Source organism: Pantoea sp. X-Soil-YNGN-785 (assembly GCF_059730585.1).
This window is the reverse complement of sequence record NZ_AP035942.1, coordinates 3,843,564-3,900,452: the sequence shown is the minus strand read 5'-3', so window position 1 is coordinate 3,900,452 and position 56,889 is coordinate 3,843,564. Positions and strand designations below refer to the sequence as shown.

The window sequence follows — 56,889 nt, the reverse complement described above, 5'->3', positions numbered from 1 at the left end:
ACGGGCAGCGCAGCACCTACTGGTGCCCCAACTGCCAGCATTAAGCCAGTTTAGCCAGCAGTGCCTGATGCACAGGCGCGGGCAGAAAGGCGGAAACATCGCCGCTGTGACGCGCCACCTCTTTGACCAGCGAAGAGGAGATAAACGAGAAGCCTTCAGACGGCATCAGGAACACACTCTCCAGCGTTGGCAGCAGGTGACGATTCATCTGCGCCAGCTGCATTTCATATTCAAAATCTGACACCGCACGTAAACCACGGACCAGCACATTCGCCTGTTGGTCACGGGCGAAATTTGCCATCAGGTCGCTGAAGCCGATCACCTCAACGTTCGGCAGATGGGCCACCACCTGACCGGCCAGCGCCACGCGCTCATCCAGGCTGAACATCGGTTTTTTACTGGGGCTGGCAGCAATGGCCAGAATCACCTGATCAAACATCTGCGCTGCCCGCGTCACGATGTCGAGATGACCGAGCGTTACAGGATCAAACGTACCGGGATAGATGGCTTTAGTGGTCATACTCGCCCTTTTGCCGAAGCGTGATTCAGCGCCCAGAGGGCTGAATATTTATTGAAGGTATATTGCGCGTTGACCACCGCCAGAATCCAGCCCTGCTTACCGTCGAGAAAACCGGCACGCAGCAGCAACGTTTTAACAAACGCGCCAAGCGTATGGCTGAACACAGAAAAGAGACCGCAACGCTTACCGCGCTGGTGACGTTCTTTGGCCCAGGCTTCGGCATAGGCCAGTTGTTTGCGCTGAAAGGCGATTAAATCGCGGCAGGTCAGATGTTCCAGATCGCCAGGCAACGCCACCACCGGTGCGCCGTCACTCTGCAGTGATTCATGCACCAGATTGTCATTGTAGCGGAAGGTGCGTGGATAGAGGCGCATCACGCGGTCGGGATACCAGCCACTGTGGCGCATAAAGCGGCCGAGGAACAGATTACTGCGGCCCAGGCTGTAAACCGTGCGGCTGGGTGGGGCGACCAGCACCTGCTCAATGGCGGCACGCAGTTCGGGTGAAACACGCTCATCTGCATCGATCATCAGAATCATGTCGCCGGTGGCATAGCCCTGTGCGCGCTGGCGCTGAATGCCATAGCCCTGCCAGTCATCACTTTTATAGACCTGCGCCCCAGCCTGCGTGGCGATCTCAACACTGTCGTCACTGCTTCCAGAATCCAGCACAATAATTTCGTCGGCCCAGCTGACTGAGGCCAGACAATCCGGCAGCAGCTCCGCTTCATTTTTGGCGATCATCACCACAGAAAGACGCTGGCGTGCTGACATTAGTGAGCCCGTGGTGGCAGATGCGGTTCGAGTAACTGTAGCAGACGCTGAAGCGCACCCTGGTTCTGGTGCAGTACGTCTACCGCATGGCGTCCGTAATAACGGCGATAATCATCATCCTGTAACAGGTTGGTGACCTCTTTTTCCAGTGAAATCACGTCGGTGACGGTGATCAGACCCTGGCCTTCCTGCAACTTGCTGCAGATATCTTTGAAGTTCCAGATGTGAGGCCCCATCAGCACCGGAAGGGCATGGGCCGCGGGTTCCAGCGGGTTGTGTCCGCCCCGCTCAACCAGGCTGCCGCCGACAAACGCCAGATCGGCGATGCCGTAAAGCAGCATCAGTTCACCCATTGAGTCGCCGATGACCACCTGCGTGGAACCCGAAGGGATCTCACCGCTGCTGCGCAGGATAAAGCTGAAGCCGCGTTCCTGCGTCAGTTCGCGCGCATCGTTAAAGCGTTCAGGATGGCGGGGAACCAGAATCAGCAGCAGATCCGGAAACGTCTGCAGCAGGCGACGATGGGTATCCAGCACGATGGCCTCTTCGCCTTCGTGCGTGCTGGTGGCAATCCACACCGGGCGACGCGGCGCCCACTGGCGACGCAGTGTTACCGCTCTGGCGGCCAGTTCTGGCGTCACGGAAATATCAAACTTCAGGCTGCCGGTAATCGCCAGCTGTGAACGTTTCAGGCCCAGACTCAGGAAGCGGTCGCCATCTTCCGTATTCTGTGCCGCAATCAGCGTGATGCTCTGCAACAGCTGGCGCATAAATTTACCCAGCTTGCGATAGCCTTTGGCGGAGCGGGCCGAGAGGCGGGCATTGGCGATCACCAGCGGAATGTTACGCTGGTGCAGAATGCGGATAATGTTCGGCCACAGCTCCGTTTCCATGATGATCACCAGCCGTGGATTAACCGTATCCAGAAAACGATTAATCGAACCTGGCAGATCATAAGGCAGATAGACGTGGTGCACATCTTTGCCAAAAGCAGATTGCGCCCGCTCAGAACCGGTTGGCGTCATGGTGGTGACGGTAATCGGCAGGGTCGGGTAACGATGACGCAGTGCGCGCACCAGCGGAATCGCGGCCAGCGTTTCACCCACAGAGACCGAGTGCAGCACAATGCCGTCAGGCTTCACTTTGCCGACACAATAGCCATAGCGTTCTGCCCAGCGTTTGCGATAGGCAGGCGCTTTACGACCGCGCAGCCACAGGCGCAGCCAGATCAGTGGCTGAATGAAGTAGAGCAATGCGGTGTAAATGGTCGTCATAGTTACCGTTACAGCAGGTTCGCGTCTAAAAACAGATTAAAATGAGATGGCGGCATGGTATCAGAAACCCTGCATGCACTCATCCCACATTGTCAGTTGCTACTCACTACCTGCTGATAAAGCGAAGTCAGCGCCTGCGCCAGCCGTTGTGGACCATAAGGCTCAATTTTACGTCGCGCTGCGTCACCCATTCGTGAATCGACGGAAAGTGCCGGTATGGCATTAACCGCCTGATTTAACCCATTGATATCCAGGGCATCACAGACGAAGCCTTCCTGACCAGCAGTAATAAACTCCGCGCCACCGCAACCGGTGCTGGTAATTACCGGTAAGCCGCAGGCCATCGCCTCCAGCACTACGTTCGGAAAGGGATCATAGAGCGTGGGCAGCAACAGGCCATCCGCCGCGTGATAGAACGGCTGCACATTCTGCTGTATGCCGACAAAGCGCAGGCGGTCCAGGCAGTGAAGCTGGTTTGCCAGCTGCTGATAACGTTGTAATTGTTTATCCTGGCCCACTACAATCAGATAACGATCGCTGGCAGCCAGCGCCTGTATCGCCGCTTTCAGTCCTTTGCGCTCAAAGCCGGAGCCGACATAAATCAGTACGGTCGCGGCATCGGGCAGTGACAGCTGCTGACGGGTGGCGCGACGGGCTGCTTCCGTAGCGGGCTGGAAACGACTGGCGTCGATAGCGTTATGAATGACATGAATTTTCCCGGCGTCGAGCGAGAAACAGCGCAGAATATCGCGCTTAACCATCTCTGAATTACAGATCACCGCTTTCAGCGTCGGAGAGTTGAACATCTCCGCTTCCGCCTGCAGAACATAGCGGTGATAAGGACTGAGTGCAGCACTCAGCTGTTGCCAGGATGACACGATGCGGGCGCGCTGTTCCAGCCACACGCGATGCACGCCATCACCCGCACGGAAAATGTCACAGCCCGCAATGCGCTCATGGCTTTGTACAATATCAAACTTTTCGCGCTCCCAGCAGGCGCGTGCTGCCCGGGCAAAACCGCGCTCACGGGAGACCCGGCCTAGCTTTGCCGGATTACAGATATGCAGATGCCAGTCTGGGTTAGGCGTGCCCTGCCAGCTGCGGGTAATGATGTTGAGATCGAGCTTTTCGCTGCCCAGCGCCTCCAGCGCGCGTGAGATAAAACGTTCAGCACCGCCATCCGGACGATATTTCTGCCGGACAATCGCCAGCCGTAACTTACTCATTCATGTAGCTCCTCGCTGCCGCGACCACATCCTTTACCGGAATGGCCGAGAGATAACGCTGGTCAGTTTTGGTGTCGATGGAATCGGGTGAGGGCAGCGGGCCATAATCGCCCGCCCAGATAACCTGATTGTTGTCACCCCAGGGCCGCCAGTGCTGCAACTTGGTCGGGCCAAACAGTGCAATGCAGGGCGTTTCAAGCGCAGCAGCCATATGCATCGGCGCAGAGTCGACGCCAATAAACAGACGGGCGTGATCGATCAATGCCGCCAGCTGCGGCAGCGTGAACTGACCCGCCAGCGAAACTACGTCAGGCGATGCACAGCGCGCGCGAATGCGGTTAATCATCGCCAGCTCCTGCTTGTCCGGCCCGGCGGTCAGCACCACTTTGCGGCCCGGTTGCGCCAGCTGATCAAGTGTGGCCGCAACGCTCTCCTCTTCCCAGCATTTGAAGCCCCAGCGTGAGGTCGGCTGCACCACAATATAGGGCGCAGTGACATGATGTTCCGCTAGTCGGGCCAGCACAATTTGCTGGTCAGCATCGCTGTAGTGCATTGATACGCGAGCGCCTTCGCTGCTGATGCCGAGGGGCGCCAGCGCCGACATATTCTGCTCAACGGTATGCAGTTTGCTGTGATTGTGTGTGGGGACCAGGCAGTTGTGACACCATCGCCACAGCACGTTATCGCGTTTTTTATAGGCAAAACCGATGCGAACGGGTGCCGCAGAGAGACGGGTAATCTGAGCAGCGCGCCACTGATCGGCCAGATTGATCACCAGATCATAATGGGCGTCGCGCACGGCGCGAATTAATGCACGCTCATGGCCCAGCTTGCGCCAGGTGCCTTCCTGCTTCCATTTGCGATCGATGACGTGCAAATGGCGGATGGCCGGATGCGCTTCCAGCATCGGACGCGTTTCCTGATAGAGCAATACGTCGATGCTGGCCTGCGGATAACGCTCATGAAGCGCATTGATGGCGGGCGTTGTGAGCAGCATGTCACCATGATGGCGCAGCTTAATCAGTAATATATTTTTTGGAGAGAAGTTTGCTGGAATCAGGCTGGCCATAAACAAGAGTTCTCAGAATTCAGTGAACCGATTGTAGGGCAAACCCTTTTTAGGATAAAGCCAGCCTCAAAGGTTATTTATCACGCCAGCGATAGAGCCGCGCCAGCCATAACAGCAACTGATACCACTGCTTAATTCCCCGGGCATTACGTAGCATGCGCAGGTGTGTACCGGTCGTGAACAGATCGGCAATGATTGCCTGGCGTGCGCGGGGATCAGGCTCACGTCTCACACTGTGGCAAACGCTGAGCGCTTCATGCGTTACCTGATAGTGAAACGACGGGTAGATCTTCACGCGGTCACGATAACGGGTGTTTAGCTCTTCCAGCAGCCGCGCAATCTTCAGGTAGTGACGCTGATATTCCACGTTGCGCTCGCCGGTCCGTTTGCGGTTGCTGATGGAGGCGTCGTGCATATAGTAGCGATAGAGCACGGCGTCGGTATACCGCACGCGTTTCGCCAGCAGCATAAACTCGGTGGTCCAGGGAATATCCTGATGATGCAGGCCGGGTTCAAACTGCAACTGATGCTGCTCAATCAGTTTCCGACGATAGATCCCCAGCCAGACCACATGCATATAACGATGCGTTTTCAGCGCGGTATTGAGCCAGTCGGCACCGCTCAGCACCGGCGTGCTGCGCAAACGGTCCAGCGGAATCAGCGGTTTTACCCGCTGGCTGTGTTTGAAAAACCACTCGGCGTTGCACTGTGCCGCATCCAGATTGTCCGCTTCTGCCATCGTTACCAGCGTCTGATACATCTCGGGCTGCATGGTGTCATCTGCATCCGGGAAGGTGACATATTTCCCGCGGGCTATCGCCAGACCGGCGTTACGGGCCCGCGACACGCCGCCATTTTCCTGATGAATCACACGAATATGAGCGTGCTGCTGTGCATACAGGTCAGCGCGCTCACCTGAGCCGTCGGTTGAACCGTCATCGACAATGATGATCTCCAGCGCGGTCAGCGTCTGCGCCAGCAGTGACTGCATGAACTCGTCAAACATGCTGCCCGCATTGAACATCGGCGTAATGATACTCAGCAAAGGAGAAGTACTCATCACACTATCTTCACCCGCATTGAACTCACTGCGAAAGGGCGTTGCCTCGTCATAAATCATTTCCAAATCAGCAGAATGGAATCAGGAAGTTCACGATTATAAGACGGTGTGGCTTTCCTGCTTTACTAAAAACCACGCCCGACAATAATAATGCGCTATATGCGCTTTTTTTACGCAAAGTCGCTTTACAGGTAAACAGATTATTATGCCGGTGTTCATTCAGCGTCTTTTTTATAAGAGATGGTGGTAAACAGCAGGCGGGATAAATGACGGGAAAGTCAGGCGCTGAAATAACCGCGCCTGCATCAATCTGATAAACCTGAGAGCACTACTGCTCGCTCTGCTTAAAAAACTTGAGACTGACATACTTCATCATCCAGCTCATGCTTTCAGCATACTGTTTCTGATGCCACTTAATGCGGGCGAAGCGCTTCATCTCTTTATAATGTCTGGGCGTATCAAGTGGTTGTGAAGCCCAGGGCGAGCGCTGGTAATAGCTATAATATAGCTGGGCAAGATCGCTGCCGGCCCAGGCATGCCAGGGTTTGCATTTACCGGTGTAGTGAATCATCACGGTGTCCGCTGAAACGGCAGTATGATCCCAGACTTTATTGGCGATGATGTCGTAAATCTGGTTATAGCGGTCCGGCAGGATCAGAGTCTCATCCTCCAGCACGATATTTAGCGCATCCTGATCGGGAAAACCAAACTCTGCGCCCCGCGTCACCAGCACGTCGGTAATGCGCGCCGTAGTCTGCCTTTCGAGCCAGCGCGGAATATTGATCAGCATAAAGCCGGAGTTGAAATAGTGATGATGCTTCAGCCCCAGCCTTGCGCACTGGTTCTGCCGCGCACGAGGTGTGTCGTTACAGGCCGCCAGCGTGTAATCCGCGATATCCAGGGTGAACAGAGGCGAGTAGTCGCCCACTACAAGCGTATCAGCATCAATATAGATCACCCGATCGCTGTAGCTCGCCACAGTTTCAGGGATCAGGAAGCGGTAGTGGATGCTTTTAGGATAGCGACCCACAGCAGGCAACTGATCAACCCAGGCACTGTTAAAAATATGCAACGTAATCGCCAGACGGTGGCCTGTGGCCAGCAAGCGCAGTTTTTCCACATCTCCATCACGCAGGGAATCGGAGAAAATATGGGCGTGGAACGCGGTATCAGGATGATGATGGAGAAGTGAAAACAGCGTAATGCCCAGGCCACGCGCGTAGGCGTGGTTGATGCCAAACGCAACGTGAACCGGATTATCATCCGTGTCAGCAAGCGTGTTGACCAGCAGCTGACTTTGCTGAACGGCATCAGCAAGAGGGGTAATTGCCATTACGCTTTACTATTCCAGATTATGAGTAATAAACGTTTGTATTCTAGTCAGTTTATCGTGATCCAGCCCGAATAATTTTTCAGCGGGCTGATCAAACTTAAAACGGGTAGCAAAAACGAACGTCGAGGCCGCAATATTATCGGGTCCGATAAACAACACGTTATTGACCGGACGCTGCTCCCTGACTTCACACGGCCCGTAAAGCATGATCACCGGAATCTGCTGGGCATCAGCAATATACGCATTGCCAGAATCAGAGGCGATATAGAAATCCATCTGCGCAATGGCCCAGGGAACCTCTTCCAGTTTCAGCTCACCAATCAGGCTGACGATATTCTCTTTGGGGCCGGTCAGGCTCAGTAACTCATCCAGCCAAGGCTGCTCAGCCGGTGGGCCAAAGACATAAAAGGTGCAGGGCAGCTCAGCCAGCGACGCCATCAGCTGCTGCCAGATGCTGGCAGGAATGGTTTTGGCCCGATTACCGGCAGAAATACTGATACCTATTTTAATGCCACTGCGCGGATTACGCAGCGCGGCGGGCGGCTCAGCCGGCTGCAAGAGCGGCGAGGTCGCATGTTTGGGAAAATCAGTATAGCGGTAGTCCCGGTTAATCAGCTTCAGATAACTGTCGAGCGTTAAATCCGTTTTGCTATGGTCGACAATGCCGCTGGCGCTGCGATAAAAGGTTGCATGGTAAGACTTACGCACATAGGTGCGCAGAAACTGCTTGTTCGGTGCGTTACATAACGCGGCGAAAAACAGGTTCACGCTGTTGGGCTGCACCAGATAAACGTTGTCATAACGGTTCATCAGCGTGAACGCGAGCTTCAGTTTGGCAAAAAAGCTGCGCTTTGCATCTTCAATCAGAAAGTAGCGGCTGACCGTGTCATCGTAACGCACCAGCGGCTCGACCGCCTTGCTGATCAGCAGTTCAGACTGACCCAGGGCGCGCAGCATCGGGGTGATATTGATGAAATCACCTATCTTTGCCGTCTGGATGATTAAGCTGCGTCCGGTTGGACGGTAAAACAGCCGCATTATGGCCCGGAAAGGCAGAAGCAGCAGGTAGATCAGCACATAGTTCATGGCGTATTTTCCGTAATAACGGCCCGCAGTTTTTCTGCCACCGTGTCAGCAGTCAGCTCCGCCAGATTGTGATTCGGGGCGCTCAGTGCCTGTTGGTTCTGCCCATAACCACCAATCAACCCCGGATCGGTCGGGCCATACAGCGTGAGGTTGGGACGATCCAGTGCCGCCGTCAGGTGACTCAATCCGGTATCGACCGAGACCACCGCCCGTGCGCCCGCCAGCTGTTGGGCTATCGCTTCCAGCGTCAGCTTAGGCAGCACCTCAACATGCTCAAAGCCCTCTGCAAGCCGAAGTGCGCGTTGATGCTCGTGTTCAGCACCCCAGGGCAGTTTCACCCGCAGACCGCTGGGCTGCACCAGCTCAATCAGCTGACGCCAGTGGGATTCCGGCCAGTGCTTGTTGTCACGCGTCGTGGCATGCAGAAAGACCAGATAATGATGTGCGTCAGCGGACAGATGATGCAGAAAGTGTCCGGCAATCGCGTAGTCACCCTGACTTTGCGGCTTTTCATAGCCCAGGCTTTTGGCGAACAGTTCGCGCGTCCGCTCAACCGCGTGTTGTCGCTTACTGACTTCATGGCGGACGTCATACCACCAGCTGGCAAACGGCTCACGCGCGCTGCGGCTGTCCTGTCCGTGCTTTACCCCTTTCGATAAGCGGGTAACCAGCGCGGCACTTTTGATTAGCCCCTGCGCATCAATGACGACATCGTACTCACGCGACTGTAACGCGCGCTTAAACAGCACACGCTCTTCACGCTGCTGACTGCCAAACCAGTGTTTGCGCCAGCGGCGGATTGCGACCGGTAACACCTTATCGACCGCAGGATGCCAGCCAGGGATCTGCGCGAAGTTCTCTTCCACCACCCAGTCGAAACGGATGCCGGGGATAGCATGCATCGCATCGGTCAGTGCCGGCAGTGAATGCAGTACATCGCCCATTGAAGAGGTTTTAACAATCAGGACGTGCATGGCACCTCCTGTGGTGCGAGCAGTTCGCTCAGCGTCTGATGTACGCGCTCAGGCTGAATATCGATCAGGCTCTGGTGATAGCCCTGGTCGGCATCGCCTTTACGCACTTTGTGATAGCCGGTAATCAGGCGAATAATACGCGCCTGTTTTGCAAGCGGCGGCGTAAAGTCAGGGCTGCTCGGCCCATAGAGCGCCACCAGCGGACGGTCCAGCGCCGCAGCAATATGCATCAGGCCGGAATCGTTACTGACCACGGCCCGGCATTGCGCCAGCAGAATCACTGCCTGCTCCAGCTGGGTTTCACCGGCCAAATTACGGCAGTGGCCGCGTGCATCTTCTGGCAGCGCAGCGATAATCTCGTCGCCGGTCGGGCGATCTTTGGCGGAGCCAAACAGCACAATCTGGAAGCCTTCAGCAATCAACTGACGGGCCAGCGTGGCGTAGTGATAGTGCGGCCAGCGTTTGGCCGGACCAAATTCGGCACCCGGACAAAAACCGATGATCGGACGGGTTGCCGCCAGCTGAAACTGTGCGGCGGTTTCAATCTTTTCCTGCTCTTCAACCTGCAGCTTTGGCCACAACAGCGGCTGTGGCAGCTGCGCCGCCGAGGCAACCGGTGTGTCGTAGCCCAGCGCAATGTAGCGCTCAACCATGAGTGGAAACGCGGTTTTATCCAGCACCCGCAAATCGTTCAGCAGGCCATAGCGCATTTCACCGCGCCAGCCGACGCGGCGTTTTATTCCGGCAAAGAAGGGGACCAGCGCCGACTTAAAGGAGTTAGGCAGCACATAAGCACGGTCGTAGTGACTGGCGCGCAGCACTTTCCCCAGCCGGCGACGCTCACCAATCTCCAGTGCGCCATGCCCGAGCGGCATCGCCAGCGCCTGATTCACCTCCGGCATGCGTGACAGCAACGGACGGCACCATGCCGGTGCCATCACATCAATCACTGCATCCGGATGTTCGGCCTTGAGTGTGCGATAGAGACTTTGCGACATCATCATATCGCCGACCCACGACGGGCCGATTACCAGAATTTTCATCGCCGGAGCAGCTTCCTTTATGCGTTGCGGTTCAGCCAGACCATATATTCAGCGACGCCCTGCGCCACCGTTTTAAAGGGCTTGTCGTAACCGGCAGCACGCAATTTAGTGAGATCGGCCTGGGTATAAGCCTGATAGCGTCCTTTGAGTTTTTCCGGGAACGGGATGTACTCGATCTGACCTTTCTGGTGGAACTTCAGTACCGCATCAGCCACTTCCTGGAAGGATTCGGCGCGGCCTGTACCACAGTTATAGATTCCGGAGACGCCATTTTCCCAGCACCACAGATTCACTTCTGCCACATCATCAACGTGGATGAAATCACGTTTAAAGCCATCGCTGCCTTCAAACAGTTTTGGATTTTCATCGTTGCTGATCTGCGTGTTCAGATGGAAGGCAACGCTGGCCATGCTGCCTTTGTGGCCTTCGCGCGGGCCGTAGACGTTGAAATAGCGGAAGCCGCACACCGGCGAGTTCGCTTCCGGCAGCATCTGACGGACGTAGTGGTCGAACAGCATCTTGGAGTAGCCATAGACATTCAGCGGCTGCTCATACTGGCGCTCTTCGATGAAATTCTCGTTGCGTCCACCGTAAGTGGCTGCGGAAGAGGCGTAAAGGAACGGGATCTCGCGCTCAAGGCAGAAGTGCAGCAGCTCTTTGGAATACTGATAGTTGTTCTCCATCATATACTTACCATCCCACTCAGTGGTGGAGGAGCAGGCGCCCTGATGGAAGACCGCTTCGATCGGGCCTAAATCATCGCCCGCGATCACGCTCATCAGGAACTCTTCTTTGTCCATGTAATCGACAATATCCAGGTCGACTAAATTGGCAAACTTGGTGCCATCCTTCAGATTATCCACCACCAGAATGTCGGTGTGACCGCGATCGTTCAGCGCTTTGACGATGTTGCTGCCAATCATTCCTGCGCCGCCAGTTACGATAATCATGTTGTTACCTTCAACGTTGTGGGGTGAAACAGGAGGTTTCACACACGAATACCTCACATCATAACATTTCATCAGGGTGCAGACAGCCAGATGACTCTGTAACGCGTTACGCGTACATCGTCGTGGCGTGAACTATGCTGCAAAAATGACATTCTGTTGGGCGATTTATCGTGAAGAAGCAGCCTGTTCAGTAAGATATGCCAGATTTTTGCCATCTGAGGAGAGCAATGATGCCTGCGCAATTTTATCAACAACTTCGTCAGCAACTTGATGATGCACGTCAGGAAGGACTGTTTAAACAGGAGCGGATCATCACCTCTGCTCAGCAGACGGAAATCGCGGTTGGCAGCGATCCGGCAGTGATTAACTTCTGCGCCAATAACTACTTAGGTTTAGCGAACCATCCGGCGCTGATTCAGGCGGCGAAAGAGGGAATGGATTCGCATGGTTTCGGCATGGCGTCGGTGCGCTTTATCTGCGGCACGCAGGACAGCCATAAGCAGCTGGAAAAGCGGCTGGCAGCGTTTCTCGGGATGGAGGATGCCATTCTCTACTCCTCCTGCTTCGACGCCAACGGCGGTCTGTTCGAAACCCTGCTTGATGCGCAGGATGCGGTGATCTCGGATGCGCTGAATCATGCCTCCATTATCGACGGCGTCCGGCTGTGCAAAGCGCAGCGTTATCGCTATGCCAATAATGACATGGCAGAGCTGCGGATCTGTCTGCAGGAAGCACGCGATAAAGGTGCCCGTCATATCCTGATCGCCACCGATGGCGTCTTCTCAATGGATGGGGTGATTGCAAATCTGCCCGCCATCTGCGATCTGGCCGATGAATTCTCCGCGCTGGTGATGGTAGATGATTCCCATGCGGTGGGTTTTGTCGGGAACGCCGGACGCGGCACCCATGAATATTGCGACGTCATGGGCAGGGTCGACATCATTACCGGCACGCTAGGGAAAGCACTCGGCGGCGCGTCCGGTGGCTACACCGCAGCAAAGGGCGAAGTGGTGGAGTGGCTGCGTCAGCGTTCCCGTCCCTATCTTTTCTCTAACTCGCTGGCGCCGGCCATTGTGGCCGCCTCGCTGCGGGTGCTGGATCTGCTCAGCGAAGGTGACGGACTGCGTCAGCGTCTGTGGGACAACGCCCGTTACTTTCGAGAGCAGATGACGGCGGCAGGCTTTACGCTGGCGGGGGCCGATCACGCCATTATCCCGGTGATGCTGGGTGAAGCCAGTGTTGCCCAGGAGTTTGCCCGCCTGCTGCAACAGGAAGGCATCTACGTGACCGGTTTCTTCTATCCGGTGGTGCCAAAAGGTCAGGCACGCATCCGCACCCAGATCTCTGCGGCGCACACCCAGCAACAGCTGGAGCGTGCGGTGGCAGCCTTTACCCGCATCGGCAAACAACTGGGCGTCATCGCCTGAGGAGTCCGTCATGAAAGCACTCGCCAAACTGAAGAAGGAAGCGGGCATCTGGATGGTGACCGATGCCCCGGTTCCTGAGCCAGGGCATAACGATCTGCTGATTAAGATCCGTAAAACCGCCATCTGCGGCACCGATGTTCATATCTACAACTGGGATGACTGGTCGCGCAAAACCATTCCGGTGCCGATGATTGTCGGGCATGAGTATGTAGGTGAAGTGGTCGCGATTGGACAGGAAGTGAAAGGCTTTACGATTGGAGATCGGGTTTCGGGCGAGGGGCACATTACCTGTGGACACTGTCGCAACTGCCGCGCCGGACGCACTCATTTATGCCGTAACACGATGGGTGTGGGCGTTAACCGTCAGGGCTGCTTTGCGGAGTATCTTGTCATCCCCGCCTTTAATGCATTTAAAATTCCCGACAATATTTCCGATGAACTGGCGGCAATCTTTGATCCGTTCGGCAACGCAGTGCATACCGCTCTCTCGTTCGACCTGGTCGGCGAGGATGTCCTGATCTCGGGTGCAGGTCCAATCGGCATCATGGCCGCTGCAGTCTGTCGCCACGTCGGCGCACGCAATGTGGTGATCACGGACATCAATGAGTATCGCCTGGCACTGGCGCGGAAAATGGGCGTCACACGTGCGGTCAATGTGGCGAATGAAGATCTGCGGGACGTGATGCACTCGCTGGGGATGACGGAAGGATTTGATGTCGGACTGGAGATGTCGGGCGCACCTCCTGCCTTCCGTTCACTGCTGGAGGTGATGAATCACGGTGGGCGGATCGCACTGCTGGGTATCCCGCCGGGTGAAATGGCGATCGACTGGAATCAGGTGATCTTCAAGGGGCTTTTTATCAAAGGCATTTATGGCCGTGAGATGTTTGAAACCTGGTACAAAATGGCGGCGCTGATTCAGTCCGGTCTCGATTTAACGCCGGTCATTACGCATCGCTACGGTATCGACGATTTCCAGCAGGGCTTTGATGAGATGCGTTCAGGACGCTCGGGGAAAGTGATACTAAGCTGGGATTAAAACAACGGCCGCTGGCACGGCGGCCGCAGGATTAGCTTTGCTTCTTCTCTTCGTCGGTCAGGTAGCGCACTTTGCGCGTGTAGTCCTGGCCTTTGAAGTTCAGCGGCTGCTGCGGGTCAGCAAGGTATTTTTGCCATTCCGACAGCGGAAAGCCGCCATGCGCGCCAACCACTTCCGGCGGGATGACTGCTGACTGACCACCGATTTTCTTGGAGACCGGCCAGTTAGCCCATTCGCCCAGATTGACGGTTTTAATATCCAGCATATCCAGCAACACCGCGAGCGGCAGCTGATCGGTCGGCGGCTGGCTGTCGTTCATTAAATTCCAGGTGTCATTAAACAGCGTCAGCCACAGTGGCGAAATACGCTGCCAGACTTCACGGGTGGCAGCCAGGTAAGCGCCATTCACGTGGTCCACCAGATAAGGCCGGATACTGTGCGGATAGTAGGCGGGAATCGCCTCTTGCGGCGCACCGTCCAGCTTGGCAATCATTTTCCCCTGACGGAAGCTGGAATAGAGATGGTCCGGCTTCATCATGATCTGCGGCATCTTAAGCAGATTGAGGTCGGAATCGATCATCAGAATACCGTCGCCTTCTGCCTGCAAGGGCGCCTGCAATTTGATCAAACGACTGCGATAGATCTGCTTATAGCGATAACTCTCTTCCCGGTGCGGCACATCCAGCGTCGCCACGCGGGTTTTAGCGGGCAGGTTACCAAAGGCGTGCGCTGGCTGATCGCTGACAATCACGACCTCTTTTGCCTCCGTCGCGAAACGTGCCGCAAAATCGGCACTTAGCAAAGCCTCTTCAATATAGTCCGCGCCGGTGCAGGGGATCACGACAGACGTGACCGGCACAGTGCCCTGAACCTCTTTTTGCGAATAAGGCAGGTTATGGCGCGCTCTGATATGGCGGTAACGGGGATTTAAAAAATTAAGCATGAGGTTTCTTTTTGGCGACGCTTTGCAGAATATTCTCGACGCCGCTGATATAGGTTTCAATGGCGTACTGTTCACGTACGCGTTTCGCTGCCGCATTGATCAGGCGTTGACGCAAATCCGCATCCTGCCATAGTGCGGTCAGGTGCTGGGTCAGTTGTACCACGTTGCCATAATCAAACAGCAGCCCGGTTTCGTCATGACTGATCAATTCGGCAGTGCCGACCACACGGGAGCCCACAACGGCGGTATTTACCAGCATCGCCTCCAGCACAACCCGGGGTAAGCCTTCACTGCGTGAGGCCAGAATAAACGCATCAAAAGCCGTGAGGTAATCGAGAGCATTGTTCTGAAAGCCCGTAAAAACCACGTGATGCTGGATGTTCTCTGCAGTCGCAAGTTGCAGCAGATGCTGAAGTTCCGGACCTGCGCCGACAATCACCATCCGCCAGTCTGCATCGGGATTGGCGCGTTTAAAACGGCCCAGCGCCTGCAGGATATGGTGATTAGATTTGCGCAATATCAGAGAGCCGATAGTGCCAAATACGAAGGTCGAAGGGGAGAGTTTGAAACGCTGGCGGACTTCAAGGCGGTCGGGCAGAGTCTGGTGAACGTCGATGGCATTACTGACGGTAAAACAGCGTTCCGCATCGATACCATGGCGACGCAGGGTGTTATTGACGCCCTGAGATACGGCAATCACAGCCTGGCAATCCTGATTCACCATGCTGACCAGCCGCGGTTCCAGAACCGGATCGATACGGCAGTGTTGAACCACCGCAACGTCAAGGCTGCGCGCGGCCAGATAACCTTCCACATTAGTACTGGGCTGGTTATTCATATAGAGCATGTCGAAGTTACCCAACTGCAGCAGGGAATTAATTTTGCTGGCATTAGGCATAATTCGCCAGCGCGTATCAATCTCGTCGATAACACGCTTCTTAAGCTTTTTGTTGAAAAACAGCAGCGCCCGCACGGCTTCTTTAACAAGTTTTGCCCAGCGTGGCTGTTTGATTTGCGGAATAAAAAAGACCGGAATGGCCAGCGCATTCAGCGTGGCCTCAATCGTTTCGTCGTTACCACGGCTGTAGTTGTGGTAGAAGCAGCAGGTGATATCAAATTTTTGACGATCGATACGTTTCAGCAGCTCCAGCATACTGTTGGTGCCGCCGCCCCACTCTCTGCCGTTATCCAGCAGCAGGATTTTTTGTTTATTTATCGTCATCCCTATCACTGTTTCCGCACAGCCCGTTATTGTCCGACCCTGGATTATAGTAATTTCTGCGTATAAATGAACGCTAAGCCTGAGACTTAGCATTCATAGCAAATCAGAAGAGATTTTTTAGCGTGGTAAACAGTGGGCTGTGATTCACACTTTCAGCGATTACCGCTAAGGCTCGGGTCGCCGGAACCGGTGCCAGTGGCTGTTTCGCTTTACACAAGCCGGCAGGTTGGAAGCGTGGTGGCACCGGTTTTGCCGGAGCGGCAGGCGTCGGTGAGCCGCTTCGCAGTGATTCGTTCAGCAGCTGGCTGGGGCGAACCAGCGTAATGTCGGCTGGCAGCGTGGGTAACATCTGCTGCAGCACCCGAACGGTAGTCGGATGGGGATGGCCAATGGCAATCGCATAACCGTCGCGCTGCGCCAGCTTCACCGCCCGGCTGAACTGCTGGCGAATGGCGTTAATATCCTGGCTGTCATCAAGGAATACCCGGCGTTTTAACACCTTGACCTGGGTACCCTGCGCGGCAGGTATCGCCTGACTGTTAGCGATGGTCATGCTATCCAGGAAGTAGAGATTGTAGTGGTTCAGCGCCTGCATCACTTTCTGCATGCCGGGCAGGCTTGAGGTCATCCTGCTGCCCATATGGTTGTTCAGACCGACGGCATAAGGCACGTTGTTAACCGCATTACGCATGATGCGGGTAACCTCTTCACTGCTCATCTCCGGCGTTAAGGTATCTTTTTCCAGAGGCTGTTTGCTGAGCGGCGCCATCGGCAGATGGATCAGGACTTCATGACCACTCTGATGTGCTTTAGTCGCCATCTCATGCGCATGGGGTGCGTTGGGCAAGACCGCCACTGAAATGGCCTGCGGCATCTGCAGGACTTTGTTCTCTTCGGCAGGGCGATAGCCGACATCATCGATGACAATGGCCAGTTTGCCCGCCTGTGCAGCATAGCTGAACAGTAAGGCGCTCAACAGAACGGAGATTTTTCGACGTTGCAGCAAAACTTATTTTCCTAACCACGGGAGTGGATTGACGGCCTGTCCCTGACGTCGGATTTCAAAATAGAGCGACGGGGTACCGCGGCCACCACTGGTGCCCACCAGTGCGATAGGCTGTCCTGCCTTCACCTGCGTACCCACGCTCACCAGCGCACTTTGGTTGTAGCCATACAGGCTCATATCACCTTTGCCGTGCTCCAGCACCACCACCAGACCGTAGCCCTGCAACCAGTCGGCCATCAGCACACGACCATCGGCAATCGCTTTCACCTCGGTGCCTTCCCGCGCATCAATCACCAGTCCTTTCCAGCGCAGTTCACCCTGCAGCTGTTCACCAAAGCGATGTTCAATGCGTCCGCGCACCGGCCACAACGCCTGTCCGCCCGCGCGCCCCAGTCCACCCGTGCGGGCTACCAGTTCACGTTCGCTCTGAGTCGGCTGATAGCTGGAGCCTTTGGCTTTCGCCTGCGCCTGACGCTGACGCACTTTTTCCGCCTCGCGCGCTTCACGAGCTGCGCGCTCGCGCGCCTCACGTTCCGCCCGGGCGATCTTATCCTGCAGACGGCTTTCGTTCTGGCGCATCTCGACCAGATCGGCCTGATCTTTTTCCAGCGCGCTTTCCAGTGACGTCAGGGTCTTTTTACGCGCGTCGCTCGCCTGTTGTAGCTTCTGCTGCTGCCCCTGCTGCTGCGCTAATAACTCTTTCTGCTGCTGCTGCTTCTGCTCCAGCGAGGCGCGTTGCTGGTCTAAATCCTGTCGCGTTTTTTGCAGCGATTCGATACTTTTCTGGCGGGCAGCGTTCAGATAGCCGAAATAGGCCAGAATACGCTCACTGCGCTGGCTCTCTTCACCGCCCATCAGAAGCTGCACGCCGCTGTGCTGACCCTGACGAAATGCCGCATCAAGTTGCTCAGAAAGCAGGTTTTCCTGGCGGGTTTGCTGTTTTTCAAGCCGGGCGATGGAGGTGGCGAGTTGTTTCATCTCATCATTCAGGGCAGTGAGACTATTGCGGGTATCTCGCAGCTGACGACTTGCCTGAGCAATGATCTTTTCCTGGCTCTGTAACTGATCCAGCAGTTTGCTGCGCTGCAATTTCTGCGCTTTAACGCTTTTCTCTTTTGCAGCAATGTTTTGCTGAATGGATTGCAACTGAGATTTACTGTCTTCTGCACTGTGAACAACGGCAGGCAACAACAGTGCTCCCGCACAAAGCAGACTAAGGGAGAGGCTGGACAGGTGTGTGAACAACGGCAGGTTATCGCCGTTGGGACGGGTCCTTGTGTGCGAAACGGTTGTTTTTCCCTTCATAGGCCAATGATTATTCCACGATGAACCGCCGCTTACCAGTGCTGCCAGCGGGCATTTGCTTTTCCAGTTATGTCCACTTTCGCCATGACATGGATTAACCCTTACGCCATTTTTGCCTTTCAGCCACTTTTTTTGGAAAATGGAGCACAAATCGATACTCTGGCCGCATAGCATCTGTACATGCGAAGTGGCGCAGGTATACTCAGAACCCTTGTTTTAGCTTATTAGCCCGGTCTGGAGTCGTTACCCCTCATGCAAGAAATTATGCAGTTTGCAAGCAATCACCCCATCCTGAGTCTGGCATGGGTCGTTTTACTCGTTATGGTGATTGTGACTACCGTTAAAGGAATGTTCTCTAAGGTAAAAACGATCAGCCGCGGTGAAGCCACCCGCCTGATTAATAAAGAGGACGCGGTAGTAGTAGACGTGCGTTCGCGCGACGATTTCCGCAGGGGGCATATTTCAGGTGCGCTGAATGTGGCAGCCGCTGAGATTAAAAAAGGCAACCTCGACGAACTGGCAAAGCATAAAGCGCAGCCCATAATTGTGGTGTGTGCAACCGGACAAAGCGCAGGCGATTCTGCTGCACATCTAAGCGCGGCAGGCTTTGAGCAGGTTTCAGTGCTGAAAGAGGGTATCAGTGGCTGGAGCGGCGAAAATCTGCCGTTAGTTCGCGGTAAATAATCTTACAGAGGTGCTGATCATGGCAAATGTTGAAATGTATACCAAGGCCACCTGTCCTTACTGCCATCGTGCGAAGGCGCTGTTAACGCAAAAAGGTGTTTCGTTTCAGGAAATCCCCATTGATGGCGATATGGCGAAGCGCGAAGAGATGATCAAGCGTAGCGGTCGTACCACCGTGCCTCAGATTTTTATTGATGCGCAGCACATTGGCGGCTGCGATGACTTATTCGCACTCGATAATCGCGAAGGTTTAGATCCCTTACTGCAGGCGTAATTTTACGCCGGACAACCTCATATATAGGATTTGGTCACATGTCAGAACACAACACCAACGAAATGCAGTTCCAGATTCAGCGCGTATTCACTAAAGATATCTCCTTTGAAGCGCCAAATGCCCCGCAGGTTTTCCAGAAAGAGTGGGAACCGGACGTTAAGCTGGACCTGGATACTGCATCTTCTCAGCTGGCTGACGAAGTTTACGAAGTGGTACTTCGTGTGACTGTAACCGCAACTGTGGGCGAAGAGACCGCTTTCCTGTGTGAAGTTCAGCAGGCCGGTATTTTCACCATCAGCGGTATCGAAGGAACGCAGATGGCACATTGCCTGGGTGCATACTGCCCGAATATTCTGTTCCCATACGCACGCGAATGCATTACCAGCCTGGTATCACGTGGTACCTTCCCGCAGCTGAACCTGGCACCGGTTAACTTTGATGCGCTGTTCATGAACTACCTGCAGCAGCAACAAGGTGAAGAAGGTGCTGAACCACATCAGGATGCCTGATGACAACTCACGCTTCGATTAGCGTCATCGGTGCCGGTTCCTACGGCACCGCTTTGGCGATTACGCTGGCCCGTAACGGCCACCCGGTGCTGTTGTGGGGACATAACCCGGCGCATCTGGCGCAACTTCAGACTGACCGCTGCAACACTGCTTTCCTGCCCGATGTCCCGTTCCCCGATAACCTCTCCCTTGAGCCTGATCTGACCAAAACCATTGCCGCCAGCCGCGATTTATTAATCGTGGTGCCGAGTCATGTGTTTGGCGATGTGCTGCAGCAGATTAAACCTCATCTGCGGCCAGACTCGCGTATTGTCTGGGCGACCAAAGGGCTGGAAAAAGAGACGGGCCGTCTGTTGCAGGACGTGGCACGCGAAATCGTAGGCGATGCCATTCCGCTGGCCGTGATCTCCGGGCCGACCTTTGCGAAAGAGCTGGCGGCAGGATTACCGACGGCCATCGCGCTGGCCGCCACGGATGCGCAGTTTGCTGACGACCTGCAGCAGAAGCTGCACTGCGGTAAAAGCTTCCGCGTTTATAACAACCCTGATTTCATCGGCGTACAGCTGGGCGGCGCGGTAAAAAACGTGATTGCTATCGGTGCCGGGATGTCCGACGGGATTGGTTTTGGCGCGAACGCGCGTACTGCACTGATCACCCGTGGTCTGGCTGAAATGAGCCGGCTGGGCGCAGCGCTGGGTGCCGAGCCCACCACCTTTATGGGTATGGCGGGTCTGGGCGATCTGGTGCTGACCTGTACCGATAATCAGTCACGAAATCGTCGTTTTGGCATGATGCTGGGCCAGGGCGAAGATGTAGATAGCGCGCAACGCATTATCGGACAAGTTGTAGAAGGGTACAGAAACACCAAAGAAGTCAAAGCATTGGCTGCACGTTTTGGTGTGGAAATGCCGATCACCGAGCAGATTTATCAGGTGTTGTATTGCGAAAAACCGGCGAGAGATGCAGCATTGAGCCTGCTGGGACGAACAAGGAAGGACGAAAACAGCATCAGCTAACGCAGGACGCGTAGCATCATCACCTGCAGCGCCATTCAGGCGCTTTTTTTATCGGGAGAAAGCAGCAATGTCGTCTGATGAGTTAGAACTGGTCTGGAATAATATCAAAGCAGAAGCGCGCGCCCTGGCTGATTGTGAGCCGATGCTGGCCAGCTTCTTCCACGCGACATTGCTCAAGCATGAAAATCTCGGTAGTGCACTGAGTTACATGCTGGCCAACAAGCTGGCAAACCCGATTATGCCTGCTATCGCCATTCGTGAAATCGTTGAAGAAGCCTACCGTGAAGATCCGTCAATGATACTGTCAGCGGCTTACGATATTCAGGCGGTGCGTCAGCGCGACCCGGCGGTCGATAAATACTCCACGCCGCTGCTCTATCTCAAAGGGTTCCATGCGCTTCAGGCCTACCGTATTGGTCACTGGCTGTGGAATGAAGGCCGACGCGCGCTGGCGGTTTATCTGCAGAATGAAATTTCCGTCTCCTTTGCTGTCGATATTCATCCCGCTGCGAATATAGGCCACGGCATCATGCTCGACCATGCCACCGGCATTGTGATTGGTGAAACCGCGGTGGTTGAGAATGATGTCTCGATCCTGCAATCGGTGACGCTGGGCGGTACCGGCAAAACCAGCGGCGACCGCCATCCGAAAATCCGCGAAGGGGTGATGATTGGTGCCGGTGCGAAAGTGCTGGGCAACATTGAAGTCGGCCGGGGAGCAAAAATCGGCGCGGGTTCTGTGGTGTTACAGCCTGTGCCGCCACACACCACGGCAGCAGGCGTACCTGCGCGTATCGTCGGCAAGCCAGGCAGTGAAAAGCCGTCAATGGATATGGATCAGCACTTCAATGGCAGCCTGGCCGGTTTTCAGTTTGGCGACGGCATCTAGTCTTTAATCAGTGCGCCCGCGTAATCCAGCTGGCGCCACGCTTCATAGACCACCACCGACACGGCATTCGATAAATTCATGCTGCGGCTCTCCGCTCTCATCGGGATACGGATTTTCTGCTGCGCCGGTAATGCCGCCAGAATTTCCGCTGGCAGTCCACGGCTCTCAGGTCCAAACAGCAGATAATCGTCCGCCTGATACGTGACGGCACTGTGTGCGGGCGTTCCTTTGGTCGTCAACGCAAACAGACGTTCAGGCGACTCCGCGGCAATAAACGCCTGATAGTCAGCATGGAATTTTATGGCCGTGAATTCGTGGTAATCCAGTCCGGCGCGACGTAAACGCTTGTCATCCCACGCGAAGCCGAGCGGCTGAATCAGATGAAGCTGGAAGCCCGTATTGGCGCACAGACGAATGATATTGCCGGTATTCGGCGGAATTTCTGGTTCAAACAAGACAATGTTAAGCATAAGGCCCCCGATGACAGGGGCCGAAGCATAGCAAATTATTGACGACCGGAGGAGTAGAGTGGCAACCAGAGGGTCAGACGCAGGCCGCCCAGTGGGCTGTCATCGGCTTTAACCCAGCCGCGATGCTGCTGCACTGCTGTTTCGACAATCGCTAGGCCAAGGCCGGTACCGCCTGACTCACGATCGCGTGCTTCATCAGTACGATAGAAGGGACGGAAAATCTGTTCGCGATCTTCCGGGCTCACGCCAGGACCGTCATCATCAACGTGTACCGTGATACCAGAAATATCGACGGAGAAGCTGACGCTGATATGCGTGTGTGAATAGCGCAGCGCATTGCGGACGATATTTTCAAGCGCACTCTCCAGCGCATGAGGGTTGCCATAGAGCGGCCACGGGCCAGGCGGGTAGGGGATATCCATCTTCTTGCCCATCTGTTCCGCTTCGAAACGGGCATCTTCCAGCACCCCATTCCACAGCTGATTCGCCTTCATCGCTTCGCTGACCAGTGCATTTTTATGCTGGGTGCGTGACAGCACGAGCAGGTCGTTGATCATGCCATCAAGACGCTGTGCTTCCATCTCAATCCGCTCCAGCTCTTTACCTTCGCCCTGACGCCGACGCAGCAGCGCGGTAGCCAGTTGCAGACGGGTAAGCGGGGTACGAAGCTCATGGCTGATATCCGATAGCAGACGTTGCTGACCGGTCATCATCCGCTCCAGCGCACTGACCATCTGGTTAAAGCTGGAACCCGCCGCCAGAAACTCCTGTGGGCCCGATTCCAGTTCCGGATGCTGACGCAGGTTTCCGCTTGCGACTTCATCGGCGGCATATTTCAGCTTACGCGCCGGACGCGCCAGGCTCCAGGCGAGCCACAGCAGCAGCGGTGAGCTGATGAGCATGGTGACAATAAGCAGCAGTAACGGACGGTCAAACAGCAGATTGACGAAATCGAGCTGGGAGCTGTTGGCGGGACGGATCATGTAAAGCTGGTAGTTATCTTCACCATCCCGGACGGCAAAAGGCCCTACCAGCTCAACACGACCATATTTCTTCTTCTGCGGATGATCGGCGTTATCAGACTGGCCGATAAAATTGCGGATAACCTGCATTTCGTTATGTTGCGCGCCAATCACCCGACCTTCACTGGTCACTAACAGCAGCCGCTGACCCGGCGGTGCCCACTTCTCCACGGCGCGAAACAGACGACGCCACCACATCAGATCGTTAGGGGGATCCTGTGACAGCTCAGCTTCGACGTGTTGCTCAATCATGATGCCCTGCCGCTGCTCACTCTCCAGCAGCGAGGTCATCTGTCGTGAATCGAGCTTGGGCACCATTAGCACCAGCATCAACACCAGCGCCAGCGTTAACCAGAAGATGGCGAAGATACGGGTGGTCAGACTTCCAATCATGATGCCGAAACCATCAGATAGCCGCGGCCACGTAAGGTTTTAAACCAGGGATGACCGTCACGGCGTTCAGGCAGCTTGCGACGCAGATTTGAGATGTGCATATCAATGGCGCGGTCAAAAGGCGTCAGGCGCTTGCCCAGCACTTCCTGACTCAGATGTTCACGCGATACAACCTGGCCCAGGTGCTGCGCCAGCAGATAGAGCAGGGTGAACTCCGTGCCGGTAAGATCCAGCGTGACATCATCAAAACTCGCTTCCTGACGGCCAGGATTGAGCCGCAGGCAGTCCACTTCCAGTGTGGGCGAGCTATTGTCGTGTTGCTGCTGCTGTTCACTCCAGTTGGAGCGCCGCAGAATAGCGCGGATACGCGCCACCAGTTCGCGATCGTTAAACGGCTTGGGCAGATAGTCATCTGCACCCAGTTCAAGGCCCAGTACGCGATCCAGCTCGCTGCCGCGCGCCGTTAGCATGATGACGGGGGTCTGATGTTGCTGTCGCAGTTCTTTCAGGGTGTCGATACCGTTTTTCTTCGGCATCATGACATCCAGTAAAAGCAAATCAATAGAGTTATCGAGCAGGTTCAGCGCTTGTTCACCATCGCTGGCTACCACCACTTCAAACCCTTCCATTTCTAACAGTTCTTTTAAAAGCGAAGTTAATTCGCGGTCATCATCTACCAACAGGATTTTATTCATTTTTGTAGCCCTCCGCAGGCAAAATACCGTGTTCCTGGCGCACCTATCTATCGCTTTACGTAGTTTTACACCCCCTGACGGATGTTTGCAGCTGTCGCCGTACACTGGCTCTCGTTGAATCGCAAAACGGAACGAACTGGAGTACACGATGCGCAAATTAACCGCCGTCGTCCTTGCCTCAGCGATGGCTCTGAGTCTCGCCAGCGCAGGTGCTAAAGATGCGACGACGATTGACGAGATGCATCATGGCGGATTGCCGACAGGCAGTATGACGCAAAATCCGCAAAGCCACATGTTCGATGGTATCGAGCTGACTGAAGAGCAGCGTCAGCAGATGCGGGACCTGATGCAACAGGCCCGACATGAGCGCCCGGTCGTTCATATTGACGATATCGCAGCACTACACGACTTAGTGACTGCAGACCAGTTTAACGAAGCGGCCATCCGCGCAAAGGCGGAAGTCATCGCCAGAGTTCAGGTTGAACAGCAGGTTGAGATGGCGCGCGTACAGAATCAAATGTTTCAACTGCTAACGCCGGACCAGCAGGCCACGTTGCAGAAGAATTACCAGCGGCGACTTAACGAGCTGCGACAGTTTTCGAATCTGCAGTCAGTGTCATCGCTGCAGGCAGTGAGTAGTACCAGCAGTAACCAGTAACATAGTATCCCTGTTTTCCTTGCCATAGACACATCCCTGTCTTCCCCCGCCATGATGGTGGGGGTTTTTTTTATCTTTTTTTCGCTTTTTTTAATTTGACTGGAATCATCACCGCGCAACAAAACCTCCATTTTATTAGCGCTTGTTTAACGTTTGTTTGTCAGGCCCGACGATTATTGACTATTCAGGCCATAACGTAAATTTAAGCGTACCGGTAAGCATCTTAAGGCCATTTAAATACTTTAAGCCACTGAAAATGATAGATTTATAACCTTGTGGTGTAAGCGTTTATCTTAACTATCAACGTGTTGGTTTTCCCGCGTTACGCTTGCCGGTTCAGGCGCACCCTCTACACTTAATCCTGTCACTGCAGGGAAGTTAAGTGTCTTTGCGAAGTCTCAGGGAGCAACAACCACATTATGTAGTCCTGAATGAATCTATTAACGGAGTAAGTTATGGCAGAGCATCGTGGTGGTTCAGGTAATTTCGCAGATAATCCGCAAAAAGCGTCTGAAGCCGGTAAGAAAGGCGGCCAGAGCAGCGGCGGCGGAAACTTCAAAAACGATCGTGAAAAAGCATCAGAAGCAGGGAAAAAGGGCGGCAAAAAGTAATCGCCGCGTCTTTCTCAGCCCAGACCAGCACATGACTGTGGTCTGACACTGATGTGTATGACACTTTGCCCCGTCCTCCCCGAGGTCGGGGCTTGTTTTTTATGCCTGCCAGGCTTTTGCAAAAGAAACTGAGCCGTTGAATGACCCGCTAAGCACTGCCCGCCTCCTGGTGTTAAACTTTAGCCATTCTTTCATTTGAGTACGCATCGTCGCTGATGCTGCATAGGGAATCTGGCATGCAACCCTCTTATGGCCGACTGGTAAAGCGTGCTGCGCTGGCCGCCACCATTCTTGCATCTGTGCTGTTAATTGTGAAAATTTTTGCCTGGTGGTACACCGGTTCGGTGAGTTTGCTGGCCTCACTGGTGGACTCGCTGGTGGATATCGCTGCCTCGCTGACCAATCTGCTGGTGGTGCGTTATGCGCTGCAGCCTGCCGACGAAGATCACACGTTCGGGCACGGCAAAGCAGAGTCGCTGGCAGCACTGGCGCAAAGTATGTTTATCTCCGGCTCGGCACTGTTTCTGTTTCTGACCGGCCTGCAGCATCTTGCCTCGCCCAGTGAGATGCGGGCACCCGGCGTCGGTATTGTGGTGACCGTTGTGGCACTGAGCTCAACGCTGGTGCTGGTCGCCTTTCAGCGCTGGGTGGTGCGTAAAACCCGTAGCCAGGCGATTCGGGCTGACATGCTGCACTATCAGTCGGACGTCATCATGAATGGTGCCATTCTGATCGCGCTGGTTCTGAGCAGCTATGGCTTTGCGCGAGCAGATGCCCTGTTCGCGCTGGGGATTGGCATTTTCATTCTCTACAGTGCGTTGCGTATGGGCTATGAGGCGGTGCAGTCATTGCTGGATCGCGCGCTACCGGAAGAGGAGCGGCAGCAGATTCTGACGCTGGCGACAAACTGGCCACAGGTGCAGGGCGTCCACGATCTGCGAACCCGCCAGTCCGGCCCGACTAAATTTATTCAGCTACATCTGGAACTGGAAGACCAGTTGCCACTGGTGCAGGCGCACCGGGTAGCCGATCAGGTTGAGAAGGCGTTGCGCAAAGAATTTCCTGGGTCAGACGTAATTATCCATCAGGATCCCTGTTCTGTGGTACCGTTCGAGAGAGAAGAGTCTTTAGGCTTTTAACATAAATGAATCAAATCGATACGAAAGGAATGACGTAACGCTAACATTGCTGCAAAAAATAGTGAAAAGTTGTCTGACCTGAATCAATTCAGCAGCAAGCCTTTGATATACTATCTGCCATCACATGTCGCGCTAATCGTAAAATGACCTTCAGCAGCGATCGACAGGCAGGATTAACCCTTAGTTTTGAACAATCCAGAGGTTGTCATGATCAAAAAAATTGGTGTATTAACCAGCGGCGGTGACGCCCCAGGCATGAACGCAGCTATTCGTGGAGTGGTTCGTTCCGCGCTGAGTGAAGGACTGGAAGTTTTTGGGATCTATGACGGTTATCTGGGATTGTACGAAGATCGCATGATCAATCTTGATCGCTATAGCGTCTCCGACATGATTAACCGTGGCGGCACATTCCTGGGCTCAGCGCGTTTCCCTGAGTTCCGTAATGAAGATGTGCGCCAGGTTGCCATTGAGAACATGAAAAAGCGCGGCATCGATGCGCTGGTTGTAATTGGTGGTGATGGTTCTTACATGGGTGCTAAGCGCCTGACTGAAATGGGCTTCCCCTGCATCGGTCTGCCAGGCACCATCGATAATGACGTGGCCGGAACGGATTACACCATCGGTTATTTCACTGCCCTGGAAACCGTGGTTGAAGCGATTGACCGCCTGCGTGATACCTCTTCTTCGCATCAGCGTATTTCGATTGTTGAAGTGATGGGCCGCTATTGTGGTGATCTGACCCTGGCAGCGGCGATTGCCGGTGGCTGTGAGTTCATCGTCCTGCCAGAGTTCCCGTATACCCGCGAAGAGCTGGTTGCGGAAATCAAAGCGGGCATCGCCAAAGGTAAAAAACACGCTATCGTAGCGATTACCGAACACATCTGCGATATCGACGATCTGGCGCGTTTCATTGAAACAGAAACCAAACGTGAAACCCGTTCGACCGTTCTGGGCCATATTCAGCGTGGTGGTGCACCTTGTGCTTATGACCGTATCCTGGCTTCACGCATGGGCGCTTACTCCATTGAACTGCTGATGCAGGGTTACGGCGGCCGTTGCGTCGGTATTCAGAACGAGAAGATGGTACATCACGATATCGTCGACGCCATTGAAAACATGAAGCGTCCGTTCAAGCGCGACTGGCTGGACACCGCGAAAAAGCTCTATTAATTCCCCTGCGGGGGTGTGCTGCACAGCATGCCCCGGCATTTTCCTTCTATATTCCCCGCGGTTATAACAGCTTATTTTTAATTCTTTTAGCTCTGTAATAGTTTATGTCACGCTTAGCCCATAACGACATTGGGAGAGTGCGTAATGAACAAGTGGAGTATTGGCGTTACCCTGTTGCTGGCCTCAACCAGCGTGCTGGCGAAAGACATTCAGCTGTTAAACGTTTCCTATGATCCAACGCGTGAGCTGTACGAACAGTACAACAAAGCGTTCAGTGCGCACTATAAACAGGAAACCGGCGACAATGTCGTGGTCCGCCAGTCGCATGGTGGCTCTGGCAAGCAGGCGACCTCCGTGATTAACGGCATCCGTGCTGATGTGGTCACACTGGCGCTGCAATCGGATGTTGATGCCATTGCCGAACGTGGTCGTATTGATAAGAACTGGATCAAGCGTCTGCCGGACAACTCTGCGCCTTACACCTCGACCATTGTCTTCCTGGTTCGTAAAGATAACCCTAAGGGTATCCATGACTGGAGTGACCTGACCAAACCTGGCGTATCTGTGATTACCCCGAACCCGAAAACGTCCGGCGGCGCACGCTGGAATTATCTGGCGGCCTGGGGCTGGGCACTGGATCATAACAACGGCGATCAGGCCAAAGCACTGGCTTACGTCAGAGCGCTCTTCAAAAACGTTGAAGTACAGGATTCGGGTGCACGTGGCGCAACCAACACCTTCGTTGAGCGCGGGATTGGTGATGTGCTGATCGCCTGGGAAAACGAAGCTTATCTGGCCGTTAACAAACTGGGCAAAGATAAGTTCGAGATTGTTACCCCGAGCGAATCGATTCTGGCTGAACCGACCGTGTCGGTGGTCGACAAAGTGGTGGATGAAAAGGGCACGCGTAAAGTCGCTGATGAGTATCTGAAATATCTCTACTCGCCAGAAGGCCAGACCATCGCTGCACAGAATTACTATCGTCCGCGTGATGCTGAAATCGCGAAGAAATTTGCCAGCACCTTTGCGCCAGTGAAGCTGTTTACCATTCAGGACAAGTTTGGTGGCTGGGCGCAGGCTCAGAAAGCCCACTTCGCCGATGGCGGCAGCTATGACGAGGTCATGAAACCATAATGTATTGCGGTCAGTGCGCTCTGCGCTGACCGCTTGTCCGCCACCCTCACGTCTTTTCTCTTCTCTGCCCAGCCGCCAGTTCATCAGGCCGAATTCCCCGTGACATTTTTTTCCCGCCAGGCGAGGATGCAGGCTGCTAAGCCATTCAGGAAGCGTTGTTATGCCGACCAATCGTCGTGCAACCCGCCTGGTTGCCGCTCTGCTGGCGCTGGCTGTTGTGGGGATGCTGGCCGCCGCACTGCATTTCAAAAAGAACAGTGATGCACTCTGGCAGATCGTCAGCGAGAAATGCCTGCCTCATCAGCAAAGCAGCGGAGACCCTGCGCCCTGCCAGCGTGTCGACCAGCTACATCGCTATGCCATGCTGAAAGATATGAATGGGCCGTTGCAGTATCTGCTGATCCCGCTCGACAAAATCACCGGTATCGAAAGCCCCCGGTTACTGCAACCCGCGACGCCCAACTATTTTGCCCTTGCGTGGCATGAACGAACCCTGCTTGCACAGCGACGCGGCTCACCCATTGCTGATCGGGTTCTGTCACTGGCGATCAATTCACAGTATGGCCGCACGCAGAATCAGCTCCATATTCATCTCTCCTGTCTGCGACCCGATGTGCGTCAGCAGCTGGATCAGCTGACGCCGCAGCTGGGCGGTCAGTGGCAGGAACTCATGCTACGTAAGCACCGCTACTGGCTGCGAACCCTGACGGCAGATGAGCTGACTCAGCAGAGTGCCTTTATCCGGCTTGCCGATGAACGGCCACAGGCACGCACAGAGATGGGGAAATATGGGCTGGCACTGGCTGAATTAAGCGATGGGCGACTGGTGTTAATGGCGATAGAGCGGAACTGGCTGCTACTGAACAGTGGTTCGGCGGAGGAGTTGCAGGATCACGCCTGTCAGCTGATTGCGCCCATAAAAAAGGCGGCTTAAGCGCCGCCTCTGACCGGAGTGCTAATGCTTAAGCGCTTTTTGCAGCCGCCGCAGCTTTAACGATTACCGCGAAAGCATCTGCTTTCAGTGACGCACCGCCAACCAGCGCGCCATCGATGTCAGGCTGGGTGAACAGCTCAGCAGCATTCTTATCGTTAACCGAGCCGCCGTACTGAATGATGACCTGTTCTGCGATAGCCGCATCTTTCTTCGCGATATGATCACGGATGAATTTGTGGACGGCCTGTGCCTGAGCAGGGGTCGCAGATTTGCCGGTACCGATGGCCCAGACGGGCTCATACGCGATAACCGCATCTTTGAACGCTTCAGCGCCCTGAGTTTCCAGAACGGCATCCAGCTGACGCGCGCAGACTTCTTCGGTTTTACCCGCTTCGTTTTCTGCTTCGGTTTCACCAATGCACAGCACCGGGACCAAGCCCACTGACTTCAGTACCGCGTATTTCTTCGCGATGAACTCGTCGCTCTCTTTGTGGTAAGTGCGGCGTTCTGAGTGACCGATAATGATATATTTCGCGCCGATATCTTTTAGCATTTCAGCGGAAACTTCACCGGTAAACGCGCCAGACAGGTTAACGTCTACGTTCTGCGCACCCAGTGCGATGTGGCTACCGGAGATGGCGTGTTTTGCCTGCTCGAGATAGAGCGCTGGCGGTGCAATGGCGACGCCACAACCCTCAACGCCAGAGAGTTCCTTGCGCAGACCGGCGATCAGTTCAGCTGTGATCTGCTTGCTGCCATTCAACTTCCAGTTACCCATAACCAGTGGATGTCGCATTCTATCCTCCGCATAACGCGATACATGAAAAATCGCTGCCACCCGGCAGCGTTGTCTGCCAGACAGTATAGAGATCAAATGTAGTGATGGCTTTGCTTTTCGTCATTTTCAGCCACATCATCAGGGACTCGCGAGCGCCAGTTTGACCGGTTCGACCGCGAAGGTCAGCCCCTTGTCGCCGTTGTCAGCGACCACAAAACGCAAGGCGCCGTCGACCTGCGCAAAGTAGGGTAAATCCTTACCTTCCTTCAGCAGACCCTCCAGCTTTTTACGCCCCTCGTCGGTACTTAATCCCGGTACAAAGAAGCGCAGCATGGCGGTCATGTAGGCCAGTGCTTTTTGCTGCGAGGCGCTCTGGTCCGGGCCAGGTAGTGGCAGCCAGGTAATCTGCAGCGTCTTGATTTTGCCGGTGCCGGGCTCCAGCGCGGTTGAGGCATAGAGCGTTTCATTGATTTTGCTGGCGGCGCGCGTCAGGTTGCTTTTATCACCCCGGTTATCAATAGCGCGATACTCCGGCAGCATCAGCGCTGCATTGGCCAGATTATATTTTTCGCGAAACTGGCCGATAGTCATATCAAAGGTGGGCGCGCCCGCCAGCAGATAAGGCGCGGTGGGCAACGCATCGGGCCGTTCCGGCGGTGGCGGATCGGCGGCAAAGACCGGAACCGTCAGCGCAAACGATAACAGCAGTGCGCCAGGCAAATTCTTCATTTTGTCGATCCTAACCCGTAAACTCAGGCGCAAATTAAAACGGTTTTTATCCGCGAGGTCAAAAGCGCGGCGGTTCTCTTATCTCTGGATGATAATGCATGACGTTACAACAAGGGTGTTTTTCCTGGCGCGGCCGGCTGGGACGACGTGATTTCTGGATCTGGCAGGCGGTCTGGTTGCTGACCACGACACTTTTATTCGTCTTAGCAGCAAACGACTGGATTGATACCCAGATGGCGGCCTTTGGCGTGGTCTGCCTGCTGTGGCCCGCCAGCGCGGTTATGGTTAAACGGCTGCACGACCGCAACCGACGCGGCTACTGGGGATTTCTGGTGATTCTCGCCTGGCTGCTGGTGGCGGGAAACTGGAGCATGCTGGCGGGTGTACTGCCCTGGCTGCTGGGCCGCGCCATTCCGTTTATGCTGATAGCTGGCCTGCTGCTCGATCTCGGCGTCTTTCGCGGTACCCCCGGTCCTAACCGGTTTGGTACCGCGACGCAGCCAGTGCGATACCGGCAAACGGCTCACCAGTAATGTTCACTGGTGATATGGCCCGGCTTACGCTTCAGGTGTTTGCGCATCTCGCGCGTCTCTTTCAGTAACTGCTGCGTATCACGCACCATCTGCGGGTTGCCGCACAGCATCACATGGCTGCTGTCGGCATCCAGCGTTAATCCGGTGGCACGCTCCAGCTCGCCATTTTCGATCAGCGCCGGGACCCGGCCCGTCAGCGAACTGGGGATCGCTTCGCGACTCACTACCGTCTGGATGTGCAATTTACCGTGATAGCGCTGCTGCAGCTGCTGCATCATCGGCAAAAAGCTCAGGTCAGCCGCATAGCGCGCAGCATGCACCAGCACGATGTTTTCAAAGCGATCCAGCCCTTCGCCCTGCTGGAGCATCGACAGGTAGGGACCAATCGCGGTGCCGGTTGCCAGCATCCATAAGGTTTTGCACTCCGGGACTTCATCCAGCACAAAGAATCCCGCAGCTTCTTTGGTGACCATCACCTGATCGCCCGGCTGAAGTGCCTGCAGATGCGGACTCAGCTTGCCGTCTGGCACCGTAACCAGATAAAACTCCAGCAGGTCATCTTTCGGCGCATTAACGTAGGAGTAAGCGCGCTGCACCCGCTCACCGTCGATTTCCAGCGCCAGCTTGGCAAATTGCCCGGCGATAAAGGGATCGATGGGCGCTTTTACCCGGAGACTAAACAATGCATCCGTCCAGTTTTTGACTTCCTTTACTTCACCATTGACCCACTCAGCCATAATCACTCCCTGGTTGTTGATTATTCAGGCAGGTCACTATTTTCGCGACTCGCCGGTGAGATTGCCAGCCTGCGCCCTGGCAAAGGCTCTAATCGACAAACTGTTGCTTTGTCTTTACAGGCTGGCGCATAAACTTGACAGGCGCAAGCCGGGACCTTTTCGCTTACCTCTCGCTTTGTCATCTAATCCTGATATTTTGCCCGCCATAACAAGATGACTGGCGGGTGAACCGCTGTTTTAACCTCATTTTACAGAAAGAAATTTTGCATAATCATGATTAGTAAACTGGAAAATCGCCCACTGCTGGTGATGCTCATTGTGCTGGTGGCTGTCGGGCAGATGGCACAGACTATCTACGTTCCGGCGATGTCGGTGATGGCGGACGCCCTGAATGTGCGGGATGGCGCGCTGCAGCGAGTGATGGCGGCCTATCTGATGACCTATGGCGGATCCCAGCTGATCTACGGTCCGCTGTCAGACAGCGTGGGCCGTCGTCCGGTGATCCTGGCGGGCATGATGATCTTTATGATCGGCGCAATCACGGCTCTGATGGCGACATCACTCGATATGCTGGTGCTCGGCAGTGCTATTCAGGGGCTGGGAACCGGCGTGGCAGGCGTGATGGCCCGTACCATGCCGCGCGATCTCTACGAGGGTCACGCGCTGCGCCGCGCTAACAGCCTGCTTAATATGGGCATTTTGGTCAGCCCGCTGCTGGCGCCGGTGATTGGCGCACTGCTGACCCAGCTCTTTGGCTGGCACGCCTGTTTTGCCTTTCTGCTGCTGCTCTGTCTGGCGGTGACCGGTTCCATGGCGCGCTGGCTGCCGGAGACCCGGCCGCAGAGTGCAGAAGTGACCCCTTTCTTTAAACGTTATGCCCGCCTGCTCAGCGACGCGAATTTCGTCCGCTATATTGTGCTGCTGATTGGCGCGCTGGCCGGGATTGCGGTATTTGAGTCGAGCTGTGGCGTTCTGCTGGGCGGCGTGCTCGGCCTGCACAGCCTCACCGTCAGCATCCTGTTCATCCTGCCGATTCCGGCTGCGTTCTTTGGTGCCTGGTTTGCCGGGCGCGAGCAGGGTTCATGGCACAGCCTGATGTGGTGGGGTGTGAATAGCTGCCTGCTGGCGGGCATTCTGATGTGGATCCCGGCGTGGTTCGGCGTGATGAATATCTGGACGCTGCTGGTCCCCGCCGCGCTGTTCTTCTTTGGGGCCGGTATGCTGTTTCCGCTGGCGACCTCAGGCGCGATGGAACCGTATGCGTGGCTGGCGGGTAGCGCGGGCGCACTGATTGGCGGCATGCAGAATCTGGGATCGGGGCTGGTGGCGTGGCTCTCAGCCATGATGCCGCAGCGCGATCAGTTCAGCCTTGGCATGCTGATGTTCTTTACCGCGCTGGTGATGCTGCTCTGCTGGTTGCCGCTCTCACGTCAGCCGGAGCGCGGCAACCAGCCGGTTACAGGATAAACGGATGGAGCGCCGGATCTTTACGGTCAAGATAGTGAATCGACTGGATGCGGCGAATGGTGCGTGATTTACCGCGAATCAGCAGCGTTTCGCTGGTGGCAATATTGCCCTGACGCGTAATGCCTTTCAGTAGTTCGCCACTGGTAATGCCGGTGGCGGCAAACACCACGTTGTCGTTGCGCGCCATCTCACTCAGCGTCAGCTTTTTACCCGCTTCAATCCCCATCTCTGCACAGCGCTGCAGCTCCTGCTCACCGAGCCGACGGTTTTCAGCGCTGTCGCCTTTCACATGATGACGTGCCAGCAACCGGCCCTGCATATCGCCGTCCAGTGCACGGATCACCGCCGCAGAGACTACGCCTTCCGGTGCGCCACCAATGCCATACATCACATCCACTTCGCTGTCCGGCATGCAGGTCAGAATCGAGGCGGCGACGTCGCCATCCGGGAAGGTAAATACCCGCACGCCCAGCTGCTGCAGCTGGCTAATCACCGCATCGTGACGCGGCTTTGCCAGAATCGATACGGTCAGCTGCGACAGCGGCTTGTTCATCGCTATTGCGATATTACGCAGGTTGGTTTCCAGCGGCAGGTCAAGGTCGATCGCACCATGCGCTGCCGGACCGACAATCAGCTTCTCCATGTACATGTCAGGGGCGTGCAGAAAGCTGCCTTTATCGCCGACGGCCATCACAGCCAGTGCGTTAGCCTGGCCAAGCGCCGTCATGCGGGTGCCTTCAATCGGATCAACAGCAATATCGACCGCATCGCCGCGACCGGTACCGACTTTTTCGCCAATATAGAGCATCGGCGCTTCGTCGATTTCGCCTTCACCGATCACAATCTGACCGTCAATTTCAATGGAGTTCAGGACATGACGCATGGCATGGACTGCCGCACCGTCAGCCGCATTTTTGTCGCCGCGTCCTAACCAGTGATAGCCTGCCAGGGCGGCAGCTTCGGTTACGCGGGAAAATTCAATGGCAAGTTCTCGTTTCATGGCATCTACCTGACAAAAAACCGGCAGGCAGTGTAACACAGCGGGGCAGTGGGGCGGGGAAAAGGCCCGCGACGGCCAGCGTCGCGGGCACAGAGATTACTCCTGGTCTTCCCACGCCTGTGCGCGGGCAACCGCTTTTTTCCAGCCGGCATAGCGGAAGTTACGCTCGGTGGTTTCCAGGCTTGGACGGAACTCACGCTCAATAACCGCTTTAGCGCGCACTTCATCCAGATCCTGCCAGAAGCCGACAGCCAGACCCGCCAGATAGGCAGAACCCAGCGCGGTGACTTCACGCACTTCCGGACGCTCAACACGGGTACCGAGGATGTCAGCCTGGAACTGCATCAGGAAGTTGTTGGACACCGCACCACCATCCACACGCAGCGCCTGCAGGCGGGTGTTGGCATCGTTCTGCATCGCTTCAAGCACGTCACGCGTCTGATAAGCGATCGACTCCAGCGTCGCGCGGATGATGTGGTTAGAGTTTGCGCCGCGCGTCAGACCGAAGATTGCGCCACGGGCATACGGGTCCCAGTAAGGTGCACCCAGGCCGGTGAAAGCAGGCACCATGTAAACGCCGTTGGTGTCTTTCACTTTCATTGCGAAGTATTCAGAGTCAGCCGCTTCACTGATCAGCTTCATTTCATCACGCAGCCACTGAATAGAGGCACCACCGATGAATACGGCACCTTCCAGCGCATAGTTCACTTCACCGCGCGGGCCACAGGCGATAGTGGTCAGCAGGCCATGGGTCGAGGTCACCGCTTCAGTACCGGTGTTCATCAGCATGAAGCAGCCGGTGCCGTAGGTGTTTTTCGCCATGCCAGGCTGTACACACAGCTGGCCATACAGCGCGGCCTGCTGGTCACCGGCAATACCGGCGATAGGAATACGCGTACCGCCTTTACCACCGATGTTGGTCTGACCGTAGACTTCAGACGAAGATTTCACTTCCGGCAGCATTTCACGCGGGATATCCAGGATATCCAGCATGCGCTGATCCCACTCCAGCTTGTGAATGTTAAACATCATGGTACGTGAGGCGTTGGTATAGTCGGTGATGTGAACGCGGCCCTGAGTCATTTTCCAGACCAGCCAGGTATCAACGGTACCGAACAGCAGTTCGCCACGTTTTGCACGCTCACGTGAGCCTTCAACGTGATCCAGGATCCACTTCACTTTTGTCCCGGAGAAGTAGGGGTTAATCACCAGACCCGTCGTGTGCTGGATATACTCTTCCAGGCCCTCTTTCTTCAGTTTGTTACAGTAGTCAGCGGTGCGGGGATCCTGCCAGACGATGGCGTTATAGATAGGTTTGCCGGTCTCTTTTTCCCACACGATAGCGGTTTCGCGCTGGTTAGTGATACCGATAGCCGCAATCTCATCAGAGCGGATGTCGGCATGGGCCAGCACTTCCACCAGCGTAGAGCTTTGTGAAGCCCAGATATCCATTGGATCATGCTCAACCCAGCCCGCTTTCGGGTAGATCTGAGTAAATTCGCGCTGCGATACCGCAACGATATTGGAATCGTGGTCGAGAACGACAGCGCGTGAGCTGGTTGTGCCCTGATCGAGCGCGACAATATATTTTTTATCTGTGGTAGTCATAAATTCAGTCCTGATGATAAAAGGTGAAACTTACGCTTTACGCTGCTGAGCGCGTGCAACCGGTTTGTCTGCTGGAATTTTTGCAGGTTCTTTAGCGGCACCTGGCAGGTAGCGGCCAATCAGGGTGCGATAACCGACTGCACCCAGGCAGGCACCGACCAGCGGGCCAAAAATAGGGACCAGGAAGTAAGGAATATCTTTACCACCTGTGAAGGCAACGTTACCCCAGCCAGCGAAGAAGGCGAACAGCTTAGGTCCGAAATCACGTGCCGGGTTAAGAGCAAAGCCGGTCAGTGGACCCATTGACCCACCAATGACCGCGACCAGCAGACCGATTAACAGCGGTGCCATCGGCCCACGCGGTACGCCGTTGCCATCGTCGGTCAGTGCCATAATCACTGCCATCAGCACGGCAGTAATCACCATCTCGACCAGGAACGCCTGACCTACGCTGATGTGAGGGTTAGGATAGGTTGAGAAGATACCCGCCAGATCCAGACTCTGAACCGTACCGCGTACCATCTGATGACTTTGTTCGTAATCGAAAAAGAGGCTGTAGTAGAGGCCATAAACCAGCGCGGCCGCGCAGAATGCCCCGGCAATTTGCGCCAGAATAAACGGCACCACTTTACGGCCTTCGAAGTTGGCAAACAGGCAGAGCGCAACCGTAACGGCAGGGTTCAGATGCGCACCTGATACCCCAGCGGTAAGATAGACAGCCATTGAGACGGCTAAGCCCCAGATAATGCAGATTTCCCACTGACCGAAGGCGGCACCGGCGAGTTTCAGTGCAGCCACACAGCCTGCGCCGAAGAAAATAATCAAGCCTGTCCCCAGAAATTCGGCAATACACTGACCTTTGAGCGTGTTAGTTGTCTGACTCATAATAGTGGTTCCTGAAGCGAGGTTAAATTTTATCAGTTTTTGTTCTCAGTCCATGAGGCACCCAGCTTTTATGTAGGGCTGATGTGAATTTATCGTTAACGAACATAAACGAGAAATAGCGAAATCGTTTTTTGTGTACTGTGTCATAAAAATGCGCGTTTTCGCGTATTCTGGCTTTCTTAAGCCATTATTCGCGCCTCATTACAGCGATAACGGGCCAGTGCCGGAACGCAGCTTCAGTAAGCGCAGCGTAAATTCAGGGATTGGCTGAAAAGTGTTACAGACTACGCCCGCAAAGGCCGCGTTGCTGGACTTGCGGGGTGAGGCTACATACAATCGGGACAACGTTGCTGGCTTAAGCTGGCATCATCAACGCCTTGCAGGAATTTAGGAGAGGTCAGAAAGATGTCATTTGAAGTGTTTGAGAAACTGGAAGCGAAAGTACAGCAGGCGATTGATACCATCACCCTGTTGCAGATGGAAATCGAAGAGCTGAAAGAGCAGAACAACTCACTGCGTAACGATGCGCAACAAGTCGCGGGCAACCACGATGCGCTGATGCGTGAAAATCAGCACCTGAAAGAAGAGCAGCACGTATGGCAGGAACGTCTGCGTGCCTTGCTGGGAAAAATGGAAGAGGTTTGAAGCCTCAGCTGATGTGAAAAACGGGTGCTCAGGCACCCGTTTTCATGTCTGGCCTATTCGAGGTCCAGCGCATCCTCTGACAGAATGATACCGGTGTTATCGGCATAGAGATGGTCGCCGGAGAAGAAGGTGACGCCGCCGAAATTGACGCGCACATCGCTTTCACCAATCCCTTCACCCGCAGCGCCTGCCGGAATCGCGGCAATGGCCTGAATGCCAATCTCCAGCTCTTCCAGCTCATCAACCTGGCGTACCGAACCGTAAATCACCAGGCCTTCCCACTCGTTGGTGGCCGCCAGACGTGCCAGCTGCGCATCGACCAGCGCACGACGCACGGAGCCGCCGCCATCGATCACCAGGACGCGACCCCGGCCATTCTCTTCCAGCAGATCGTAGAGTAAGCCGTTGTCTTCAAAGCATTTCACTGTGGTAATCTGACCACCGAATGAAGTGCGCCCACCAAAGTTTGATAAAAGCGGTTCAACAACATTCACTTCTTCATGGTAGATATCGCAGAGTTCAGATGTATCGTATTTCATAGGGGTTTCGTCTGTTTGCCACAGGAAGGGTAAGTATATCGCTATATGCAGATTGTTGGCAAAATCATCAGTATGAAAAAAGCATCGTTCGATCAAGAACATGCATAAAAAAGCCCAGCCGGATGGGCTGGGCTTCGGAAAAGCGCTGATTCAGTGAATCAGAGAATGAAGCGGCTGAGGTCTTCGTCAGCCACCAGTTCATCCAGATGTTTACCGACATAATCAGCATCGATGGTCACGGATTCACCGTGACGATCGCTGGCGTCATACGAGATATCTTCCATCAGACGCTCCAGCACGGTATGCAGACGGCGCGCACCAATGTTTTCGGTGGTTTCGTTGACCTGCCATGCGGCTTCTGCGATCCGGCGAATACCCTCTTCGGTGAACTCGATGTTCACACCCTCGGTATTCATCAGCGCTTTGTACTGTACGGTGATGGAGGCATTCGGCTCAGTCAGGATGCGCTGGAAATCATTCACGGTCAGCGCCTGCAGCTCTACACGGATTGGCAGACGACCCTGCAGTTCCGGAATCAGATCGGAAGGGCTGGCCACCTGGAACGCGCCTGAGGCGATAAACAGAATATGGTCAGTTTTCACCATGCCATGTTTGGTCGAAACGGTACAGCCTTCAACCAGCGGCAGCAGGTCACGCTGAACACCTTCGCGAGAAACATCCGGGCCGCCGGCATTCTGGCCGCCGCGCTTACAGATTTTATCGATCTCATCGATAAACACGATACCGTGCTGTTCAACGGCATCAATCGCGTCCTGCTTAAGTTCTTCAGGGTTAACCAGTTTTGCCGCTTCTTCTTCGATCAGCAGCTTCATCGCTTCTTTGATCTTCAGCTTACGGGCTTTCTGCTTCTGACCGCCGAGGTTCTGGAACATCGACTGCAGCTGGCTGGTCATCTCTTCCATGCCAGGAGGCGCCATGATCTCAACACCAGGCGCGCTGGCGGCCAGATCGATCTCAATCTCTTTATCATCAAGCTGGCCTTCGCGCAGCTTTTTGCGGAACGACTGGCGCGCCGCAGACGGCTCAGCGCTCTGCTCTGCCTGGCCCCAGTTGTTTTTCGCAGGCGGAATCAGCACATCGAGAATGCGCTCTTCGGCCATCTCTTCGGCACGGTATTTGTTCTTTTCAATCGCCTGACTGCGCACCATCTTAATGGCCGAATCGGTCAGATCACGAATGATAGAGTCCACTTCCTTACCGACATAACCCACTTCGGTAAATTTAGTCGCTTCGACTTTGATGAACGGTGCATTGGCCAGCTTAGCCAGACGACGCGCGATCTCGGTTTTACCGACACCGGTCGGACCGATCATCAGAATGTTTTTAGGGGTCACTTCATGACGCAGCTCTTCGTCGAGCTGCATGCGGCGCCAGCGGTTGCGCAGTGCAATCGCCACGGCGCGCTTGGCGCTGTCCTGGCCGATGATAAAGCGGTTCAGTTCGCTGACGATTTCGCGTGGAGTCATCTCAGACATATTTATACCCTTACGCCTTAGACGTTAATTCTTCGAAATTAACGTTGTGGTTAGTGTAGATGCAGATATCACCCGCGATATTCAGCGACTTTTCGACGATGTCGCGTGCGCCCATTTCGGTATTCTCCAGCAGCGCACGTGCCGCTGCCTGGGCGAAAGGCCCACCGGAGCCGATGGCGATCAGATCGTTTTCAGGCTGGATGACATCACCGTTACCGCTGATGATCAGAGAAGCTGACTCATCCGCGACGGCCAGCAAGGCTTCAAGGCGACGCAGCATACGGTCAGTACGCCAGTCTTTCGCCAGTTCCACCGCGGCTTTCACCAGATGGCCCTGATGCATTTCCAGTTTACGTTCGAAAAGTTCAAACAGGGTGAAGGCGTCTGCGGTGCCGCCAGCAAATCCGGCAATCACCTTATCGTTGTATAAACGACGCACTTTTTTAACGTTGCCTTTCATCACGGTATTGCCGAGCGTAGCCTGGCCATCACCGCCAATCACTACCTGGCCGTTGCGTCGTACACTTACTATTGTTGTCACGGGCAGACCCCTTGTTGCAGTCGGAAAAGGACTCCGCGCACGGGGCGCGGAGTATCATGCAACAGATATGGGGCGGGTTTGACGGGTTTCAACCCCCGACGGAGAGTGGAATACAGCTGGAGTGTCCGGAACTGCGCAGGCGTTTCAGGGTGCTGTCAGCGGATGCGCGGTCTTTATACGGACCGATAACCACACGATTCCAGCCGCCACCGGTTGTAATGCGGCTTTCAAAGCCTTCAAAGGCTAAGCCTGCACGCACCGATTCAGCCTGGTCAGTGCCTTTGAACGAACCACACTGCACCATCCAGCGCTGCGAAGAAGCTTTCTCCGCTGGTTTCGCCTTCGCTGTCTCCTGCGGTTTAGACTGTACGTCCGGTTCCCGCGTAATGGGGGCAGGCTGCGACTGGCGCTGTACGTTTTGCTGCTGCTGCTGCTGCTGCTGCTGCTGCTGCTGCTGCTGACGTTGCTGTTGCTGTAATTGCTGCTGTTGCTGACGCTGTTGTTGTTGCTGCAACTGTTGCTGGCGTTGCTGTTGGGCCTGCAACTGCTGACGCTGTTGCTGAACCTGTTGTTGTTGCTGATGTTGCAGTTGCTGTTGTTGCTGAACCTGCTGCTGCTGACGTTGCAGCTGTTGCAACTGCTGCTGATGCTGCAGCGTCTGCTGACGTTGCGCCGGCGTCTGTTCGTTCCACGGTACTTCGTTGAGCTGCGTCGGCTGCTGACGCATATCAGCCTGCATCTGCTCCAGCAACTGGCGCTGCTCGTCGGTCAGCTGTGTCTGCGACTTCACTTCGCCACCTGAAGAGGGTTCGATAGGCGTTGGCACGGTGACCTGACGGTTTTCCAGCTCTTTAATATATTTCCAGCGCTCTTCTGGCTTCGGCGGCAAGCCATTGCCGTTGGCTTTATGATCCGTAATGACCGGCACGTCTTCTTTCTTGTGATGCGCCAGGAACCATAAACCACCGGCAAAGGTCACCAACACTGCGACCGCCAGTACAATCATCAATTTAGATATTCCCGAACCGCCTTTGCTCTTCTTGCCACGGCTGGGGCTTTTTTTGCGACGCGTCCCTGTTGAACGCCCGCGGCCTACGTAATCTTTTTGTGCCACTCTCGTTCTTATACCCTTCAAAAATAGTGCCAGTTGGGCGAAATGATGATTTTACGCGCCCGGCAAGGAGTCCGCCATGTTACTCAAGGGTCGGAACTTTGACCAGCAGTGTTCGCTTTAAGAATCTACTGAAAAAACCAGACGAACAGGCTTATTTTTCACGTTTTTTTGCGCGCGCCGTACTGCCACGAATCGTTAAGCCGGCATCCAGCAACCGCGATCCGCTGATCACCCGTTTACCATTTAACTCATCCAGCAGCAGCAGCATCGCTTCCCGACCAATCTGGTAACGTGGCTGTGTCACCGTGGTCAGCGGCGGCTCGCAGTAACGTGACAGCTCAATGTCATCGAATCCCACTACAGAGAGATCCTCCGGTATGCGCAGTCCACAGCGTCTGGCCTGATTCATCGCCCCCAGCGCCATAATATCGCTGTGACAGAACAGGGCGCGCGGCGGTTGTGGCAAAGTCATCAGCTGATTCATGGCGGCAACGCCTGCTTCAAACGTGAAATCACCGCGCACAATATAGGTGGGATCAACCGTCAGCCCGCTGCGACGCATCGCCTGTACATAGCCCTGCAACCGATACTGACAGAGCGGCATCTCTTCCGGCCCGGCAATACAGGCGATCTGCGTGTGGCCTAACTGCAGTAAATGATTGACCGCTTCAAATGCGGCGGTCAGGTTATCGATGTGGACCGTGGGCAGCGACATTTCCGGCGCAAACTCATTCGCCATCACCATGGGCGGCAGGTTGCGTTGCTCATCAATGCTGGCATCAAAGGGCAACTTTGACCCGAGCAGCACCATGCCATCGATCTGTCGTGTGACCATCAGATTGAGAAAGGTTCGCTCCTGCTGATTCTGATGAGCGCAGTCACCAATCAGCACCAGATAGCCCTCTTCGGCTGCCGTGACTTCGACGCCACGAATGATTTCACTAAAGAAGGGATCGCAGATGTCAGGGACAATCACCAGAATGGTTCGCGTTTCGTTACGCCGCGCGTTGCGCGCAGGGCCGTGTGCTGCATAGCCGACGGCGGCAACGGCCTGCTCGACTTTCTGACGGGTCGCCGCAGAAACCTTCTCCGGATTCATCAGCGCACGCGATACGGTGGCGGTTGAGACGCCCGCGTGCTCCGCGACATCCTTCATCGTGGCGGCGGGCGGTTGTTGATTCTGCTCCAACACATGCTCCTGACGCGTTATGGCGCGTTCGATTCTGTTTTTGCCTGACCTGAAAGCAATCCGGGCAACATTGTTAACGATTGCCCGGCTGGTTGTTACTTAATTTGCATAAAAATTGTGACTTATGCGACGTTTTTCGATCTGGCTCGCAGTGTCAGCAAAAATCAGCTCTCGGTCGGGTCGATATCCAGCGTCCATTTCACTTTGCGCGCAGCGGGGAGCGTTGAAACCAGCGGCAACGAACTGCTCAGTAACTGTTGCAGACGTTGCCGGGAAGGATGCTGCAGCAGCAGTTGCCAGCGCCAGCGTCCACTGCGTTTGGGCTGCAAAGCGGGCAACGGACCCATAAACCACATCGCCTTATCGTTCAGCGGGCTCGCTTCCAGCAAATTGCGGAGTTGCTGCAGGAATTCCGCCGCCTGCTGGTTATCCATATCTTCCGCGCGGAACAGTGCATGCCGGCTCCAGGGCGGCAGGTGAACCGCCTGGCGCTCCAGGAGTGCCTGCTGGGCGAATGCCGAATAACCCTGGTGCAATAGCGTCTGTAACAGCGGGTGTTCGGGATGGTGCGTCTGCAGTAGCACCTCGCCCTGTTTGCCAGCACGGCCAGCGCGACCGGCGACCTGGGTATAGAGTTGAGCAAAGCGTTCCGCTGCACGGAAATCGGCTGAGAACAGCGCGCCATCGACATCCAGCAGCGATACCAGCGTGACATCGGGGAAGTGATGGCCTTTGGCCAGCATCTGCGTGCCGACAAGGATACGTGCGCCGCCGCGATGGACGTCAGCCAGATGCTGCTCCAGCGCCCCTTTGCGGCTGGTGGTATCACGATCGATGCGCGACACCGGCACGCCAGGGAAGAGTGTGCCGAGCTGCTGCTCCAGCTGTTCAGTCCCGACCCCGACCGGCAGCAGATGGGTTGAACCGCACTGCGGGCACTGATTTGGCAGCGGACGCTGGCTGTCGCAATGATGGCAGCGTAGCTGGCGGTGGTGCTGATGCAGTGTGTAGTAGCGGTCACAGCGGGTACATTCTGCAATCCAGCCGCAGTCGTGACAGAGCAGGGCGGGGGAAAAGCCGCGGCGGTTAAGAAACAGCAGCACCTGATTATCAGCCTGCAGATGCTGGCGCATTTTACCAATCAAACCGGGCGCCAGGCCGCCGATCAGCTGCACGCCTTTTAAGTCGATAAGCTGTTGCAGCGCCGGTCGGGCGTTGCCAGCGCGCTTTGTCAGGTCGAGCTGGCGATACTTACCGCTGCGGACATTGTGCAGTGTCTCCAGAGCAGGCGTCGCCGATCCCATCACAATCGGGATATCCTCTTCATGCGCACGGAAGACAGCCAGGTCGCGCGCCTGATAGCGCCAGCCTTCCTGCTGTTTATAGGAGCTGTCATGTTCTTCATCAATAATGATCACGCCCGGACGGGCCAGCGGTGTAAACAGCGCCGATCGGGTGCCGATCACAATGGCCGTTTCGCCGCGCCGCGCACGCAACCAGACCGCCAGCCGTTCACTGTCATTTAAGGCGGAGTGCAGCACATCGATGGGCGCATCAAAACGTTCGCGAAAGCGGGCGATAGTCTGCGGGGTTAAGCCTATCTCCGGCACCAGCACCAGCGCCTGTTTACCGCGTGCCAGCACATTTTCCAGCACGCTGAGGTAAACCTCGGTTTTGCCGGAGCCAGTGATGCCCGCCAGCAGCCAGGCGGAGTAATGTTCATCATCTGCCCGAATCGCACCCACGGCCATCGCCTGATCGGTGTTTAATCGCAGACGTTCGCCTTTCACGGCATAGGTGGTACGCCAGTCGTGCATCTGTGGCTGATGCTCATGCAGTTCGCATAAGCCTTTGGCCCGCAATGCCTGTAATGTCGCCTCGGTGAGATCGTGTTCACTGACCTGATGCCGATAGAGCGGTTGCTGACGCAGTGCTGCCAGCGCCTGCTGCTGTTTTGGTGCCCGCTTTAAACTTTCCGGCGTGGTTGCCCGGCCCTGCTCGGTGATTTCCCAGCGCCACAGGGGATTGTCCTGCGCCGCTTTGCCCTGGCGCAGCAGCACCGGAATTGCGTGGCTCAGCACTTCGCCCTGCGGAGAGTGATAGTAGCTGGCGGCCCAGTTCAGGATGCGCCACAGCGACGGCGGATAGAGAGACTCACTGTCCAGCACCTCAACCACGCGTTTGAGTTGTGCTTCCGGCAGATCGCTGCTGTCACGAAAGGCGACCACAATCCCGATCATCCTGCGATTGCCAAAGGGCACACTCACGCGCCCGCCAATGACCGGCTGCGGACCCTGAGGCGGCAGATAGTCAAACAGGCGGGGCAAGGGGACGGGCAGGGCAACCTGAACGACGGGCATAACTCTCTCTTTCCGGCTTAATTATCGGGGAAGCTAGTGTACACGCTGACCCCTATGGCGGGTATCTCAGCATATATTTGCAGCAATCGAAACTTACCTGTATAATATGCCGCCTTCGGTGAGAAATATCTGGCCGGAGTACACCCTATAATGTTCAACCGCGTGTGGTGCTGTGCAGGTTAACGCCTGGCACGGAGAGCGACACGGCCTTCTATGAGGTTTCCCATGAAACAAGGTATTCACCCGAAATACGAAGCAGTTACAATCAAATGTACCTGCGGCAACGAGATCCACACCCGTTCAACACTGACTCACGAACTGAACCTGGACGTTTGTGGCAAATGCCACCCGTTCTATACCGGTAAGCAGCGTGAAGTGGCAACTGGTGGCCGTGTTGACCGCTTTAACAAGCGTTTCAGCGTGCCAGGCGCTAAAAAATAAGATTAAAAGGCACCTGAACCTGCGGGTTCGGCGGCAAGAAAAAACCCAGCTTCGGCTGGGTTTTTTTATGGCTGTTACAGGCTGGTGTCCGTTGCCGGGGTCGCCGCAGGCTTATTCAGTTCAAGTACCTGCGTCGTATAAGTACCATTTAAATCACTAATCGCGGCGATCTTCGGTGCGGTAATCGTGATTTTATCGGCTGACATTGTGCCTTTACTGCACAGCACCCAGAGTAAACAGGATGCGTTACTGATTTTCTCGTCTGTCGCCAGTGTCAGCGTTCCCGCTCTCATGGTACCGCTATTAGAGATGCCGTTTTTACCCGACACGTTTAACAGTCCGGTTGTCTGCATGACGCCCTGATTGCTGACCTCATTCGCCACGACAGAGGCATTCTGAGCGGTCAGGGTCGCTGCGTTAGAGACCTTTGTCGCAGAAACATAGGCTGTACCCTGTGAAGTCACGTCTCCGCCAGACAGGAGGCTGACCTCTTTAACGGCATTCATACTCAGGTTACCTGCCTGAATCGCCCCTGAATTGAGCAGGCTGGTGTTGGCGACAGCCGTGACGACACCGTCAACCGTATTATAACCGGTCTGCATGGCCAACGTTTTTGGCGTCGTGATGGTTCCTCTGTTCTCAATATTACCGGCCAGAGAAATAATATTTACAGCACCAGCAGCATCAATCTGCGCATTATTGTTGTTAGAAATTTTCCCCAGGCTGACGATGGTGGCGTAATCCGTCGTTTTAATGGTGCCGTTATTGGTGAACGCATCCGTTGTCTGCAGAACAGCCTGGCTGGCAGACAGCGTTCCTCTGTTCGTTATGCTGCCACCTGCGGTAGCGCTCAGCAGTCCGGTTTCAATCGTGCCGCTGTTGGTTAATGTGCCATTAGCTGTAATGTAGAGATTAGTCGCATTCAGTACGCCGCTGTTATTGACACCCGCACCGGCATCAGTAGTCTCCAGCTGAATAATTCCCGCAGTTGCCCCACCCAGCGCGCTGACATCAATGGTGTTGCCGTAGGCTTTGGCCGTTCCACTCGCTGTCGCCGAACCGGAAGTGATATTGTAATCATAGATACCGGCAATCGCTTTCAATTGAGTGGTATCGATCTCTCCCTGGATATTAATTTTCTGCGCCAGCAGGTCGGTGTAATCGGCTCCTTTCAGACCATCACCATTAACAGTAATTGTGCCTTTCGCCACATTGAAACCAGTCAATGTACCATCGGTAAAGGTGGGCGTTCCGGTGGTCAGCGTGGCGCGTCCGGTGTTAATGAAGCTACAGCCAGAGCAGGTAATACCATTCGGGTTAGCGATAATGACATCCGCTTTTTGACCGGCGACTTCAATATACCCGTTCAGTGAAGAAGAGCTTTTTGAGATAACTTCATTCAGGATAAGGCTGGCTGACTTATCCAGATTGCTGTTTCGCGCAAGATCGCCCTTGTCACGCACTAAATCTGTGGTGCTATTATTCAGGACCATTCCATCACTGGTGACGTTAAAGTTCTGATACATATTGTGTGAAAGACCATTTGCATCAGCCTGGTTAATATTAACGACGGTCGATCCATTTGCATGGGTGTAAGTATTGAGTGCAGCCAGCGCAGGCTGTCCACACAATGTGGCCACGGTAGCCAGGAATACCAGGTTAAAATTGTGCTTCTTCATTATCTCTATCCTTTTTTTGTGTGAGTGTGTTTATTTTTTAAAGCTGTTTTTAATTAAAAAATCTCCATCTTTTTTAATATTTCCATTGCAATGAAAAACCCAGCGTAAGTGGATCAGTGTGAAAGGCTTGTGGTTTTTTTAGCGGGGTACCGGCAAAAAGATCAAAGCGTGTTTGCAGAAGTTTTCCACGCAGGCCGACAACGCTGCCTGTGACGGTTTTTCCGGTATAATACTGCTGGTTGTAATTGCCATAGACCTGGCCTGCATCAACACCGATATAGGGCTGAATCGGTTTGCCGGGAATTATCCAGCTAAGATCGTTGCGCCAGTACCATCCCTTATTGTCCTGAAGAGAATATTCACCATCGAAACCGCGCACCGTCCAGCGGTTTGCCAGCGAAAAGCGGTTGAGTGACGAGAGGCTATCGGGCGAATATTGCAGGCTGAAATGAGGAGAGTAGTTTAGCCAGTTTTCATAGACACGAAAGTTGATGGAACCCTCAAGATCTAAAGTAACAATCCGGCCTTGCTTATCAATGAGTCCATACTCCTGCTCAACAGTTTTGCTGCTGTTAAACCAGGGCATCTTTCTTTGGTAACTTAGTGTGGTTGCGAGACCTGCATTATCAACATTGATTTGATGTTGCAGCACCGCTTTCCAGCCCGCACTTCTTTTATGCATGCTGACAAGGTCAAAATCATCCAGGGAGTAACGCGATTCCGCATCGAATATTTGCAGGCCAACCGTACTGGTCTGATGCACGGTGCGTGAAACCAGTCGATTGAGTTGCGCATTGTAATAACGGTTCTTATTATTCAGCGTCCATTTTGCCCAGTTTCCGGTCATAAATTGCCGGTAGTCACTGTGACTGGCGTAGAGATCGAGCCACCAGTAACCCCAGGGGATTGAATAACCTATCGATTTATTACTGTTACCTTTTATCGTGTGCTTCGGGGCAATATCGTGGCCATAAGAGACGTAAAGGGTGTCACTCAGTGAGGTGATATTATTCAGATAGAGCGCTGCACCACCCTGGTAACGGCCTGTTGCAACTGAGCCAGCATCATTAAGCCATGCACCCACCTGCCAGTATTTATCCTGCCTGCGCTGGATATAGATGTCACTTTCACCTTTGCCACTGCCAGGCACCAGATTGACGTTAACCTGCGATCCCGGTACTCGCTGAAGATTAAGGCTACCCTGTTCAAGGTCGCTGAGTTCAAGCACATCACCCGTTTTGAACGGTAATGTGCTGGTTAAATTGATATAGTCTTCCCCGGATTTATTAAGAACGATTTTTCCCACTTTACCGGCATTAATATCAAATTTTAATTCGCCACCTGACAGGTTTTGCTCCGGTAAATTAACGCGAGTGGTGATATATCCTGTCCGGATGATTTCATTCTGCAGGGTTTTTGACAGCAATCTTATACCCGCGATACCCAGACATTTTCCTTCTGCCTGAGAAGTAAAATACCTTAATTTTTCGAGGTGAAGTTTTTTGCTATCCTGCTTTAAAGAGACCTTATCAATGAGATAGCAATTTTCTTCATGCGGAAAGGGAATATCTTCTGGCCGGAAGCGCTGTTGTTCAGACGCTGCCCGCTGCGGTTCAGGCATCAGTTGCTCTTTGCGTACACGATCCTGTTGCAGTGCATTGATATTCCCATTTGGCTCTGTGAGAGCGGGTGCAGCTTTCGCCTGATCAAAACAAGAGAGAACTGCTGAGGCGACCAGGATAATAATAAAAGCAGATGCAGATGACGTTATTTTATATTTAATACTCATTTTCTTTCCGTGAAATAGTCGCTCAGACAAAATTTTACGGATGCGGATAATAGTGAACAATAGTAATTATTCTATTATCGAAATAAAAAGGCATTCTTATTGCAACAGAAATAACGGAATAATATGAGAACAGGCTGGATTTTTATGATAAGTCTGACGGGCAATATTCAGAAGGGTCAATCAGATTGCGGAAAGCAGCAAAAGCCGCTCATATCGCATCAGAAAGCGGCTCCCTGAGCGGAGCCTGCTCCTCTGAAGCGGGATTCAGTGAAACCGGACCCCGGGGATCAATACTCCCAGGTATCCGGGTCGACACCCATCTGGCGCATGATTGCTTTTGCTTCTTCCGGAATCTCATCATTACGCTCTTTGCGCAGGTCGACGTCATCCGGCAGCGGTTGGCCCGTAAAGGCATGTAAAAAGGCTTCGCAAAGCAGCTCGCTGTTGGTGGCGTGACGCAGGTTGTTCACCTGACGACGGGTACGCTCATCCGTTAAAATCTTCAGCACGCTCAATGGGATAGAAACTGTAATCTTCTTGACCTGCTCGCTCTTCTTACCGTGCTCAGCGTACGGGCTGATATATTCGCCGTTCCATTCAGCCATGGGTTACCTTAATTAATAAACGTTAAATGTGAGGAAATCAGCGGATTATGCCTGATTTTTTCCTGCCTGACCCCTGATATGGCGGGTTTTCTTCGCTCGCAGCCTCTTCATCACAGAGGGGAACGCCAGGCGATGACGCATAATTTTAGCGGTTATTGCGTTTTTGCTCAATCTATACGCAAAGACATTTAGATGTCCAGATGTATTGACGTCTAATTAGAGGGTGATATTCTGTGGACTACATTTTCTTAACTCTTCAGGAACAATTCGCTCATGACGCGTAAACCGGCAACCATCGCAGTGCGCAGCGGTTTGAATGATGACGAGCAATATGGCTGCGTTGTCCCGCCCATCCACCTCTCTACAACCTATAACTTTCTTGATTTCAATGAGCCTCGTGCACATGACTATTCCCGTCGTGGTAACCCCACACGCGATGTCGTACAGCGTACGCTGGCGGAGCTGGAAGGCGGAGCAGGTGCGGTATTAACCAATACCGGCATGTCGGCCATTCACCTGGTCACGACGGTGTTCCTGAAGCCTGGCGATCTGCTGGTTGCGCCACACGACTGTTATGGCGGCAGCTATCGGCTGTTTGACAGCCTGAGCAAACGCGGCGCGTATCGGGTGAAATTTGTCGATCAGGGCGATCCGGTGGCGCTCCAGGCCGCACTGGATGAAAAACCGAAACTGGTGCTGATTGAAAGCCCCAGCAATCCGCTGCTGCGCGTCGTGGATATCAGCGCGATTTGCGCCGCCGCGCGCGCTGCGTGTGCCGTCAGCGTGGTAGATAACACCTTTATGAGTCCGGCGCTGCAGAATCCTCTGGCGCTGGGTGCGGACCTGGTGATCCACTCCTGTACCAAATACCTCAATGGTCACTCCGATGTGGTGGCGGGCGCGGTGATTGCCAAAGATCCGCAACTGGCGACCGACCTGGCCTGGTGGGCGAATAACATTGGCGTGACCGGCGCAGCCTTTGACAGTTATCTGCTGCTGCGCGGCATTCGTACGCTTGCGCCGCGCATTGCAGCCGCACAACGCAACGCACTCGCGATTGTGGACTATCTGAAGCAGCAGAAGCGGGTGAAAAAGTTGTATCATCCTTCGCTGCCGGAAAACGCCGGACACGAACATGCGGTACGTCAGCAGCGCGGCTTTGGTGCCATGCTGAGTTTCGAGGTCGACGGTGATGAGGCGCTGCTGCGTCGCTTCCTGAAAGCGTTGCGGCTATTTACGCTGGCGGAATCGCTGGGCGGCGTAGAGAGTCTGATCTCCCATACCGCCACCATGACGCACGCGGGGATGTCGGCAGAAGCACGCGCGGCAGCAGGCATTTCCGATACGCTGCTACGGGTTTCTGTTGGTATTGAAGATCACGAAGATTTAATTGCCGATCTGGATAATGCATTCCGGATCGCAGCCGAGGGTTAAGCATGACGATTTCAGCAGGCGCGGGAACGCCGAACATCAGGCAGTTGCATAAGTTTGGCGGCAGCAGCCTGGCCGATGCGCGTTGCTATCAGCGCGTTGCCAGCATTATGGCGGACTACAGCCAGCCGGGCGATCTGATGGTGGTCTCCGCGGCAGGCTCAACCACCAACCAGCTGATTAGCTGGCTGAAGCTGAGCCAGAACGATCGGCTCTCTGCGCATCAGGTGCAACAGGCTTTACGGCGCTACCAGAGTGAACTAATCGGTGCGCTGCTGCCTGCTGAGATCGCCGAACCCTTAATCACCGCATTTATCCGCGATCTGGAAAAGCTGGCCGTACTGCTGGATGCGCCGATCACCGATGCAGTCTATGCCGAAGTGGTCGGGCACGGTGAAATATGGTCGGCACGCCTGATGTCAGCGGTACTGAGCCAGCGTGACCTGCAGGCCTGCTGGCTGGATGCGCGTGAGTTTCTGCGTGCTGAGCGCGCTGCTCAGCCGCAGGTGGATGAGGGGAAATCCTGGCCCCTGCTGCAGACTTTGCTGGCGCAGCATCCGCAAAAGCGCATCGTGGTGACCGGCTTTATCAGCCGCAACGATGCCGGTGAAACCGTCCTGCTTGGCCGCAACGGCTCCGACTATTCCGCTACGCAGATTGGCGCGCTGGCGGGTGTCGGACGCGTGACCATCTGGAGCGATGTCGCGGGCGTTTACAGCGCCGATCCCCGTAAAGTCTCTGATGCCTGTCTGCTGCCGCTGTTAAGGCTGGATGAAGCCAGTGAGCTGGCGCGGCTGGCTGCTCCGGTGCTGCACACCCGCACGCTGCAGCCGGTTTCTGGCAGCGATATCGACCTGCAACTGCGCTGCAGTTATCAGCCGGAGCAGGGCTCAACCCGTATTGAACGTGTGCTGGCCTCCGGAACCGGGGCGCGCATCGTCACCAGCCACGATGATGTGTGCCTGATTGAGATTCAGCTGCCCGGGCAGCATGACTTCGCCATCCTGCACAAAGAGATTGACCTGCTGCTGAAGCGCGCGCAGCTGCGTCCGCTGGCGTTTGGCGTCCATCCTGACCGTCAGCTGCTGCAGCTCTGCTATACCTCTGAAATGGTTAACAGCGCCTTCACACTGCTACAGGACGCCGGTTTACCGGGCCATCTGCAGCTGCGCGACGGCCTGGCGCTGGTGGCGCTGGTTGGCGCAGGCGTTACCCGTAATCCACTGCATACCCATCGTTTCTGGCAGCAGCTAAAAGATCAGCCGGTTGAATTCATCTGGCAGTCCGAAGATCACATTAGCGTGGTGGCGGTACTGCGCGTCGGGCCGACCCAGCACCTGATTCAGGGACTGCATCAGTCGCTGTTCCGCGCAGAAAAGCGCATCGGTCTGATGCTGTTTGGCAAAGGCAATATCGGTTCACGCTGGCTTGAACTGTTTGCCCGCGATCAGGAAACGCTGTCAGCGCGCACCGGCTTTGAATTTGTCCTGGCGGGCGTCGCGGACAGCCGCCGCAGCCTGCTGAGCTATGACGGGCTGGATGCCAGTCGTGCGCTCGCCTTCTTTGATGATGAAGCGGTGGAGCGCGATGAAGAGTCGCTGTTCCTGTGGATGCGTGCTCATCCGTTCGATGATTTGGTGGTGCTGGATGTCACGGCCAGTACACCGCTGGCGCAGCAGTATCTTGATTTTGCCAGCCACGGTTTTCATGTAATCAGCGCCAACAAGGTTGCGGGTGCGTCTGACAGTCAGACCTGGCGGCAGATTCGGGATGCCTTTACCAAAACCGGGCGTCACTGGCTCTATAACGCTACTGTTGGTGCTGGTCTGCCGATTAACTATACGGTGCGCGATCTGCGCGACAGCGGCGATACCATTCTGGCGATTAGCGGGATCTTCTCCGGTACGCTGTCGTGGCTGTTCCTGCAGTTTGATGGCACGGTGCCGTTTACCGAGCTGGTAGATCAGGCGTGGCAGCAGGGTTTAACCGAGCCTGACCCGCGCGCCGATCTCTCGGGTCAGGATGTGATGCGCAAGCTGGTGATCCTGGCGCGTGAGGCGGGCTATAACATCGAGCCGGATCAGGTGCGGGTTGAATCGCTGGTACCAAATAACTGTCTTGAGGGATCGATTGATCACTTCTTTGAAAATGGCGAAGAGCTGAACGAACAGATGCTGCAGCGGCTGGAAGCCGCGCGAGAGATGGACCTGGTGCTGCGCTACGTTGCTCGTTTTGATGCTAACGGCAAGGCGCGCGTAGGAGTTGAAGCGGTGCGACCTGAGCATCCGCTGGCCGCGCTGCTGCCGTGCGACAACGTCTTTGCCATTGAGAGCCGCTGGTATCGCGATAATCCGTTGGTGATCCGCGGGCCGGGCGCAGGCCGGGATGTCACCGCCGGCGCTATTCAGTCCGATATCAATCGCCTCGCCCAACTGCTGTAATCCTTCTTCATCAGGCGCTTCGGCGCCTGTTTTCAAAGTGTTGCCTCCTTCCTGTTGAAATCCCTTCATGTTGATTGAAAATTGATCACGTCTGTTGACCGTTTTTACGTTGACGGCACACTGAGATTGCGTCATTTTGAACATCTGGACGTCTAAACGTGTAGATTTGTACGGGCCGATTATTAATCAGTGAGGGTGCAGGATGAGTTTCTTTCATGCCAATCAGCGCGAAGCGCTAAACCAGAGCCTGGCTGAACTGAACGGGCAAATTAATGTGTCGTTTGAGTTCTTTCCGCCGCGCACCAGCGAAATGGAAGAGACTCTGTGGACCTCAATTGACCGCCTGAGCAGTCTGAAACCGAAATTCGTTTCTGTCACTTACGGTGCGAACTCAGGTGAACGCGATCGCACCCACAGCATTATCAAAGGCATTAAAGATCGCACCGGCCTGGAAGCAGCACCCCATCTGACCTGTGTTGATGCGACGCGCGATGAACTGCGCACCATCGCTCAGGATTACTGGAACAACGGCATCCGGCATATTGTGGCGCTGCGTGGCGATCTGCCACCTGGCAGCGGCAAGCCAGAGATGTACGGCAGCGATCTGGTTTCGCTGCTGAAAGAGGTCGGCGATTTTGATATTTCTGTTGCTGCCTATCCGGAAGTCCATCCCGAAGCGAAAAGCGCCCAGGCCGACCTGATTAATCTCAAACGAAAAATTGATGCAGGCGCAAACCGGGCCATTACCCAGTTTTTCTTCGACGTCGAGAGCTATCTGCGTTTCCGCGACCGCTGTGTCTCGACCGGCATTGATGTGGAAATTGTGCCGGGCATTCTGCCGGTCTCTAACTTTAAGCAGCTGCAACGCTTTGCCACGCTGACCAATGTGCGCGTGCCCGGCTGGATGAGCGCGATGTTTGCCGGTCTGGATGACGATCCGGAAACGCGCAAAATGGTGGGAGCGAATATCGCAATGGATATGGTGAAAATCCTGTCACGCGAAGGGGTGAAAGATTTCCATTTTTACACGCTGAACCGTGCCGAAATGAGTTACGCCATCTGCCACACGTTAGGGGTTCGCCCGATTGCAGCTGCGGCTTAACCGCTCTGCCTGAGCCAGTAAAAAAGTCGGGAATTTCCCGACTTTTTTATTGCTGCTCTCTGGCGGCGCGGGGTGTGATCCGCGCCTGACCGGGATTAACCGGTATTGCGCATGCCTGCCGCCACACCCGCAATCGTCACCATCAGAGCCTGCTCAACGCGGGCATCCGGTTCTTCACCCCGCGCTTCCTGCGCACGGGAACGATGCAGCAGTTCCGCCTGGAGTACGTTGAGCGGATCGGTATAGACGTTACGCAGCGCAATCGACTCAGCAATCCACGGCTGGTCAGCCATCAGATGCGAGTCGTTGGCAATGGTCAGTACCGCTTTGATATCGGCATCAAGCTGGTCGCGAAGCTGTTTGCCTAACGGCCAGAGTGATTTGTCGACCAGACGCTGATCGTAATATTCCGCCAGCCACAGATCCGCTTTCGAGAACACCATCTCCAGCATGCCCAGGCGGGTAGAGAAGAACGGCCAGTCGCGGCACATCGCTTCCAGTTGATCCTGATGACCGGCCGCCATCGCCTGCTGCAGGGCAGCACCGGCACCGAGCCAGGCAGGCAGCATCAGACGGTTCTGCGTCCAGGCAAAAATCCATGGGATCGCACGCAGCGACTCCACGCCACCGGTAGGACGGCGTTTGGCCGGACGTGAGCCGAGCGGTAATTTGCCCAGTTCCTGCTCCGGCGTCGCCGAACGGAAGTAGGGGACGAAGTCCGCATTTTCACGCACATACCCGCGATACATTGCGCAGGAGTCAGCAGAGAGCTGATCCATAATGTCGCGCCATTCGCGTTCTGGCTCCGGTGGTGGCATCAGGTTCGCTTCCAGAATCGCGCCGGTGTAGAGCGACAGGCTGGCGATCGTCACGGCTGGTAAGCCATATTTAAAGCGGATCATCTCGCCCTGTTCGGTCACACGCAGACCGCCGCGCAGGCTGCCTGGCGGTTGTGACAGCAGTGCGGCATGCGCGGGCGCGCCGCCACGGCCAATGCTGCCGCCGCGTCCGTGGAACAGCGTCAGGGAAATCCCGGCTTTTTCGCAGGTTTTAATCAGCGCATCCTGTGCCTGATACTGCGCCCAGCTGGCGGCCATCACACCGGCATCTTTCGCCGAGTCAGAATAGCCAATCATCACCATCTGTTTGCCCTGAATAAAGCCGCGATACCAGTCGATGCTCAGTAACTGGCTCATCACGTCATTTGCGTTGTTCAGGTCATCCAGTGTTTCAAACAGCGGTGCAACCGGCATTGCATAGCCGATACCCGCTTCTTTCAGCAGTAGATGCACGGCCAGCACGTCGGAAGGGGTTTTCGCCATCGAAATAACATAAGCGGCGATAGAGCCTTGTGGCGCTTCAGCCGCAACGCGACAGGTCTCCAGCACTTCACGCGTCTCATCGCTGGGTTCCCAGCTGCGTGGCAGCAACGGGCGCTTGGAGTTCAGTTCACGGATCAGGAAGGCCTGTTTGTCCGCTTCGGACCAGCTTTCATAATCGCCGAGGCCCAGGTAACGGGTGACTTCAGCAATCGCCTCTGTATGGCGGGTACTTTCCTGACGCAGATCGATACGCACCAGCGGCACGCCGAAGCATTTCACGCGGCGCAGCGTATCGAGCAACTGACCGTTGGCAATAATGCCCATGCCACACTGTTGCAGTGACTGATAGATGGCATACAACGGGTCCCACAGCTGATCGTTGGAGACCAGCAAATCGGCCGGACGCGGCAGACGCTCACCTTTCAGGCGGCGTTCCAGGAATGACTGGGTAGACATTAACTGGCTGCGCAGGCGTTTCAGGATTACGCGATAAGGTTCCAGCGCTTCCGGATCGCCGCTGAGCTCGCGGATCTCTTCGCTGCACTCGGACATCGACAGCTCGGAGATCAGCACGCCGATATCACGCAGGAACAGATCTGTGGCTTTCCAG

The 56,889-nt window shown here is 55.0% G+C and carries 55 protein-coding genes (2 of these 55 running past the window's edge); 21 read left to right on the top strand and 34 right to left on the bottom strand.

The genetic code is table 11. The annotated features are described in order from the left end of the window. On the top strand, positions 1-44 hold the final stretch of the coding sequence (gene mutM, locus AC6I8E_RS18200) for a bifunctional DNA-formamidopyrimidine glycosylase/DNA-(apurinic or apyrimidinic site) lyase (protein ID WP_013359507.1). The gene continues 766 nt to the left of window position 1, outside the view; the window shows 44 of its 810 coding nt (coding positions 767-810); the start codon falls outside the window, past its left edge; it ends in the stop codon at positions 42-44. Here the strand turns inward: mutM and coaD are convergent. The 11 genes from coaD to rfaD form a co-directional block, all read right to left on the bottom strand. Continuing rightward, entirely contained in the window at positions 41-520 is a 480-nt protein-coding gene (gene coaD, locus AC6I8E_RS18195; protein WP_033784308.1) for a pantetheine-phosphate adenylyltransferase, read from the bottom strand. The two genes, mutM and coaD, sit on opposite strands and share 4 nt — an antisense overlap. Continuing rightward, positions 517-1,293, bottom strand: a complete 777-nt coding sequence (locus AC6I8E_RS18190) for a glycosyltransferase family 2 protein (RefSeq protein WP_110331077.1) — start codon at positions 1,291-1,293, stop codon at positions 517-519. The genes coaD and AC6I8E_RS18190 overlap by 4 nt, the downstream gene beginning before the upstream one ends. Next, the gene (gene waaA, locus AC6I8E_RS18185) at positions 1,293-2,567 is read right to left on the bottom strand and encodes a lipid IV(A) 3-deoxy-D-manno-octulosonic acid transferase (RefSeq protein ID WP_013359504.1); all 1,275 of its coding nucleotides are present in this window, start codon (positions 2,565-2,567) and stop codon (positions 1,293-1,295) included. The genes AC6I8E_RS18190 and waaA overlap by 1 nt, the downstream gene beginning before the upstream one ends. Positions 2,568-2,659: 92 nt before the next feature. Then, positions 2,660-3,793, bottom strand: coding sequence for a glycosyltransferase family 4 protein (locus AC6I8E_RS18180; RefSeq protein WP_497824288.1), 1,134 nt, complete (start codon positions 3,791-3,793; stop codon positions 2,660-2,662). Beyond that, entirely contained in the window at positions 3,786-4,862 is a 1,077-nt protein-coding gene (gene rfaQ, locus AC6I8E_RS18175) for a putative lipopolysaccharide heptosyltransferase III (RefSeq protein ID WP_497824287.1), read from the bottom strand. Before rfaQ ends, AC6I8E_RS18180 begins: the two co-directional genes overlap by 8 nt. A gap of 73 nt (positions 4,863-4,935) precedes the next feature. After that, complete coding sequence (locus tag AC6I8E_RS18170; RefSeq protein WP_497824286.1) at positions 4,936-5,982, bottom strand: glycosyltransferase; 1,047 nt, start codon at positions 5,980-5,982, stop codon at positions 4,936-4,938. Between the two features lie 268 nt (positions 5,983-6,250). Continuing rightward, positions 6,251-7,255: a glycosyltransferase family 8 protein gene (locus AC6I8E_RS18165; protein WP_497824285.1), complete on the bottom strand. Its 1,005-nt coding sequence runs from the start codon at positions 7,253-7,255 to the stop codon at positions 6,251-6,253. A 9-nt stretch (positions 7,256-7,264) separates the two neighbouring features. After that, positions 7,265-8,341 (bottom strand): glycosyltransferase family 9 protein, encoded by a 1,077-nt coding sequence (locus AC6I8E_RS18160; RefSeq protein WP_370425865.1) that lies wholly within the window; start codon positions 8,339-8,341, stop codon positions 7,265-7,267. Continuing rightward, positions 8,338-9,315 carry a lipopolysaccharide heptosyltransferase RfaC gene (gene rfaC, locus AC6I8E_RS18155; RefSeq protein WP_095706503.1) on the bottom strand — a complete coding sequence of 326 codons (978 nt, stop codon included), beginning with the start codon at positions 9,313-9,315 and terminating at the stop codon, positions 8,338-8,340. The genes AC6I8E_RS18160 and rfaC overlap by 4 nt, the downstream gene beginning before the upstream one ends. Then, on the bottom strand, positions 9,303-10,358 hold the full coding sequence (gene rfaF / locus AC6I8E_RS18150) for an ADP-heptose--LPS heptosyltransferase RfaF (protein ID WP_033784299.1): 1,056 nt from the start codon (positions 10,356-10,358) through the stop codon (positions 9,303-9,305). Before rfaF ends, rfaC begins: the two co-directional genes overlap by 13 nt. A gap of 17 nt (positions 10,359-10,375) precedes the next feature. Then, a complete protein-coding gene (gene rfaD, locus AC6I8E_RS18145) occupies positions 10,376-11,308 on the bottom strand; it encodes an ADP-glyceromanno-heptose 6-epimerase (RefSeq protein ID WP_033734492.1) in 933 nt (310 codons plus the stop codon). 230 nt (positions 11,309-11,538) lie between these two features. On the opposite strand from rfaD, the gene AC6I8E_RS18140 reads away from it, so the two are divergent. Continuing rightward, on the top strand, positions 11,539-12,735 hold the full coding sequence (locus tag AC6I8E_RS18140; protein ID WP_418163079.1) for a glycine C-acetyltransferase: 1,197 nt from the start codon (positions 11,539-11,541) through the stop codon (positions 12,733-12,735). Positions 12,736-12,745: 10 nt separating this feature from the next. After that, positions 12,746-13,774: an L-threonine 3-dehydrogenase gene (gene tdh / locus AC6I8E_RS18135; RefSeq protein WP_013359493.1), complete on the top strand. Its 1,029-nt coding sequence runs from the start codon at positions 12,746-12,748 to the stop codon at positions 13,772-13,774. 31 nt (positions 13,775-13,805) lie between these two features. Here tdh and AC6I8E_RS18130 read toward each other — a convergent pair whose 3' ends face one another. From AC6I8E_RS18130 to envC, 4 genes are all read right to left on the bottom strand, one after another. After that, a complete protein-coding gene (locus AC6I8E_RS18130) occupies positions 13,806-14,717 on the bottom strand; it encodes a hypothetical protein (RefSeq protein ID WP_033784297.1) in 912 nt (303 codons plus the stop codon). After that, positions 14,710-15,939 (bottom strand): glycosyltransferase, encoded by a 1,230-nt coding sequence (locus tag AC6I8E_RS18125; RefSeq protein WP_497824284.1) that lies wholly within the window; start codon positions 15,937-15,939, stop codon positions 14,710-14,712. The genes AC6I8E_RS18130 and AC6I8E_RS18125 overlap by 8 nt, the downstream gene beginning before the upstream one ends. A 103-nt stretch (positions 15,940-16,042) precedes the next feature. Beyond that, positions 16,043-16,945, bottom strand: a complete 903-nt coding sequence (locus tag AC6I8E_RS18120; protein ID WP_013359490.1) for a divergent polysaccharide deacetylase family protein — start codon at positions 16,943-16,945, stop codon at positions 16,043-16,045. Positions 16,946-16,948: 3 nt separating this feature from the next. Next, a complete protein-coding gene (gene envC, locus AC6I8E_RS18115; protein ID WP_033784296.1) occupies positions 16,949-18,250 on the bottom strand; it encodes a murein hydrolase activator EnvC in 1,302 nt (433 codons plus the stop codon). Positions 18,251-18,502: 252 nt separating this feature from the next. Between envC and AC6I8E_RS18110 the strand changes: the two genes are divergently transcribed. The 5 genes from AC6I8E_RS18110 (at position 18,503) to cysE (ending at position 21,622) form a co-directional block, all read left to right on the top strand. Then, positions 18,503-18,934 carry a rhodanese-like domain-containing protein gene (locus tag AC6I8E_RS18110; protein ID WP_013359488.1) on the top strand — a complete coding sequence of 144 codons (432 nt, stop codon included), beginning with the start codon at positions 18,503-18,505 and terminating at the stop codon, positions 18,932-18,934. A 19-nt stretch (positions 18,935-18,953) separates the two neighbouring features. Further along, positions 18,954-19,208, top strand: a complete 255-nt coding sequence (grxC, locus tag AC6I8E_RS18105) for a glutaredoxin 3 (RefSeq protein WP_008926942.1) — start codon at positions 18,954-18,956, stop codon at positions 19,206-19,208. Positions 19,209-19,246: 38 nt separating this feature from the next. Next, the gene (gene secB / locus AC6I8E_RS18100) at positions 19,247-19,717 is read left to right on the top strand and encodes a protein-export chaperone SecB (RefSeq protein WP_010258229.1); all 471 of its coding nucleotides are present in this window, start codon (positions 19,247-19,249) and stop codon (positions 19,715-19,717) included. Continuing rightward, positions 19,717-20,733, top strand: a complete 1,017-nt coding sequence (gpsA, locus tag AC6I8E_RS18095) for an NAD(P)H-dependent glycerol-3-phosphate dehydrogenase (RefSeq protein WP_497824283.1) — start codon at positions 19,717-19,719, stop codon at positions 20,731-20,733. Before secB ends, gpsA begins: the two co-directional genes overlap by 1 nt. A 67-nt stretch (positions 20,734-20,800) precedes the next feature. Then, positions 20,801-21,622: a serine O-acetyltransferase gene (gene cysE, locus AC6I8E_RS18090; RefSeq protein WP_013359486.1), complete on the top strand. Its 822-nt coding sequence runs from the start codon at positions 20,801-20,803 to the stop codon at positions 21,620-21,622. On the opposite strand, the gene trmL is transcribed toward cysE, so the two are convergent. Genes trmL through cpxR form a run of 3 tightly spaced genes read right to left on the bottom strand, consistent with a single transcriptional unit; the run spans position 21,619 to position 24,202 of the window. Beyond that, a complete protein-coding gene (trmL, locus tag AC6I8E_RS18085) occupies positions 21,619-22,092 on the bottom strand; it encodes a tRNA (uridine(34)/cytosine(34)/5-carboxymethylaminomethyluridine(34)-2'-O)-methyltransferase TrmL (RefSeq protein WP_195857562.1) in 474 nt (157 codons plus the stop codon). The two genes, cysE and trmL, sit on opposite strands and share 4 nt — an antisense overlap. 35 nt (positions 22,093-22,127) lie before the next feature. Further along, positions 22,128-23,507 carry an envelope stress sensor histidine kinase CpxA gene (cpxA, locus tag AC6I8E_RS18080; RefSeq protein WP_013359484.1) on the bottom strand — a complete coding sequence of 460 codons (1,380 nt, stop codon included), beginning with the start codon at positions 23,505-23,507 and terminating at the stop codon, positions 22,128-22,130. After that, entirely contained in the window at positions 23,504-24,202 is a 699-nt protein-coding gene (gene cpxR, locus AC6I8E_RS18075; protein ID WP_009088062.1) for an envelope stress response regulator transcription factor CpxR, read from the bottom strand. Before cpxR ends, cpxA begins: the two co-directional genes overlap by 4 nt. A 148-nt stretch (positions 24,203-24,350) precedes the next feature. Here cpxR and cpxP point away from each other — a divergent pair, with 148 nt between their 5' ends. The 6 genes from cpxP (at position 24,351) to AC6I8E_RS18045 (ending at position 29,848) form a co-directional block, all read left to right on the top strand. Beyond that, entirely contained in the window at positions 24,351-24,860 is a 510-nt protein-coding gene (cpxP, locus tag AC6I8E_RS18070) for a cell-envelope stress modulator CpxP (protein ID WP_013359483.1), read from the top strand. A gap of 455 nt (positions 24,861-25,315) precedes the next feature. After that, a complete protein-coding gene (locus AC6I8E_RS18065) occupies positions 25,316-25,471 on the top strand; it encodes a con-10 family general stress protein (RefSeq protein ID WP_010258211.1) in 156 nt (51 codons plus the stop codon). 236 nt (positions 25,472-25,707) lie between these two features. Continuing rightward, positions 25,708-26,610, top strand: coding sequence for a CDF family cation-efflux transporter FieF (gene fieF, locus AC6I8E_RS18060; protein ID WP_418162614.1), 903 nt, complete (start codon positions 25,708-25,710; stop codon positions 26,608-26,610). Positions 26,611-26,817: 207 nt separating this feature from the next. Continuing rightward, positions 26,818-27,780 carry a 6-phosphofructokinase gene (pfkA, locus tag AC6I8E_RS18055; RefSeq protein WP_003851263.1) on the top strand — a complete coding sequence of 321 codons (963 nt, stop codon included), beginning with the start codon at positions 26,818-26,820 and terminating at the stop codon, positions 27,778-27,780. Positions 27,781-27,924: 144 nt separating this feature from the next. Next, complete coding sequence (locus AC6I8E_RS18050; protein ID WP_013359480.1) at positions 27,925-28,914, top strand: sulfate ABC transporter substrate-binding protein; 990 nt, start codon at positions 27,925-27,927, stop codon at positions 28,912-28,914. Positions 28,915-29,074: 160 nt separating this feature from the next. Next, on the top strand, positions 29,075-29,848 hold the full coding sequence (locus AC6I8E_RS18045; RefSeq protein WP_370418265.1) for a CDP-diacylglycerol diphosphatase: 774 nt from the start codon (positions 29,075-29,077) through the stop codon (positions 29,846-29,848). 28 nt (positions 29,849-29,876) lie between these two features. Here AC6I8E_RS18045 and tpiA read toward each other — a convergent pair whose 3' ends face one another. Together tpiA and AC6I8E_RS18035 are read right to left on the bottom strand one after the other, a co-directional pair. Beyond that, positions 29,877-30,644: a triose-phosphate isomerase gene (tpiA, locus tag AC6I8E_RS18040; protein WP_010258199.1), complete on the bottom strand. Its 768-nt coding sequence runs from the start codon at positions 30,642-30,644 to the stop codon at positions 29,877-29,879. A 120-nt stretch (positions 30,645-30,764) separates the two neighbouring features. Beyond that, positions 30,765-31,355 carry a DUF1454 family protein gene (locus AC6I8E_RS18035; RefSeq protein ID WP_013359477.1) on the bottom strand — a complete coding sequence of 197 codons (591 nt, stop codon included), beginning with the start codon at positions 31,353-31,355 and terminating at the stop codon, positions 30,765-30,767. A gap of 98 nt (positions 31,356-31,453) precedes the next feature. Here AC6I8E_RS18035 and AC6I8E_RS18030 point away from each other — a divergent pair, with 98 nt between their 5' ends. Then, a complete protein-coding gene (locus tag AC6I8E_RS18030) occupies positions 31,454-31,888 on the top strand; it encodes a DUF805 domain-containing protein (RefSeq protein ID WP_013359476.1) in 435 nt (144 codons plus the stop codon). Here the strand turns inward: AC6I8E_RS18030 and fpr are convergent. Beyond that, entirely contained in the window at positions 31,879-32,625 is a 747-nt protein-coding gene (gene fpr, locus AC6I8E_RS18025; RefSeq protein ID WP_313677421.1) for a ferredoxin--NADP(+) reductase, read from the bottom strand. The genes AC6I8E_RS18030 and fpr overlap by 10 nt on opposite strands. 273 nt (positions 32,626-32,898) lie before the next feature. On the opposite strand from fpr, the gene emrD reads away from it, so the two are divergent. Continuing rightward, complete coding sequence (emrD, locus tag AC6I8E_RS18020; RefSeq protein WP_013359474.1) at positions 32,899-34,092, top strand: multidrug efflux MFS transporter EmrD; 1,194 nt, start codon at positions 32,899-32,901, stop codon at positions 34,090-34,092. On the opposite strand, the gene glpX is transcribed toward emrD, so the two are convergent. The 3 genes from glpX to AC6I8E_RS18005 all read right to left on the bottom strand — a co-directional run bounded on the left by glpX (position 34,082) and on the right by AC6I8E_RS18005 (position 37,585). Then, complete coding sequence (gene glpX, locus AC6I8E_RS18015; protein ID WP_013359473.1) at positions 34,082-35,092, bottom strand: class II fructose-bisphosphatase; 1,011 nt, start codon at positions 35,090-35,092, stop codon at positions 34,082-34,084. The genes emrD and glpX overlap by 11 nt on opposite strands. 96 nt (positions 35,093-35,188) lie before the next feature. Then, on the bottom strand, positions 35,189-36,700 hold the full coding sequence (gene glpK / locus AC6I8E_RS18010) for a glycerol kinase GlpK (RefSeq protein ID WP_013359472.1): 1,512 nt from the start codon (positions 36,698-36,700) through the stop codon (positions 35,189-35,191). A gap of 30 nt (positions 36,701-36,730) precedes the next feature. Continuing rightward, positions 36,731-37,585, bottom strand: a complete 855-nt coding sequence (locus AC6I8E_RS18005; protein WP_013359471.1) for an MIP/aquaporin family protein — start codon at positions 37,583-37,585, stop codon at positions 36,731-36,733. A 405-nt stretch (positions 37,586-37,990) separates the two neighbouring features. Here AC6I8E_RS18005 and zapB point away from each other — a divergent pair, with 405 nt between their 5' ends. Then, a complete protein-coding gene (gene zapB, locus AC6I8E_RS18000) occupies positions 37,991-38,230 on the top strand; it encodes a cell division protein ZapB (RefSeq protein WP_003851242.1) in 240 nt (79 codons plus the stop codon). Positions 38,231-38,283: 53 nt separating this feature from the next. Here zapB and rraA read toward each other — a convergent pair whose 3' ends face one another. The 6 genes from rraA to priA form a co-directional block, all read right to left on the bottom strand. Beyond that, positions 38,284-38,769 (bottom strand): ribonuclease E activity regulator RraA, encoded by a 486-nt coding sequence (rraA, locus tag AC6I8E_RS17995; RefSeq protein WP_497824282.1) that lies wholly within the window; start codon positions 38,767-38,769, stop codon positions 38,284-38,286. Between the two features lie 158 nt (positions 38,770-38,927). Continuing rightward, positions 38,928-40,265: an ATP-dependent protease ATPase subunit HslU gene (gene hslU, locus AC6I8E_RS17990; RefSeq protein WP_013359469.1), complete on the bottom strand. Its 1,338-nt coding sequence runs from the start codon at positions 40,263-40,265 to the stop codon at positions 38,928-38,930. A 10-nt stretch (positions 40,266-40,275) separates the two neighbouring features. Next, positions 40,276-40,806: an ATP-dependent protease subunit HslV gene (gene hslV, locus AC6I8E_RS17985; protein WP_003851234.1), complete on the bottom strand. Its 531-nt coding sequence runs from the start codon at positions 40,804-40,806 to the stop codon at positions 40,276-40,278. 88 nt (positions 40,807-40,894) lie between these two features. Continuing rightward, positions 40,895-41,920 carry a cell division protein FtsN gene (gene ftsN, locus AC6I8E_RS17980; RefSeq protein ID WP_497824281.1) on the bottom strand — a complete coding sequence of 342 codons (1,026 nt, stop codon included), beginning with the start codon at positions 41,918-41,920 and terminating at the stop codon, positions 40,895-40,897. Between the two features lie 151 nt (positions 41,921-42,071). After that, positions 42,072-43,109 carry a DNA-binding transcriptional regulator CytR gene (gene cytR / locus AC6I8E_RS17975; RefSeq protein WP_095706511.1) on the bottom strand — a complete coding sequence of 346 codons (1,038 nt, stop codon included), beginning with the start codon at positions 43,107-43,109 and terminating at the stop codon, positions 42,072-42,074. Between the two features lie 164 nt (positions 43,110-43,273). After that, positions 43,274-45,469: a primosomal protein N' gene (gene priA / locus AC6I8E_RS17970; RefSeq protein WP_013359466.1), complete on the bottom strand. Its 2,196-nt coding sequence runs from the start codon at positions 45,467-45,469 to the stop codon at positions 43,274-43,276. 225 nt (positions 45,470-45,694) lie between these two features. Here priA and rpmE point away from each other — a divergent pair, with 225 nt between their 5' ends. After that, complete coding sequence (gene rpmE, locus AC6I8E_RS17965; protein WP_003851227.1) at positions 45,695-45,910, top strand: 50S ribosomal protein L31; 216 nt, start codon at positions 45,695-45,697, stop codon at positions 45,908-45,910. 74 nt (positions 45,911-45,984) lie between these two features. On the opposite strand, the gene AC6I8E_RS17960 is transcribed toward rpmE, so the two are convergent. The 3 genes from AC6I8E_RS17960 to metJ form a co-directional block, all read right to left on the bottom strand. Continuing rightward, positions 45,985-47,589, bottom strand: a complete 1,605-nt coding sequence (locus AC6I8E_RS17960) for a two-partner secretion domain-containing protein (protein ID WP_013359465.1) — start codon at positions 47,587-47,589, stop codon at positions 45,985-45,987. A 73-nt stretch (positions 47,590-47,662) separates the two neighbouring features. Beyond that, the gene (locus tag AC6I8E_RS17955) at positions 47,663-49,378 is read right to left on the bottom strand and encodes a ShlB/FhaC/HecB family hemolysin secretion/activation protein (protein ID WP_497824280.1); all 1,716 of its coding nucleotides are present in this window, start codon (positions 49,376-49,378) and stop codon (positions 47,663-47,665) included. Between the two features lie 287 nt (positions 49,379-49,665). After that, the gene (metJ, locus tag AC6I8E_RS17950; protein ID WP_013359463.1) at positions 49,666-49,983 is read right to left on the bottom strand and encodes a met regulon transcriptional regulator MetJ; all 318 of its coding nucleotides are present in this window, start codon (positions 49,981-49,983) and stop codon (positions 49,666-49,668) included. Between the two features lie 273 nt (positions 49,984-50,256). On the opposite strand from metJ, the gene metB reads away from it, so the two are divergent. The 3 genes from metB to metF all read left to right on the top strand — a co-directional run bounded on the left by metB (position 50,257) and on the right by metF (position 54,957). Then, entirely contained in the window at positions 50,257-51,417 is a 1,161-nt protein-coding gene (gene metB / locus AC6I8E_RS17945) for a cystathionine gamma-synthase (RefSeq protein WP_497824279.1), read from the top strand. A gap of 2 nt (positions 51,418-51,419) precedes the next feature. Next, positions 51,420-53,855, top strand: a complete 2,436-nt coding sequence (locus tag AC6I8E_RS17940; RefSeq protein WP_497824278.1) for a bifunctional aspartate kinase/homoserine dehydrogenase II — start codon at positions 51,420-51,422, stop codon at positions 53,853-53,855. Positions 53,856-54,057: 202 nt separating this feature from the next. Further along, entirely contained in the window at positions 54,058-54,957 is a 900-nt protein-coding gene (gene metF, locus AC6I8E_RS17935; protein WP_013359460.1) for a methylenetetrahydrofolate reductase, read from the top strand. 95 nt (positions 54,958-55,052) lie between these two features. Here metF and ppc read toward each other — a convergent pair whose 3' ends face one another. Next, a protein-coding gene (ppc, locus tag AC6I8E_RS17930) for a phosphoenolpyruvate carboxylase (protein ID WP_497824277.1) crosses the window boundary here: on the bottom strand, positions 55,053-56,889 show its 3' portion. The gene runs 815 nt beyond the window's last position; the window shows 1,837 of its 2,652 coding nt (coding positions 816-2,652); its start codon lies off the right edge, out of view; its stop codon occupies positions 55,053-55,055.

Excerpts from the sequence above, each read along its gene's own strand:
- coaD (WP_033784308.1), bottom strand. The coding sequence starts at position 520 with ATGACCACTAAAGCCATCTATCCCGGTACGTTTGATCCTGTAACGCTC.
- AC6I8E_RS18190 (WP_110331077.1), bottom strand. The coding sequence starts at position 1,293 with ATGTCAGCACGCCAGCGTCTTTCTGTGGTGATGATCGCCAAAAATGAA.
- waaA (WP_013359504.1), bottom strand. The coding sequence starts at position 2,567 with ATGACGACCATTTACACCGCATTGCTCTACTTCATTCAGCCACTGATC.
- AC6I8E_RS18180 (WP_497824288.1), bottom strand. The coding sequence starts at position 3,793 with ATGAGTAAGTTACGGCTGGCGATTGTCCGGCAGAAATATCGTCCGGAT.
- rfaQ (WP_497824287.1), bottom strand. The coding sequence starts at position 4,862 with ATGGCCAGCCTGATTCCAGCAAACTTCTCTCCAAAAAATATATTACTG.
- AC6I8E_RS18170 (WP_497824286.1), bottom strand. The coding sequence starts at position 5,982 with ATGATTTATGACGAGGCAACGCCCTTTCGCAGTGAGTTCAATGCGGGT.
- AC6I8E_RS18165 (WP_497824285.1), bottom strand. The coding sequence starts at position 7,255 with ATGGCAATTACCCCTCTTGCTGATGCCGTTCAGCAAAGTCAGCTGCTG.
- AC6I8E_RS18160 (WP_370425865.1), bottom strand. The coding sequence starts at position 8,341 with ATGAACTATGTGCTGATCTACCTGCTGCTTCTGCCTTTCCGGGCCATA.
- rfaC (WP_095706503.1), bottom strand. The coding sequence starts at position 9,315 with ATGCACGTCCTGATTGTTAAAACCTCTTCAATGGGCGATGTACTGCAT.
- rfaF (WP_033784299.1), bottom strand. The coding sequence starts at position 10,358 with ATGAAAATTCTGGTAATCGGCCCGTCGTGGGTCGGCGATATGATGATG.
- rfaD (WP_033734492.1), bottom strand. The coding sequence starts at position 11,308 with ATGATTATCGTAACTGGCGGCGCAGGAATGATTGGCAGCAACATCGTC.
- AC6I8E_RS18140 (WP_418163079.1), top strand. The coding sequence starts at position 11,539 with ATGCCTGCGCAATTTTATCAACAACTTCGTCAGCAACTTGATGATGCA.
- tdh (WP_013359493.1), top strand. The coding sequence starts at position 12,746 with ATGAAAGCACTCGCCAAACTGAAGAAGGAAGCGGGCATCTGGATGGTG.
- AC6I8E_RS18130 (WP_033784297.1), bottom strand. The coding sequence starts at position 14,717 with ATGCTTAATTTTTTAAATCCCCGTTACCGCCATATCAGAGCGCGCCAT.
- AC6I8E_RS18125 (WP_497824284.1), bottom strand. The coding sequence starts at position 15,939 with ATGACGATAAATAAACAAAAAATCCTGCTGCTGGATAACGGCAGAGAG.
- envC (WP_033784296.1), bottom strand. The coding sequence starts at position 18,250 with ATGAAGGGAAAAACAACCGTTTCGCACACAAGGACCCGTCCCAACGGC.
- AC6I8E_RS18110 (WP_013359488.1), top strand. The coding sequence starts at position 18,503 with ATGCAAGAAATTATGCAGTTTGCAAGCAATCACCCCATCCTGAGTCTG.
- grxC (WP_008926942.1), top strand. The coding sequence starts at position 18,954 with ATGGCAAATGTTGAAATGTATACCAAGGCCACCTGTCCTTACTGCCAT.
- secB (WP_010258229.1), top strand. The coding sequence starts at position 19,247 with ATGTCAGAACACAACACCAACGAAATGCAGTTCCAGATTCAGCGCGTA.
- gpsA (WP_497824283.1), top strand. The coding sequence starts at position 19,717 with ATGACAACTCACGCTTCGATTAGCGTCATCGGTGCCGGTTCCTACGGC.
- cysE (WP_013359486.1), top strand. The coding sequence starts at position 20,801 with ATGTCGTCTGATGAGTTAGAACTGGTCTGGAATAATATCAAAGCAGAA.
- trmL (WP_195857562.1), bottom strand. The coding sequence starts at position 22,092 with ATGCTTAACATTGTCTTGTTTGAACCAGAAATTCCGCCGAATACCGGC.
- cpxA (WP_013359484.1), bottom strand. The coding sequence starts at position 23,507 with ATGATTGGAAGTCTGACCACCCGTATCTTCGCCATCTTCTGGTTAACG.
- cpxR (WP_009088062.1), bottom strand. The coding sequence starts at position 24,202 with ATGAATAAAATCCTGTTGGTAGATGATGACCGCGAATTAACTTCGCTT.
- cpxP (WP_013359483.1), top strand. The coding sequence starts at position 24,351 with ATGCGCAAATTAACCGCCGTCGTCCTTGCCTCAGCGATGGCTCTGAGT.
- AC6I8E_RS18065 (WP_010258211.1), top strand. The coding sequence starts at position 25,316 with ATGGCAGAGCATCGTGGTGGTTCAGGTAATTTCGCAGATAATCCGCAA.
- fieF (WP_418162614.1), top strand. The coding sequence starts at position 25,708 with ATGCAACCCTCTTATGGCCGACTGGTAAAGCGTGCTGCGCTGGCCGCC.
- pfkA (WP_003851263.1), top strand. The coding sequence starts at position 26,818 with ATGATCAAAAAAATTGGTGTATTAACCAGCGGCGGTGACGCCCCAGGC.
- AC6I8E_RS18050 (WP_013359480.1), top strand. The coding sequence starts at position 27,925 with ATGAACAAGTGGAGTATTGGCGTTACCCTGTTGCTGGCCTCAACCAGC.
- AC6I8E_RS18045 (WP_370418265.1), top strand. The coding sequence starts at position 29,075 with ATGCCGACCAATCGTCGTGCAACCCGCCTGGTTGCCGCTCTGCTGGCG.
- tpiA (WP_010258199.1), bottom strand. The coding sequence starts at position 30,644 with ATGCGACATCCACTGGTTATGGGTAACTGGAAGTTGAATGGCAGCAAG.
- AC6I8E_RS18035 (WP_013359477.1), bottom strand. The coding sequence starts at position 31,355 with ATGAAGAATTTGCCTGGCGCACTGCTGTTATCGTTTGCGCTGACGGTT.
- AC6I8E_RS18030 (WP_013359476.1), top strand. The coding sequence starts at position 31,454 with ATGACGTTACAACAAGGGTGTTTTTCCTGGCGCGGCCGGCTGGGACGA.
- fpr (WP_313677421.1), bottom strand. The coding sequence starts at position 32,625 with ATGGCTGAGTGGGTCAATGGTGAAGTAAAGGAAGTCAAAAACTGGACG.
- emrD (WP_013359474.1), top strand. The coding sequence starts at position 32,899 with ATGATTAGTAAACTGGAAAATCGCCCACTGCTGGTGATGCTCATTGTG.
- glpX (WP_013359473.1), bottom strand. The coding sequence starts at position 35,092 with ATGAAACGAGAACTTGCCATTGAATTTTCCCGCGTAACCGAAGCTGCC.
- glpK (WP_013359472.1), bottom strand. The coding sequence starts at position 36,700 with ATGACTACCACAGATAAAAAATATATTGTCGCGCTCGATCAGGGCACA.
- AC6I8E_RS18005 (WP_013359471.1), bottom strand. The coding sequence starts at position 37,585 with ATGAGTCAGACAACTAACACGCTCAAAGGTCAGTGTATTGCCGAATTT.
- zapB (WP_003851242.1), top strand. The coding sequence starts at position 37,991 with ATGTCATTTGAAGTGTTTGAGAAACTGGAAGCGAAAGTACAGCAGGCG.
- rraA (WP_497824282.1), bottom strand. The coding sequence starts at position 38,769 with ATGAAATACGATACATCTGAACTCTGCGATATCTACCATGAAGAAGTG.
- hslU (WP_013359469.1), bottom strand. The coding sequence starts at position 40,265 with ATGTCTGAGATGACTCCACGCGAAATCGTCAGCGAACTGAACCGCTTT.
- priA (WP_013359466.1), bottom strand. The coding sequence starts at position 45,469 with ATGCCCGTCGTTCAGGTTGCCCTGCCCGTCCCCTTGCCCCGCCTGTTT.
- rpmE (WP_003851227.1), top strand. The coding sequence starts at position 45,695 with ATGAAACAAGGTATTCACCCGAAATACGAAGCAGTTACAATCAAATGT.
- AC6I8E_RS17960 (WP_013359465.1), bottom strand. The coding sequence starts at position 47,589 with ATGAAGAAGCACAATTTTAACCTGGTATTCCTGGCTACCGTGGCCACA.
- AC6I8E_RS17955 (WP_497824280.1), bottom strand. The coding sequence starts at position 49,378 with ATGAGTATTAAATATAAAATAACGTCATCTGCATCTGCTTTTATTATT.
- metJ (WP_013359463.1), bottom strand. The coding sequence starts at position 49,983 with ATGGCTGAATGGAACGGCGAATATATCAGCCCGTACGCTGAGCACGGT.
- metB (WP_497824279.1), top strand. The coding sequence starts at position 50,257 with ATGACGCGTAAACCGGCAACCATCGCAGTGCGCAGCGGTTTGAATGAT.
- AC6I8E_RS17940 (WP_497824278.1), top strand. The coding sequence starts at position 51,420 with ATGACGATTTCAGCAGGCGCGGGAACGCCGAACATCAGGCAGTTGCAT.
- metF (WP_013359460.1), top strand. The coding sequence starts at position 54,058 with ATGAGTTTCTTTCATGCCAATCAGCGCGAAGCGCTAAACCAGAGCCTG.